Here is a 57,671-nt window from a genome sequence, read left to right on the forward strand (position 1 = left end):
GGTGCCGGCAAGAAGGTTCTTCAGCGCGCCGTGGCGCAGGCGCACCGCCTTGGGCACGCTCAGCGCGGCGACCACATCGGCGTCATCGAAGTGTTGCTGGAACGCGTCTATCCACGCGTAGCTGTTCGGGAAGGGCGTTGCGCGTCGCAGCGGAGGTATGGCATTGACCTGCAGATGCTCGTGCGCGTTGATCAGCCCGGGAAAGATCCGGTGCCCGCGCACGTCGACGCGGAGCGCCCTGCCCTCGGCCGAGGCCGACACGCGTCCCGCCCGAAGATGCAGCGGCGCGCGCGACACTCCCTGGGGAAGCATGGTTATGCCACCCAGAAGAGTCGCATCCATGGCGGTATGCGGCGCGCGCATGTCGTCAGCGCCGGTGCATCACGATGAGGAAGTGATCGCCCATGTCGCGCAACAGTGGCAGCTTGCCGAAGCGATCGTCGAGACGACCCAAGCGCTCGTACCAGCCCGGCCGACGCTCGTAGCGATCGACCATGTACGGCGGCGGCATGAACAGGCTCAGTGCGCTATAGCCGGCGAGCCGGAACTGCCCGGCGAAGGGACGATAGAACTCGCGCGGCAGGTAATACTTCGTCCAGATGGTATGGCGATTCATACCCACCGCCGTCGCGCCACGCGCTCCACGCACCGCCGCCCTGCGGAACCGGCCGCGCAGGGCGTAGTGCGCCGCTTCCCAGGGACAGATGCGGCCCATCACCGAGAAGACCATGACGCCGCCCGGACGCAGGAGGCGCGCGCACTGCGCGGCCACGTCGTGCAGATCGGGTGCGCAGTTGAGCGGTCCGAAGTTGGAATAGACGCCGTCGAAGCTGCCGTCGAACGTGTCATCGAGACGGCCGAGCTCCTGGACACCGAGGTGCCTGGCGGTGAGGCGACCGCCCAACGAGGGGTCGCCCGCACGGGCCGACGTGCGCGCAACCATCGATGGCGACCAGTCCGTCGCCATCACCTCGTAGCCGCGCCTCGCGAATTCGGACGCATCGATACCTGTGCCGCAGCCGATATCGAGCAGGTGCGAGCCTCGACCCAGTTCGCCCACGACGGTATCCCAGAGTGTCTGGCGCATGCGCTGGATGAGTGCATTGTTGCCGCGCGGACCGTCGTAGTCGGCGGCGACACTGTCGAACGCCCGCTGCGTGTCGAGCAGACGCGCGTCGTCGATCGGTTCAGGTGTCGATTGGGCACTCATAGTCGTTCGTCTTCCGGTGTGTCGGATCAGTGAGTGCCGGGCGAACGTGCTTTGGTTGAACGACGCCGTAGCGCATTGCGTCCGATCGCCGCCACGCCGGCAAGGAACAGGCCGAACACGATGCCGATACCGATGCCGAGCACGCTGTTGGGGAAGGCACGACCTGCGGGCGCAAAGATGGGCCATGGCGTGGAGGTGTCGTAGGTATAGTTCGGCGCGAGGCGCACGACGAGTTCGCTGCGCGCCTGCTGCAGCGCGCGGATGTCTTCGTTCTTGCTGGCCAGCAGGACACCGGCGAGCGCTGCCGCGGCATGGTCGGCGGACGCGGTAGCGCTCACCAGGCGGTCGCGGTCGGCGAGGGCGATATGCAGGTTGCTGTCGAGTTCATCGAGGCGATCGTTGGCCAGCTTCAGCGGCAAGGCGCCGATGCGCGCGTGGATGGCCTGCAATTGGTCGAGTGTCGCCTTGGCCAGATCGCTCGCCTGCTGCGCCGAATAAGCACGGACGCTGACCTTCAAGAGGTTGGCATAGGGCTCGGGATCGACCTTGAAACTCCTGTTATACAGGCTCGCCTCGGAGGAACCGGACGAAAGACCGAGGCTGGCAACCACGCTGTCCCGGAAGGCAGCGGTCTGCAACCGCGAGATCACGCGCTGGAACGGCTCGACCTTCATATCCTGGCCGGTCGGCGCGGACCCCACCTGGCCCACCTGTATCCAGACGGTGGCTTCCCATTGGCTGCGTGCCGTGTGCACCCAGGCAAACGTGAGCCCGAGCACCATGACGAGCACGGCGACGAACCAGCGCCACTCCCGAAGGAAGATGTGCCATAGGTCGATCAGATAGATCTCGTCTTGTTCCATGCGTGGGGCTCGTGGGGAAGTGGGAGAGTGACATCGTCACGCCGCGTCGGCAGCAAGGCAGCGAACAGCTGCATGAGCAGGCAGAGGATGACGAAGGCGGCATTGGTCCAGATGAAGGCCTGCGGTGCGAAGGGTGACATCAGGCAGACATAGGCGATGCGCAGGAAGATCAGCAGCGAGAACAGCGACACCGAGGCGCGTAACCGGCGCACGCTCCACAGCAGCAGGGCGTAGAGCAGCAGCATCGAAGCGACGGCGCCCCAGGGGCCGTAGGCCAGCAGGAACGGCAGGAACTCCGTACCCACGTTGATGTTGGGCGCATCGAAAGGAATATCCGCCGCAGCCAATGTGGTGGGTCCGCTGAGCGGAATGAGCTGCCCGATCAGGATGGCCGCGTCCGTATAGCCCTTGGTCACCATCGATGCGAAGTTGTAAGGACCGGCGCTGACGTAAAGCGCCAGCCACTTGATGCCCTGCGGCGCAGCGCGGTAAAGCGCACTGAAGGGCAGGTTCACGTTGTCCAGCGAACCCGAACGCACCGCGCCAAGCACCGAGAACACGGTCGCGCCGAGAATGCCGATGAAGCCGACCGACTTCCACGGCAACGGACGGCGCACGTCGCGACGGAACAGGATGACCAGAGCGAAAGAAAACAGCGCTGCGAAGATACGGTTACGGTCGATCACCAGCACCGGAAACACCAGGCCGATCATGATGAGTGCATTACGAAGGCCGCGCTTACGCGTGCAAAGCAATCCGATGGGCGGCAGCGTCCAACAAAGTGAGGAAATATGTCGCACGTGCTCGCGCCCTGGCTCCATCGTGGCGTACGAGGCCGGATTGTCGATCAACGGTATGGGAAACAGCGCCAGGTCGAGACCGCAAAAGACGATCACGACCGCGGCGAAAACGAGGGCGACGAAGGCTTCGCGGCTGCCCGTGTAGTCACGGGCGCGGAATCGTGCGATCGAAGGCAGGCGGATCGCCGCGAAGGCATCGAACAGGATGATGCCGACGGCCGCCATCACCAGCAGTAACATGCCTTCGAGGTATCCCGCCGGCAGATCGTAGGCGAGCGCGGTGAGCCCGCAAGCGAACAGCAGCGGCCACGCGATATAGCTCGACGGCTGGCGGAGAATGCGATTCATACGCCCTCCGCATGCGAGTGCGCCGTACGGCGCAGCCGCAGCCTCGACAGCGCAATCAGGGAAACGTAGGTAGCCAGGTGCAGCGCCACGCGTGAGTGGCGCTTTTGCAGGAAAGCGATCTTCGCGCCGATGTACTGTGCCTGCGCACGGAGCAGCGTGCGATACGGCTCGTCGAACAGGCAAAGCCGGCTCATCGCCACCTCGCGCGATTCGACCAGGTTCACGATCCGCGTCGCGGTGTGCCGTGTCTTGCTGAAATTGGCGCCATGCAGCCGATAGGCACACACAGTGACATCGATGAAGCCGATCGCGTCACGTGCGGCCAGGCGAAGGAACATGTCCCAGTCATCGATGCGCAGGCCCTCGGTCCAGCGCGCAACGGTCTCCAGCACGCTCTTGCGCAGCAGTGTCACCGGCCCACCGATCGCCCAGTGCCCGATCACGGCACGACGGATACCGTCGCTGGAGTCGTAGAGCCGCTTGTCGGCGCCGTGCAGATCGATCATTCCACTGTCGTGGAGCCGGTTGCCTTCGCCGTCGATGACGATCGAATCGCCGATGACCGCGCCCTTGTTCCTGTGCGACATAAGGTAGCGAACCTGCGCCTCCAGACCACCAGGCAAGAGGTAATCGTCACTGGCGCCGATGCGCAGGTATTCGCCATGTGAGCGGGCGGCCAGTTCGTTGAGCGTCGCCGCGATGCCGCGGTTCTCGCGGCGGACGAACTCGACGGGAATCTCGCTGCCGTGGGCCGCCACCCAATGGGCGATGCGCTCGGCCGTGTGGTCGGTGGATCCGTCATCGATGATGACGATCTCCTTGGCCGGGTACGGATCCTCGAGCACGCTATCAAGGCATCGCTGCACGAAACCCTCGTGATTGAACGCGGGAATCAGTACCGATACCAGCGGAGCATGTGACCACTCGTATAGGTCGACGGTCATGTGCGCAGCCCTCCGAGGTAGTGCCGGACCACCAGCAGGTTGAAGATCAGGTAGCCCACGTAGTTGATGGCGAAGGCGTACATCGCGCCGACCAGGCCGAAATGTGCCGTGCACAGGTAGACGAGCAGCAGGTAGCTCACACCGAAGGCGATCTCGGAGGCCACGAACAGGCGGGTCATGGCCTTTGCCAGCATCACGTAGGAAAGTACGAACGACGCAATCTTGACCACGTCGCCCACCAGTTGCGGTGCGTAGAGCCCTTCGGCCGACGTGAAGTCCGCACTGAAGAGAATCCGCGTCACCCAGTCGCGGGCCACGTACACCAGGGCGGCAAGCACGAGCACGACCGGCAGGATGTGCCGGTAGGCATTACGCAACTCGCCGACCAGCGCTCCACGTTCACTGATCGAGGCGAGCTTTGGCAGGTAGTAGATATTGATCGCCGCGGTGAGGAACAGCAGGTAGGCGTCCGACACCTTGCTCACGGCCTGCCAGTTGCCGACCTGTTGCCAGCCGAACTGGAGCGCGAGGTGATCGCGTACCGCGATGTTCACCAGCGGCGGAAGCAAGGCCGAACTGATCGTCATCAACGAGAAGGCGGCGAGCCGGCCGTTCATTTCGCGATCGAAGCGCAGCCGCGGCAGGCTCTGGCGGAAGTACGGGCTGCGCCACCACGAGGGAAGGGCCACGGCGAGCCACGCCAACTGGCCCAGGACGAGGGCGAGCAACGCGCCGTAGAGCTGGAAACGACTGGCCAGCCACGCGGCCATGGCGATGCCGAGCACCGAACCGATCACCTGGATGAAAGCCAGGCGCCGCACGTCCATGAAACCATTGATCACGGCCAGCACGTAGTTCACGGCAGCGATCCCCAGTTGGGCGACTGCGAGAACGCGGATAAGGCTCTCGAAACCGGCGTCGCCGAGAATCCAGACGGCCAACTGCCGGCTGAACACCAGTGCGGCCAACCCCATCAGGCACGATGCGCAAAGCGCGTAAGAAAGCGCCGCGGCGAGCAGGCGCGAAAGGCGCTGCGGGTCGCCGCGATACTCGGCCACATACTTGACGATGCCGGCGCTGATACCACCGCCGGCAAGCACCGCCAGCAGCGACATCAGGCTCATGAACTGCCCCAGCCGGCCGACGCCTTCGGGCCCGGCGAACCATGCCACCAGCTTGATGACGACCAGGCCGGCCAGCAGCCGCGCGGCGGTGCCTATCGCTGAATAGAAACCGGCGCGCGCCAGGCTCATGTCGACGGCCGGAAGCTCATGCACGCCCGAATGACGTGTTCGACCGCCTCGTCGCCGAGTGTCGGTCCGATCGGAAGACTCAGGACTTCGTCGTGCAGACACTCCGTCAGGGGCAAGCTCACAGGCAACGCTCCGGCATAGGCCGGCTGCCGGTGCGGCGCCTCGGGATAGTGAACCTGGGCATGGACACCCTCGGCCAGCAGGTGCGCCTGCAACGCATCGCGCTGGGCGCTGCGGACGACGAACAGGTGCCACGCGTGGCGTTCTTCGCTCGCGAGTGCCGGCAAGCCGATCGCGGGATGTCGGATCGACGCGAGGTAGCGCCGTGCGATCGCCCGACGACGGGTGACATCCGCATCCACGTACTTGAGTTTCACGCGCAGCATCGCCGCCTGCATTTCGTCCAGCCGTGAATTCACGCCCTGGTAAAGATGGCGGTACTTCTCCAGCGACCCGTAGTTGCGCAACGCCGCGACACGCGTGGCGAGTTCGGCATCGGCGGTGACGACCGCGCCGCCGTCACCCAGCGCACCCAGGTTCTTGGCTGGAAAAAAGCTGAAGGCCGCGGCATCGCCGAAGGCTCCCGCACGACGCCCCGACCAGGTGGCGCCATGGGCTTGCGCCGCGTCCTCGATCACCAGCAGGCCATGCCGGTGGGCGACGGCGGTGATGGCAGGCATATCGGCCAGTTGGCCATACAGGTGCACAGGCATGATCGCGCGCGTCCGCGGTCCGATGGCCGCCTCGATGGCCGCGGGATCGAGATTGAAGGTGGACGGGTCTGGCTCGACGGCAACGGGTACCAGTCCGCTTTGCGTGATCGCGAGAAAACTCGCGATGAACGTATTGCCAGGAACAATCACCTCGTCGCCATCGGCTAACCGGCCGAGGGATTTGCAGGCACGAAGGATCAGTGACAACGCATCCAGCCCATTGCCCACACCGACAGCGTGCGGCAGACCGCACCATCGAGCGAACTCGCTTTCGAAGGCGGCCAGTTCCTGGCCGAGCACGTACCAGCCCGAGTCGATGACGCGCCCCGCGGCGGCCTTCAGTTCGTCGGCATGGCGTGCATTGATGGCACGCACATCGAGAAAAGGTACGTCCATTACGCGGGCTTCGTCACAGGGCCAGCCCTTCCACGTAGCGCGTGCCCTGCACTTCCCGCAGGAACTGCGCGTAGTCGGTGATGTAGTCGGCGGGGTCGTAGAACTGATCCGCCAGCACCATCAGGACGCAGTCGTCGCTGAAATCGTAGAGCTCGCGCCAGACCATGCTGCCCAGGAGCAGGCCTTGCGTGGGATCGTCGAGCACGACGGTCGCCGGACCGGTGCCGTCGTCAAGCAACAGCGTGACCGAGCCCCGCACGGGCACCGCCAGCTGCGTGAGGTGGCGATGGGCATGTTGACCGCGATGCACATCCGGCGTGTTGGCGAATATGTAGTACACCCGCCGGATTTCGAACGGCACGTTCCGGTTCTGCTCCAGGGAAACGAGCATGCCCCGGCTATCGCCGTGCTTCTGTAACTGGATTCGCTCGATTTCCATGGTGTCGGCCAGGCACTGTTTCGTTGATGGCGTCGTACGAACTTGAGTGCCGGCCCTGTCACCAAAGGTTGCGGCAACCTTCCGCCGCCCACGCGGCACTCAATCGCATTGGCAGCGATGTGAAGGGCAGCTCGGGCATGGGACTGAATCCACTGACACCGTTGAGAGGCGGTCCCGTGAGGGGCAAACCGGCAAGGGGCTCGGGCCAGGCTGCCCTGACACCCCTGCCGCGACGGCTGCGCGTCATGCACTGGCTAACGGTGATCTGCGTGGTGATGGCAGCCGCTTTCATCCTCACCCGTGACCAGCTCGATGGACGCAACGTGCGCCTGTGGTTGCTGGAGGGGCACCGCCACTTCGGCCTGTTCGTACTCGCGCTGTTCGTCATCCGCGTGTTCGTTCGCCTGCGGGTCGGCAAACTGCCCTCGTCAGGTGAGGCTCCCTGGCCCATGCGCGCCGCCGCCGGCCTGACCCATATCGCCCTCTACGCCCTGCTGGTCACCCTGCCCCTGCTCGGCTGGGCGCTGAGCAGCGCGGAAGGCAAACCCGTGCATCTCTTCGGCGCCACGCTGCCCAACTTCGTGGCGGCCGACGAAGACCTCGCCGACACCCTGCAGACCTGGCACCTCAATGCCGCCTGGGTGCTGCTGGGACTGGTGTGCCTGCATATCGCCGCCGCGCTCTGGCACCACTTCGTCATGCGCGACGGCGTGCTCCGCCGGATGTGGCCCAAACGCCGTCGCTGACCACACGAAAACAAGGAACTGTCATGTTGTCCCATCTGATCCGACGCGTTGCCCGCTGGGCTCGCTCAGCACATCTTGGCTGGGCCGTCGCGGCACTGCTGATGCTCGCCAGCACGGCCGCCCAGGCGATTCCCGCCTATGCGCGGCAGACCGGCTCGGCGTGTGCCGATTGCCACGCCGGTTCGTATGGTCCGCAACTCACGCCCTACGGCATGCGCTTCAAGCTCAACGGCTATACCGACACCGACGGCAAGGGCTTCAAAGTGCCGGTATCGGGCCAGCTGAAGGAAACCTACACGAATCCGGCGACGGGCAAGAGCACGACGGACCTTACCGAGGGTGACCTCTATGTGGCCGGACGCCTTACCGACCAGATCGGCGGCTTCGTGAAGGTCGAGGCCGATCGCACCGGACACGACACGTACAACACGCGGTTGAGCAACGTGGACCTGCGCTTCGTCGCCAAGGAGCTGAAGCTCGGCGGCAAGGACCTCACCCTGGGTGTGAGCGTCAACAACAGCCCGGGCTTCCAGGATCCCATCGCGGCGTTGCCGAATGCCTCGTTCATCTCGCCGGTCGGCGTGACCGGCTCGCTGCTGAGTCTCGCCACCCCGAACGCACCGACAGACCGCGTGATCGGCGCGACGATGTACGCCCTCTACGACCAGAACTGGTATAGCGAAGTGGGCACCTACCGCTCCCTGCCCACGTCGACCCAGGATCACCTCGGATACAACATCGCCAGCGACCCCGGCAAGCTGCACGACACGGGCTATTTCCGCTTCGCATACATGAAGGACATGAAGAAGCAATTCTTCTCGGCCGGTGTCGTTGCACTGACCACACATCGGTCGCTGCCGAGGTCCGGGCCCAGCGACAACCTGACCGATCTCGGCTACGACCTCACGTACCAATACCTCGGCAACCGCGAACACATCCTCCAGCTGGCCTACGTCAACATCCTCGAGCAGCGTCACTACGGGGCGGATCTGTTCGGACCCGGCGGCATCGCCGCGCCGAACCGCGGTGATGTCCGCGACCAGACGCTCAGCGCCACCTATACGTTCCACCAGACCTACAGCCTCTCGGTGTCGCACATGCTCAGCACCGGCACCCGCGACGACGTGCGCTACCCGCCCTTCGGTGACCCGGACGCCACCAGCAACGTCATCACGCTGTTCTGGGCGCCGTTCGGCAAGGACGATTCGTACACCACCATCGCCAACCTGAAGCTCGCTGCCACCTGGTATCGCATCACGAATTTCAATGGTCGCGGGCACAACATCTTCGGCGCTCCCCCCGGCGCCCAACCTATCAATGCAGGAGATCTGAATGCATTCACCCTTTCCACCAGCCTCGCGTTCTGAGGCTCACCGCGGCCGCTGGCTGCACGGGGTTGCGCTGGCCGGGCTGGCCCTCGGCTGGCTCGCGGCTTCCCCCGCCGTTCGGGCCGGTGACGCGACAGCCGGTGCCGATGTCTTCAAGTCCGAATGCGCCGAGTGCCATACCGTGAAGGAGGGCCGCAACAAGAAAGGCCCCAGCCTCTTCGGTATCGTCGGGCGGCAGTCGGGCAGCATCGCCGACTACAGCTACTCCGATGCGCTCAAGCAGGCGAACTGGACGTGGACCGCGGACAAACTCCACTGGTACCTGTCCCAACCGGCCAAACAGGCCAATCCAGGCACGAAGATGAAATACGATGGACTCACTGACGCCAAGCAGCTGGACGATCTCCTGTCTTACCTGAGCAGCGTGCACTGACGACATCTGTATGACGACGTGATGCGGCAAAGCCACCCCGGGTCCACACACAGGGGTATGCGGTCGGCACGGTGGTTCGCCACCCTGCCGACGGGTACCTGTGTGCGGCTCGGTATCGTTGTGTCGGCGCTACTGCTCGGCACTTACGGGGTGGCTGCGCACGCGCAATCGTCGAGTTTTGGCGGGGTGGTCGCGGTCAGCAACCAACTCGTCGATCGCGGGCTGGCGGTCACGCCCAAAACCCCTGTCCTCCAGGGCGCCCTTTCCTGGACGACGCCCTCGGGCTGGTCGCTCGGCCTTTCGGCCAGCACCGAAACGCGCGCACCGGGGAAGATCGTCGAGGCCCTGGCCCAGGCCTCGTATGCGTGGTCGCTGTCCGCCGACTGGCAGATGCAGACGAGTCTGCTCTATTACCGCTACGGCAACGATTCCCACTGGCGCATCTACGATCGTGTGGAACTGGGCGCCAGCTGGATCTACCGCGACGTCCTCACCGTCGGCGTCTCTGCGGCCCAGCTCGTTCATACGGGCGGTCGCGGACCGCGCGGGGCCGCCGATATCGGCTTCCGCTGGCCGCTGGCCTGGAAGCTTGCGGTGTCGGCCGGTGTCGGCACGGCCCAGTACCTCATTCCGCCCTACAACCGCGACTATCCTCGCTACCAATACGGGCATGCCGGCCTCATATGGGAGAGTGAAAGGTGGCGGGTCGAGCTCAATCACATCATGACCCGGCACGCACCGCGGCCTGACGGGTCTCCCGCGGTCTCACCGTGGAATGCGACTGTCTCGCGCTCGTTCTGAGCCAGCGCAACCTTTCCCCTCTAAAGGGGTACTCACGCTGGCCTCCCGACTTGCTCCGACGAAACCATGAATGACGCGGACACCGACGCCGACACCACCGACCGCCTCCTGCTGCAACGGATGGCGGCGGGCGACCGCACGGCACTCAGCGTGCTCTACCGCAGCTACCACGGGCGCTTGTCCCGTTTTCTGTCGCGCCTGACACGCCGCGCGGACATCATCGAGGAAGTCATCAACGACTGCCTGTGGATCACCTGGCAGAAAGCCGGCAGTTTCCACGGCGACTCGCGCGTCTCCACCTGGATCATGGGCATCGCCTACCGGTGTGGACTCAAGGCGCTGCGCCAGCATGGCAGCGAACCGGTGGATGAGGATTCGGTCCCCGAAGATCGCATGCCCTCCCACGATCCCGATGAAGACCGTGAACTGCGCGACTGGCTGGGCAAGGGGCTGGACCGCCTCACGGCAGACCAGCGGGTCGTGGTCGAACTCGTTTACGGCGTCGGCCACAGCCTGGACGACGTCGCCGTCATCATGCAGTGCCCGGTCGGCACCGTGAAAGCACGCCTGTTCCACGCCCGCGTGAAACTGCGTAACGTGCTTCCGGGCCTTGCCGGTGTCACATCCGCTACAAAGGAGAATGCGCCATGAGGATGCCGACGGATACCGGCCGCGATTGCGCCCGCGCCTGGGAAGCCATGCCCTGGGTACTCCAGGACAGCGCGGCTCAGGAACAGACCGAGTGGCTGATGAGCCATCTGTCCGAATGCGATGGCTGCCGCGCCGAATTCGAACAGCAGAAGCGCCTGCGCCTGGCGATGTCGCTGCCGGCGGATGTGTCCATCGATCCCGAACTCGGCCTGCGCCGACTGCTCGCCCGCATCGATGCGCCGGTGATGGAGACCGCGCCCTCACGCGGCGCCGGCGGGAGCTGGCTGACCCGTGCACTGGTGGCGGCGGTCCTCATCCAGGCGGTCGGGCTGGGTACGCTGGGCGCCCGGTTCTGGGCCGAAGGCACGCCGCAGCCGGCCTACCGCACCTTGAGCCAGGAGGCTGCGCACGTGCCGGCGGGTGCCATACACGTCGTTCCCGATACCGGCATGAAGCTCGCCGACTGGAACACGTTGCTCCGTTCGATGCAGTTGCAGGTGATCGGTGGCCCGAATGACGTGGGCGCGTACACGGTCATGCCTGCGGGCGGTGCCGCGGCATCGACCCAGGTGGTGCAGCGCCTGCGCACGGCGCATGGTGTGCGCCTCGCCGAGCCGGTGAACGCCAGTCCATGAAGATCGGGGTCGCCGCGCTGTTGGGGCTGCTCGTAACGCTGTCGGCGTGCGCGCCGGCACGGCCCCTTCCGTCGATCGATTCGAGCGTGAACGCGACGCCGGCTAGCGCGGTCGATCGCATGGACAGCCGTCGTGACATCGTGCTCGCGGTAGCCAATCCGCTCGCGCCCGCCTCGACCCACGCCGGCTCCAGCCTGCTCGGCTACGCCCCTTCCGCGCACTACGGTGCAGGCCAACGGGCCGTCTCCGAACTCACGGACCTGAAAAAACGCTACGGCCTGCAGGAAGTGAGCGGCTGGCCGATCAAGGCCCTCGACCTTTACTGCGTCGTGCTCCATCCGGAGCCGGGTGTCGATCGCGATGCGCTGATCGCCGCCCTGCAGAAGGACGAGCGCGTGCAGCTTGCGCAGCCGCTGCAGGATTACTCGGTGTACTCCACCGACACCGGCGACGCGCACAAGTACAACGATCCCTACGCCGACCTGCAGCGCGGTTTCGTGGAGACCGACGCTGCCCTGGCGCACAACGCGAGCCAGGGCGAAGGGGTTCGTGTCGCCATCGTCGATACCGGCGTGGACATGACCCACCCGGACCTGCGCGGCCACATCGGCGATACCCGCAACGTCGTGGACGATGACACCTCCGCCTTCGACCACGACAGCCACGGGACCGAAGTCGCCGGCATCATCGCCGCCATCGGCGACAACCACCAGGGCATGGTCGGCATCGCGCCCAAGGCCAGGCTAAGCGTCTACAAGGCCTGCTGGTATCCCCCCGAATCGCAAGGTGGCGCGCGCTGCAACTCGTTCACCCTGGCCAAGGCACTGGCTGCGGTGAACGATACCGACGCGCGCATCGTCAACCTTAGCCTGGGTGGTCCCGCCGACCCGCTACTGACCCGGCTTCTCGCCAAGATCCTCAGCGAAGGCCGCATCGTCATTACGGCCATGCCACCGGATGGCAAGCTGAGCGGCTTCCCCGACGGGGCGCCCGGCGTCATTGTTGTGCGCACCAGTGCCACGACGCCTGCACCACCCGGCGTCGTCAGCGCCCCCGGCAACGACATCCTGACCACCCAACCCGGTGGCGGCTACGACTTCAGCTCCGGCTCCTCCATGGCCACCGCCCACGTCAGTGGCATCGTCGCCCTGATGCTCGCCCTGGCGCCGGGGCTCGACCCCGCCTCGATCCACGCCATTCTGCTGAGCAGCAGTGCGACCAAGCACGGGATGCTGGAAGTGAATGCCGCGGGCGCTGTCGCTGCCCTGAAGAAGAGCGGCAAAGCCCCTCGCTGAGCCTGCGTCAGAGCCCCCGACACCCTGCTGTCGCGGATCGCGTAAAATCGCCCCATGCGTATCGGTCCCTACTCCATCGCGCCCGGCGTGGTGCTCGCGCCCATGGCTGGCGTCACCGACAAGCCCTTCCGCCTCCTCTGCAAGCGCATGGGGGCCGGGCTGGCCGTGTCCGAGATGACGACCGCCGATCCGCGCCTGTGGAATACGACCAAGTCGCTGCGCCGCATGGACCACGACGGTGAGCCGGAACCCGTAAGTGTCCAGATCGCCGGGTACGACCCCGGCATGCTCGCCGAGGCCGCGAAGTACAACGCGGACAACGGCGCGCAGATCGTCGACATCAACATGGGCTGCCCGGCGAAGAAGGTCTGCAATGTCTGGTCGGGCTCCGCCCTGCTCCAGGACGAACCCCTGGTGGCGCGCATTCTCGCCGCGGTCGTCAAGGCCGTCGACATTCCGGTCACCCTGAAAATCCGCACCGGCTGGGATCGTGACAACCGCAACGCCCTGACCATCGCCCGCATCGCCGAAGAGGCCGGCATCGCTGCGCTCGCCGTGCACGGACGCACGCGCGCCGACAAATACGAAGGTGACGCCGAGTACGCGACCATCGCCGCGGTGAAAGCCAGCGTGCGCATCCCGGTCATGGCCAACGGCGATGTCGTCACACCCGAGAAGGCGCGTGAGGTACTCGCGGCGACGGGTGCCGATGCCATCATGGTCGGCCGCGGTGCGCAGGGGCGTCCGTGGATCTTTCGCGAGATCGCCCATTTCCTCGAGACCGGCAAGCACCTCGCCGAGCCGACACCGACCGAAGTGCGCGACATCCTGTGCGGCCACCTCGAACATCTCTACGCGTTCTATGGCGAGAAGATGGGCGTTCGCATCGCACGCAAGCACCTGGGCTGGTACGCGAAGGACCGCCCGGAAAACGCGGCCTTCCGCGACGTCGTCAATCGTGCCGAAGACGCCGCCACGCAGACGCGCCTCACCCGCGACTACTTCGATGCCCTCGCCGCCGGGACCTCGCTGGCTGCCTGAGCAGTGCATCGACCCTGCTCGGTAGGATCCGATTCATCGGCGATGAGTGCTTGCCATGACCTGCCCCGCTGCCGCGGGATCGCCGATGAATCGGCTCCTACAGACTGAAGGCGGTGCAGGCCGAAAGGGTTTGATCAGGCAGCGTCGAGGACCGCCTTCAACTTTTCCCGGTCCAGTTCCTTCTCCCAGGCACACACGACGATCGCCGCGACGCCGTTGCCGACAAGATTCGTCATCGCCAGGCCGGTACCCAGGAACCGATGGATGCCGAGGATGAGCACCATCCCCGCGACGGGTACCACGGGCACCACGCTCAGCGTCGAGGCGAGCATGACCAGCGCCGCGCCGGCGACGCCGCTCGCGCCCTTCGACGTGAGCATGCCGACGATGGCCACGGTGATCTGCTGCTCGAGCGTCAGATCGATGTTCAGCGCCTGCGCGATGAACAGGATCGCCATGGTGAGATAGATGTTGGTGCCATCGAGGTTGAACGAATAGCCGGTCGGCACAACCAGGCCAACCGTTTCCTTCGGGCAACCCAGTTCCTCCATCTTGCGCATCAGCGGCGCCAGCACGACTTCCGACGAGCTCGTGCCCAGCACGATCAGCAGCTCGTCGCGTATATATGCGCAGAAACGCAGGATGCTGAAGCCCGCGAAGCGCGCGACGATGCCGAGCACCACGACCACGAAGAGCACGCAGACCAGGTAGAAACTGCCGATCAGTTCCATCAGCGGCACCAGCGACACCACGCCGTACTTGCCGATGGTGAACGCCATGGCGCCGAAGGCGCCGATGGACGACACGGCGGTGATGTAGTGCACGATCTTGAAGAACACCTGCGCACCGGCTTCGATCACATCGTACACAGGCTTGCCTCGATCCCCCGTCGCGGCCAGTGCGCAGCCGAACAGGACCGAAATGAGCAGGATCGAAAGCACGTCGCCCTTGGCGAATGCGCTGATGAAGGTGTTCGGGATGATCGCAAGAAGGAACTCGATCGACTCGATGTTGTGTCCCTGGGCGACGAGATTGCCGATCTCCCCGGACTTCAACGTGGTGGGATCCACGTTAAAGCCCGTGCCCGGATGGAAGATGTGCCCGGCGACGAGGCCGAAGAACAGCGCCACCGTCGAGATCATCTCGAAGTAGAGCAGCGCCTTGCCACCCACGCGACCGACCTTGCGCATGTCCCGCATGCCGGCGATGCCGGTCACCACGGTGCAGAAGATGATCGGCCCGATGACCATCTTGATCAGCGCGATGAACGCGTCGCCCAACGGTTTCATCTTCACCGCGTAAGCGGGCGACAGGTAGCCGAGGATCACGCCGATCACCACCGCGACCAGCACCTGGATGTAGAGCTGCCGGTAGAAGGGCTTGCGCGGCTTCGGCGGCGGAAGGCTGTTGGCGGTGGTGACTGGGGACATGGGAATGCTCAGTTGAAGTCGTACAGGCGCGCGGGGTTATCGACAAGGAGGCGCTTGCGCAGCGTCTCGTCCGGGCAGAAGCGGAACATCAGGTCGACCAGACCGCCATCGTTGGGCATATCTTTGGAGATGTTCGGGTGCGGAAAGTCCGTTCCCCACAGCACGCGATCCGGCGCCGTTTCGATCAGGGTGCGGGCAAAGGGGATGGCATCGTCGAACGGACGCTTGCCGACGGAGACGCGCTCCGCACCGCACACCTTGACCCAGGCCAGCGGATTATCGCGCATCAACGCCACGAGCAGGCGGAACGGTTCCTGTTCAACGCCTTGCGCGGCCTGCACGCGGCCCATGTGGTCGATGACGAACGGCACGCGGATCTTCCGCAGCACGTCCTGGAGTTCGACGATGTCGTTGGCATCCAGGTGCAGCACCACGTGCCAGCCCATCTCGGCCACGCGATCGAGGACACGCCAGAACACGCGCATGTCCGGGCGCCCGCCCAGGTGTTGCACGAAGTTGAAGCGGACCGCGCGCACGCCGCCGGCGTTCAGTTCGGCCAGACCCGTCTCGTCGATGCCATCGTCGACAATGGCCACACCACGGTAGCGGCCCTGGCCGCGCGCGATGGCATCGAGCATGGCCGTATTGTCGGTGCCGTGACAGCTCGCCTGGACAATCACGCCGCGGTCGAAGCCGAGGAAATCATGCAGTGCCACGAGATGCTCGTAAGGTGCATCAGGGGGCGTGTAACTACGATCGGGCGCATAAGGGAAGCGATCGGCCGGGCCGAACACATGGCAGTGGGCGTCACAGGATTGCCGTGGCATGGCCTGTTCGGGCTTCGTCGGATTCGGATCGGGGGGAAGACAGGATTTCATCGTTCACTCGTTGGGGAGGTCGTCGACATAACGCAGCCCGGCCTCGGCCAGGCGCTCCCGCATGTCGTAGATATCGAGACCGAGTTCACCGGCGGCGAGACGCGCACGCTTGGCTTCCTCGTTGAGCACGCGCTTGCGCGACGCGGAGATGACCGTATCGACGGTGGCAAAGGGAACGACGACGATGCCATCGTCGTCCGCGACGATCGCGTCGCCGGGCCTGATGTACTGGCCGCCGACGACGACGGGCACGTTGACCGAACCCAGCGTCGCCTTGACCGTGCCGCGCGCATGCACGGCACGCGACCACACGGGAAAGCCCATGCGACGGAGCTCGGAGGTATCACGCACGCCCGCGTCGATGACCAGGCCGGCCACGCCGCGGGCCATCAGCGAGGTCGCGAGCAGGTCGCCGAACATGCCGTCTTCGTTCTCCGTGGTACAGGCGACGACCAGTACGTCGCCCGCCCGGCATTGCTCCACGGCGACGTGAAGCATCCAGTTGTCACCCGGTTGCGCGAGGACGGTGACCGCACTGCCCGCGATAGCCACATCCTGCTGGATCGCACGGATCGGCGGTTGCAACAGGCCGGTTCGACCCTGTGCCTCGTGGACGGTGGCCACGCCCATCGCCGCGAGCGTGGCGGCCTGGTCGTCGCTGATCTCCGGGCGGTTACGCACGACGACGCCGATCATGCCAGCGCCCCCTGGGTCACGTGCGGGAACACCCGCTGAAACGCTTCCGCATAGGTGATCTTGAAGTCCGAGTTGCGCGAAGCCTGCGCGCCGCGCTGGAGGCCAACGCGGGTGTAGTACTCCCACAGGTGTTCCTGCGCGCGCATGGTCTCGAAGGCGGCACGCTTCTTCTCCCACACCGGCGTGATGTCGAGAAACAACTCCGGCTTCCACTCGCACTGCTCGGGCTGGTGCGGTTCGAAGAGGAACACGGGCGGTGCGCCGATCACCGGCACCTGCGGCTCATGGCCGTGCGCCTGCGCGACCACGCGCGCCTCCTGGGCGATATGCGTAGCCAGCGGATGATCGAAGTTATACGGATCTTTCAGCGAGTGGCTCAACACGAAGGAGGGGCGAAGTTCGCGGTACACCCCGGCCAGATGAAAGACCACATCGAGATCGGCACGCATCGGATAGTCGCCGATGTCGAGGAACTCGACACTGGCGCCGAGGATGCCGGCGGCTTCTTCGGCCTCGGCGCGACGGTCGGTCTTGACGCGGTCCATGGTCATGCCGGCCTGGCGCCACAGCTTGGCGGACTCGCCGCGCTCGCCGTAGGAGAGACAGACGATGTGCACGCGCCAGCCTTGCGCCACATGCAGCGCGATGGCGCCACCGGCACGCCAGACGAAGTCGGCGGAATGGGCGCTCACGACGAGCGCGGTCTTCGTATCGGACATGGGTTACTGCTCCAGGGAGGGAATCAGGCGGCGGGACCGCGCCAGATCGAGGGGGAGATGGGTACGCTGCCGCGCATGAGTAGCCGGGCCGTTCGCAGCAAGGCCGCGCGGATGACGCGCGTGCCCTCGAGCCCGACCTCGACGCTGAACTCGCCGCTCGGGTGCTCGATCGACAACGTGCGAAGGTCGCCTTCACCGGCGACCGCCAGGTCATAGGCGACGGTGCCCGGCAAGACCACGGCCGTGGCGACGGTGACCGCGCCCAGCACGCCGATCGAGCTATGGCAGTCGTGTGGAATGAAGGTGCGCGTGCCGATGGCACCGCCAGCACGCGGTGCGGACACCAGGGTGATCTTCGGAATCGGCTTCTTGCTCACATCGCCGAGATTCATCATCGGCCCGGCTTTCAGCCGCAGCGTTTCGATGCGCGCCTTCAGCGCCGTGTCGGCATCGAGCGCTTCCGGGCGCTCATCGCCGCACACGCCGAGATCGCTTGCCGCGATGATCATCACCGGCATGCCGTTGTCGATCAGGGTGACGGCAATACCGTCGATGGCGTCGCGCAGGTTGCCGGTCGGCAACAGGCTCCCCGCGACCGAGCCTTCGGTGTCGAGGAAGCCGCAGCTCACCGGTGACGCCGGTCGCGGCACGCCGTCGATACGGGCGTCGCCGTCGTAGAGGGGACTTCCGAACGGCGTCTCGATGGTGATCTCGGCGATCACCCCCGTGTTCACCGTGCGTACGCGGCGCGTCGTGCTGCCGTGGTCGCCCGCAAGCAGCCCCGCCTCGATGGCCGCCGGCAACGCCGCAGCGAGCATGTTGCCGCAGTTCGGTGTGGTGTCGACGCTGGCGTCGGCGATACCTACCTGGGCGAAAAGGAAGTCCAGATCCGCCGACCCATCCTCGGTAAGGGAGAGGATCCCTGCCTTGCTGGTAAGGGTCCGCGCGCCGCCGAGCCCATCGATCTGGCGTTCGTCGGGGGAGCCCATGACCGCAAGGATCACGGCATCGCGCGTGGCCTTGTCGCCGGGGAGGTCGCTGGCGAGGAAGAACGGCCCTTTCGACGTGCCGCCACGCATGTACCAGCAGGGAATCTCATGAGCCATCGCTATCACCACGGTCTTGAACCGGGACGATGGTCGTCCTGGTGGCCAGGGCGAACAACGCGATGCGGCGCCTATCTGCTATGCACAATCTTCATGACAGAGTGTGCGGATTGCATTTGATGCAATGCAGCAGGCTTATTCCAGCGGATCGAGCCGCCCTTCGGCGATCAGTTCGTCGACAAGGACCAGCGTGCGCTCGGTGATGGTGCTCATCGGCCGTTGCGTGGGAGTGGCGACGACCAGCCGCGTGACGATGCTCGGCATCACGATCGGCACGGCGCGCAGATGATGTTCGCCACGTCGTGCCAGCAACGCGTTGCGTGAGAGCACACCGTATCCCACACCGCGTTCCACGAGGTCGAGGAGGGAGCGAACGGCGTCGATCTCGAGCCGGATATCCAGCGAGACACCGTAGCGCGCGGCGTCGGCTTCGATGAGCTGGCGTACCGAATGCAGGGGTGAGGGAATGATCAGCGGATACTGACCGAGCGTGGCCAGCGGTATCTCGTCGGGTAACGTGCGTCCGTCGCGCGTGCTGCCGATCAGGTAGAGCTCCTCGGAATGCACATGGCGAAAACGCATGTTCGCGTTTACCGCGGGGTTGTACAGCAGCGCACAATCCAGTCGGCCCAGTTGCAGCCATTCCAGCAGGCTTGCGCTCAAAGCCTCGACCACGCTGATCTGCGCGGCTGGATAGCGCTCGCGGAAACGCATGACCAGTTCGACCGTCAGCAGTGAGCCCACGCTCGGCGGCACACCGATGGCGAGCTTGCCGGCCTGCACGCCGCGGGCCTGACCCAACTGCAGGCGCGCCACTTCCACCTGCCGAAGGATGCCTCGACCGTGCTCGACCAGTTCGCGGCCGGCTTCCGTGGCGACGACGCCGCGGCCGTTGCGTTCCAGCAGGTGGGTGCCCAGCTCCGTTTCCAGTTGTCGCACCTGACGACTGAGCAGCGACTGCGAAACATCCAGCGTCGCGGCGGCCCGCGTGAGGCTGCCGAACTCGACGATGCGGATAAAGCTCTGCAGGTGTTTCAGGTCCAAGGTTGCGTCGCGCACCGGTTATCCAGGGTGATCCGATTATGGCGCGAATACGGCGCGGTCAGCGTCACTGGCTGCCCGGGCCGCCCATGTTCACCATGACACGCAAGCCGATCACGATCGCATTGGCCGGCACCCGCTTGACGCCCACCGTATTTCCGAGGATATCCGGGCTCACGATGTACTGCAGGTTCGGCACCAGGCTGACCACGGGAAGGAGCTTGTAGCTGTAGTTGAGTTCGGTCATCCATTCGTTGCGCGCGAAGTGGTCGTTCGTGCCGCTGTCCTTGTGGATCAGATCGTCCTCGTAACCGACAGCCTTGCGGCTGAAGCGGAACAAGGTGCCCTGGAAACCGAGCGAATCATTCGGGCGCGCGGCAGACAGACCGGTCCACAGAAGACCGAAGGTCGATTGCAAGGTGTAGTTCTCGGCATTGTCCAGCGGGCCGGTGACCGAGCCGAATACGGCGAGGTTACGGGTATTGCTGTTTGCATCCGGCTTCCAGACGACCTTGTCCGCCAGCACGTAGACACCGTAGCGACCCCCGTCGTAGTTCCGTGCGGTGCCACCGACGAGGCCGCGATGCAGACCCTTCGTGTTGAGTTCGGGATCGGTGAAATCGGCCGAGTTGTACCAGCCACCGATCTTCAGGTGCTTCGGATAGGGATCGTTGGCGAAGCTCGTTTCATAACCGGCTTCCAGCGGAATCATCACGCCAGTGGCGTTGTTGAAGCCCCAGTTGAGACCGTTGTTGTTGCGCCGGTCGGGATTGACCTCGAACGCGCCAATCGACAGATATCGGGCGTCCGGCTGGTACTTCACCCGCGCGCCCCAGTTCACGTAAGGAAAGCCGCTGAAACCACCGCTGGTGTTGGTGAGCTGATAGGGGCAATCCGGCGCGCTGACGAAACGGCAGCCGTAGGTGGACCGCGCGAACTGCCAGGTCGCGTTGAGCCGGCCGGCAAGCACATTGATATGGCTGTCGGAGAACTGCTGCTCCCAACTCAACTGGGCAAGCTGCCACTGACGCTTCGGATACCAGTAGCCCTGGATCTTCTGCAGCGTGCCGATATCGTCGGCCGCCAGGCTATGACCGTAGTAACGGGCGAAGGTGATGTGCATCTTGCCGCCGTCGATACCGGCGAGCTTGCCCATGTCGAGGTCGGCCCCGCCGACAGCGCCGCCACCGTTGGTCGCACCGAGACGCTCGCCGCCGCGCACGCTGGCCGCCCAGTCGTTGGCCCAGACGAAGCGCAACGAGACGCCGTCGTCACGCAGACGGTCCACCGGGCCACCGCTGTCCTTCGGACTATCCGGTGTCGTCTGGCCGGGTTCCTGCGCGTCGGGAGTCGTCTGTGCCACGGCAACCGACGTGACGAAGGCGAACAATGCAGCGATGGCAAAGCGGTGGATCATCAGTGGAGCCCCTGGAAGCCGCCGGAGGATGGCGGAGCGGGGGCGATGCTGTCGGCCCGAAGGCCGTAGAACAATGCGATCGGGAAACTATCAGGTATGCATGAAACGCATGACTTGCATCACGTCATGAATATTGTGCATCGCAGCATCGGGCAAGGGACTTGAACGGGCGCCCTGCCCCGGTCACGCGATACGCGATTGCGGCGGTGGCACATGTGCCGCGGCGCGCAGGGATTCAGGCAATCCGCTTGGGCCGTGCTTGGCCAGGTAGTGCCCAAGCGTCCCCGCGAAGGCCTCCTCGCACGTCCAGCGACCGTGGCCGCCGGAGGCAGCGTGGTCATGGACAAAGCCGAGCAGTTCCGCGCACTCGTGCCGGTACCCAAGCTCCAGGAAGCGAGCCGCGGCACGCGACATATCCCCCAGTGGCGCGGCCGAGAAGCCCGTCGCTCCCGGGTCCTCGACCTGCAGCCCGGCCGCCGAGCAAGCCAGCTTCAGCATGAGCGCCTCGCGCAGGACGGTGTCGAAATCCTCACCGCTGTGGCGACAGCGATCGCTCCACCAGGTCCAGTAATGGATGGTGTCTCCCAACGCATGCAGGGCCGACGCAACCAGCGGGATGCCACCCTGCGTAGCGTTCTCGCTGACGACGAGGGCAACGCTCTTGCCGGCCGTCAGGCGCACGGATAGCGTGGCCCTGCCGTCCGCCAGGGAAAGCGGGAGCGAGCAAGCGAGATGCCAGCCACCCTCGGTCGGGGCGGCGCAAGCCAGCTCGCCGTCCACTTCCCCTTCCGTGCACGTCACGATCCTCACGAAACGGCCCGCCGGAATCGACTCGGCCTGGCCGGGCCGGCCTTCGGCCAGCGCCATGAAGTCGACCACCCGCAGTTCACCCGTGGCCGTGCGGGCCGTCGATTCCAGAACATTGGTTCCCGGGACGTAGGCGTTGGTCCACACGGGGTCTCCGCTCAGCGTCATAGCGAGCAGCGGCCGCTCTGCGTCGGGCGGGCACAGGAGGCCAGCGCCCCGGTCCAGCGCCAGCTGCACCACCGACGCATCGGCCCTGACCCGGCCAAAGCCACGCAGATCGCCAATGGGCAGGCCGTAGGCCGACGGCCGTTCCTGGGTAACGGCAGCACGTATTTGTAGGGACACTTCGTTCTTCCAGGCGCCTTGGGGAGGGCGCCGAGCCGCGCGGAGGTTGCAGAAGCGCCTGCCAAGGCGACGTGAATCCCGGGTAAGAGCCGCGACGACGGCTAGAGCGATTAATTACGCGGGCCCGTTTACGATTAGCCCCAGGCGTAGCGAACGAGGCGTGGCCATGAGCGAGAAAGACCTCCCGGACGTTCCGGGCATCAGCGACTACGAAGGCGCTGCCGGCGGATGGGGCGCCCTCGGTGCGGTGGCGCGCGCCGTAAGCGGCCAACTCGCCCTGGGGCGCGAGTCCATCGCACTACACCGGATGAACCAGCCCACCGGTTTCGATTGCCCGGGCTGCGCGTGGCCGGACCCGAAGGAAACGTCCTCCTTCGAGTTTTGCGAGAACGGTGCCAAAGCGGTCACCTGGGAGGCCACGGCCAAGCGGGTGAAACCGGAGTTCTTCGCCAGGAACAAGGTCGCCGACCTGTGGAACCTCAGCGACTACACCCTCGAAGGCCTGGGGCGGATCACGCACCCGATGGCCTATGACTGTGCAAGCGACACCTACCAGGCGATCGAATGGGACGAGGCCTTCCGTCGCATCGGGGAGGGGCTGCGCGCCCTGCCCGATCCGAACATGGCGGAGTTCTATACATCCGGTCGTGCCTCCAACGAGGCGGCCTTTCTCTACCAGCTGTTCGTCCGCGAATACGGCACGAACAACTTTCCCGACTGCTCGAACATGTGTCACGAAGCCACCAGCGTGGGCCTGCCGAAATCGATCGGCTCGGGCAAAGGCACGGTGCTACTCGAGGACTTCGACCATTGCGATGCGATCTTCTGCATCGGCCACAATCCCGGCACCAATCATCCCCGCATGCTTTCGACGTTGCGCGAAGCCTCGTTGCGCGGCGTGCCCATCGTGGTCCTCAATCCCTTGCCCGAGCGCGGACTGGAGCGCTTCACTTCGCCGCAGCACCCGGTGGAGATGCTGACCAACAGTTCGGTGCGCATCGCGTCGACGTATTACAAACTGAAGATCGGCGGCGACGTGGCCGTGCTCAAGGGCATGATGAAGTTCCTGCTCGCCGCCGACCGGGAAGCGATTGCGGCGGGGCTGCCCGGCGTGATCGATCGCGAGTTCATCGAAGCGAACACCACCGGCTACGAGGCCCTCGTCGACGATGTCGACGCCACCGGCTGGGACGCCATCGAGGCGAAGTCAGGCCTGAGCCGGGTCGATATCGAAGCTGCTGCCGATATCTACGCCAAGGCCAGCCGCGTGATCGTCTGTTACGGCATGGGTATCACCCAGCACGCCCATGGCACCGAGAACGTGCAGCAGATCGCCAACCTGCTCCTTCTGCGCGGCAACATCGGTCGCCCGGGCGCCGGCATCTGCCCGCTGCGTGGACACAGCAACGTACAGGGCGACCGCACGGTCGGCATTACCGAGAAACCCGACGACGGGCTCAACCGCGGCATCCGTACCACCTACGGCTTCGAGCCACCGGTGGAACACGGCCACGATGCGGTCGCCGCGGTGATCGCCATCCGCGATGGCCGGTCGAAAGCGCTGGTCGCCCTCGGCGGCAACCTCGCCGTGGCCATGCCGGATACCGAAGAGACGTTCGAGGCGATGCGCGGGCTCGATCTGGCGGTGCACATCGCGACCAAACTCAACCGTTCGCACCTCATCCTGGCCAGGCAATCCTTCATCCTGCCCTGCCTCGGCCGCACCGAGCTGGACGTGCAGGCGACGGGTGCGCAGTCGGTCACCGTCGAGGACTCGATGTCGATGGTGCATGCCTCGGCCGGTAGCCTGAAGCCAGCCTCCGAACACCTGCGATCGGAGCCATGGATCGTACGCGGCATCGCGAAAGCGACCCTTCCGCATACGCGGGTCGACTGGGATCGCCTGGTCGGCGATTACGACCTGATCCGCGAAGATATCGAAAAGGTTTTCCCGATCTTCTTCGACTTCAACGAACGTCTTCGCCAGCCAGGTGGCTTTCGCCTGCGCGTGGCGGCCAGCGAACGCGACTGGGCCACGCCGGACAAGCGCGCGCAGTTCCTTCTCGCGCGCGGTCTCGACGAAGACCCGGTGCCGGACGAAGGCGACCTGATGCTGACGACGATCCGCTCGCACGACCAGTACAACACCACGATTTACGGGCTGAACGATCGCTATCGCGGTGTAACGGGCAGGCGCGACGTGATCTTCATGCATGCCAAGGATCTCGCCGCCCGTGGCCTCAAGCACGGCGACCGGATCGACGTGGTCGCGACAGGTGTCAATGCCGCCGACGGCAAGCGTCGCGCCGTGGACGGCTTTGTTGCCGTCGAGTACGACATCGCAGAAGGCTCCGTGGCGATGTATTACCCCGAAGGCAATGCGCTCATCGCCCTGGAAAGCCACGACCGCCGTTCCGGCACGCCAGCCTATAAGTCCGTCCCGGTCCGGATCACCGTTTCCGCTGTACAGGGCAAGAAGAAGCCGAAGGGACGGGTCGCGCATGCCGTCTGATCGACAGACGCCCCGCGGCTCGACCACGCGACCGGTCCTGCGTGTCGAACGTGGTGTCGCAACGCCGGACGACGACCGGCTGGCCGAGGAGGTACCTGTCGCGATGCACTTCGACGGCGAGCCGTTCGCGGTGATGATGGCGACGCCAATGGACCTGGAAGACTTCGCCCGCGGTTTTGCACTGACCGAAGGTCGCGTCGACTCGATCGCGGAGATCGAGCGCATCGATGTGCAGGAGGTCCTCGAAGGGATCACCGTCAACATCCGTACCGCGAAAACCTGCAGGAACCGCTTCAGCGGCGATGGGCGCTCGCCGGAATCGTCACCGGAGCGCTCCGCAGGGGTCGCCGATGACATCGGCTCCTACAAAGAGCAGCGCCTGCCACGCGAGTTGCCAGGACGCAGTGGCTGTGGCATCTGCGGAAGCCGGGAGCTGGAAGACGTGGTGCGCCACCCTGAGCCCGTCGGTGCCGGACCGACGATAGGCGTCGATGCGATCGAGCGGGCACTGGAGTCGCTGCGCGCATCGCAGCCGATCAATGCCTTTACCGGCTCGGTCCATGCCGCGGCCTGGGCTTTTCCCGACGGCGCCATCGTCTGTGTGCGCGAGGATGTGGGTCGCCACAATGCATTGGATAAGCTGATCGGTGCGATGCATACGGCGCACATCGACGCCAGCGACGGTTTCGTCGTGATCACCAGTCGCGCAAGCTACGAAATGGTGACCAAGGCGGCGGTGGCCGGCATCACCATCGTCGTCGCCATTTCCGCACCGACCGCGCTGGCGGTGCATCTTGCCAGCGATTGTGGCGTCACCCTGATCGGGTTTGCCCGGCCCGGGCGATTCAATGTTTATAGCCGGCCGCAGCGCATCATCTGAAGAGCGCTTCGACAGGGCCTTTCAGCTCCGGCGACGGCGCAGGCTGTCTTTGACGTCGACATCGAAACGAACCGTGGTGGCGACCGTGTCGTAACCGGGAATGTCGAACACGAGGCCCTCCTTGCTCGGCAGGCGCGACTGCAAGGCTGCCAGTTCGGTTACCGGGACCTTCAGTCGCCACTCATGGGCATTGCCCTCGAGCGTGCACGAGGCTGCCTCCGTGGCGTCGACCGAATAACGCATGACAAAGGCCTTGCCGAAGGCCGTCGAGCCGAGCAAGGCGATGTTGCCGAGCAGCTCCCCGAGCTCATCCTCGTCGATCCGTACGCGAACCGTGTCGTTCTCCAGCTGTACCCTCATGCGTTCGCCTCGCGCCATTCGTCAGGGGTGTTGCAGTTAGCCAGAAGGATCGGGTCCAGCCCGCCCAGAGGCAGTGTGGTCGTGCCGATGCGCGTCTGCAAGGCAGTCACCGAACAGTCGCGACCGGTCAGCGTCATCATGCCAATGAGCGCGTCGCGTGTCGTGGCGTCGAGCGTCAGTCGCATCGGCAGCGGATGCCCCGCCCATCGCGTCGCTCGCTGGCGACGCTCGGTCAGCAAGGGCAAGAGCACGGCGCTCCCCATCCGTGGCATGTCCACCGGGACCACCAGCAACTCGGCATCGGGAAGCACCTCCGCGGCACTGGCCATGCCGCCGACCGGTCCGGCCGCCGGCCAACGGTCGGGGATGCCCCCAGGGCGCGAGCCGCTCACCGCCACCAGGCCGGCACCCATGCAGCGCAGGGTGTGAGCCGTTCGGTCGAGCATCGTCACGCCGTCGATCACCATCAGCGCCTTGTCCTCACCCATGCGAGACGACAGTCCGCCAGCGAGAATCAGGCCGATGATCATGGCGCGTCGACGGGATCGAGTGGCCACGCATCAACCGACGCCGTGTACGCATCACTCGCGGACAGCCACGTGTTCGCACGCGTATACGGCTGGATGCGATAGGCCGCCTGCGAGGGCGTCATGCGGGCGACGGCGAGCCCCTCTTCGTCGCGCGAGATCTCACCCAGTCCGAAGTGCTGCATGCCCTCGCGCACGACCGATGGCGCTTCCAGACGCACGCGCAACGGCCGCTCGGGCGGCAGCCCCGCCATCGCCCGCAGCACCGGCGCCACGAAGAAACGGTAGCCCACGGCCACGGCGATGGGATTGCCCGGCAAGGCGATGACGAGTGGCCCGTTTTTGAAGCGCGCCACCAGCAAGGGCTTGCCCGGGCGTATGGCGACTTTGTGAAAAAGTTCATGGGCACCCAGCGACGCGAGCGCGGCTGGCACGAAGTCGAAACGTCCTGCGGACACTGCGCCGGTGGTCACGATCAGGTCGGCATGGCTGGCCAGGGCATCGCGGATTGCGACATGGAAGGCATCGCCATGGTCGGCAACTCGCGTGCGGCCGATCGCCTCGACACCCCAGCGCGCGAGGCTCGACGCCAGAAAGGGTCCGTTGGAGTCGTGGATGCCGGCCAGCGGGAGCGGACCACCCGCATTGAGTTCGCTGCCGGTGTTGACGATGGCCACGCGCGGACGTCGCACGACGTCGAAGCGGTCGATGCCCAGGGCAGCGAGCAACATGATCGCCGCAGGGTCGACGCGCCTTCCGGCAAGCAAGGCGACATCGCCCACCTCGATGTCACTACCGGCATGACGCACGTTCTGTGCGCGACGCTCGTCCGCAAGGAAGCGCACGCGATCGCCCTGGCGCTCAGTGCGCTCCACAGGCACGACGGTATCGAAGCCCACCGGCATGCGCGCCCCGGTGGCAATCTCGCAGGCTTCCGCGTCGGGGTAGTCATAGGTATCGTCACCGGCCGCGTGCATGGCGGCAACGGCATAGGTGGATTCGGCAGGAATCGTTTCGCCGGGCGCGCGCACCGCATAGCCATCCATGGCCGCGTTATCGAAGCCCGGCAAAGAAGCGGGGCTGATGATGTCACGTGCCAGAAAACGTCCCGGTGCGGCGTCGATGCCGACGCGCTCACCATCGAGCGCGTCGGCTTCACCTAGTAACAGGGCCAGTGCATCGGGGTAGGAAATCATGGGTGAAGCGTAACCCGGCGGAGCCTCGCCATCACCCATCACGTCACGCCATCTTGCGCGACGCCTCCTGCACGGCCGCCGGTCGGTAGGCATGAAACGCCACCGTGGCCGAAGCGCGGCCCTGGCTCAACGAGCGCAGCGCCGTGCTGTAGCCCTCCAGCTGGGCGAGCGGCACATCGGCCTCGATCTCCGTGCGCTCCTGCGTGTCGGTCAGATTGACGATCTGGCCACCACGACGCTGCAGGTCGCCCAGCAGGTCGCCCACCGCCGAACCCGGCGAACTCACCGAGACGCGCATCACCGGCTCCAGCAACACCGTGCCGGTCGCCTCCAGGGCCGCCTTCACACCGATCTGCGCGGCACGATGGAACGCCATCTCGTTCGAATCGACCGCGTGGGCCTGGCCGTCCGTGACCACGACATGCGCACCGACCACCGGATAGCCACGCGGGCCTTCGATCAGGGCCGACAACACGCCCTTCTCCACCGCCGGCTGGAACTGCTTGGGAATCACGCCGCCCGTGGTCTTGTCCTCGAAGCGGTTGATCTCCTCACCGGTCGGCGTGACCGAAAGCACGACGCGCGCATACTGGCCACTGCCGCCCGTCTGCTTGGCGACCTTTCCTTCCACGGAGCCTGACGCCGAGGCCGGGGTTTCCTGATAGGCCACACGTGGCGAACCGGTGCGGACCTGCACACCCCACTCGCGACGCAGACGCTCCACCATCACTTCCAGATGCAGTTCACCCATACCCCAGACCAGCGTCTCGCCGGTGTCCGGATCGGTACCCACGCGGAAGGACGGATCCTCCTGCGCAAGGCGCGCAAGCCCGTTGCCGAGCTTGAGCAGGTCGGCCGAACGTTCCGGCGAAAGACGCCACGACAGCACCGCCGGCTGCGCCTGGATGGTTTCCAGACGCAATGGGTGATGCGAGTCCGTCAGCGTTTCACCGGTGGCGACGTCCTTCCAGCCCGCGATCGCAACGATGTCGCCCGCCTCCGCGGCGTCGACCGCTTCGGTGTCTTCGGCGCGCACCACAGCAAGACGGCCGATGCGCTGCACGCGATCCGTGCCGCTGCGCCATACCGCGTCGCCAACGTGCAGGCGGCCCGAGTACACACGAACGAACGCCAGGGGGCCGTGCGCCTGGTTGACCACTTTGAAGACCAGCGCAGCGAATGGCGCGTTCGCATCGGGCGCCACCGTTACGTCACCGTCGTCGGTATGTGCGACCACCGCAGGGCGATCCAGCGGCGACGGCAGGTAGGCGACGAAAGCGTCGAGCAGCGGCTCGATGCCGACGTTGCGGAATGCCGAGCCCGGCAGCACCGGCGAACCGGCGCGCGCCAGCGTGCCGCGACGCAGGGCAGCCGTGAGCGCGGCCGCGTCGATCGGTTGATCGGCGAGCCACAGTTCGGCCAGCACCTCATCGCGATCGGCCACCGCGGCGACGAGATCGGCACGCGCGCCCGCATGGGTCGCACGCTCGGTGTCGTCCCATGAGTGGATGCTCGGCGTGCCGGCATCGTCGAAGCGCCAGATCCGTTCGCCAACGAGGTCGACCAGACCCGTCATGTGCTCACCTTCGACGATCGGGCGAGCGACAACCCACGGATTCGCGCCGAGTTTGTCGCGCATCTGAGCGACGACGGCGTCGAAGTCCGCGCCGGGGCGGTCCATCTTGTTGATGAAGGCCATCAGCGGCACGCCGTGACGACGCGCCTGGTGCCAGACGGTTTCCGATTGGGGCTGCACGCCAGCGACCCCCGAGAACACGGTGACCGCGCCGTCGAGCACGCGCAGGGAGCGCTCCACCTCGATGGCGAAGTCGATGTGGCCGGGCGTGTCGATCAGGGTCAGGCGATGCGGCTGGCCGCCGTCGGGCGTCCAGTTCGCGCGCACGGCCGCGGCGCCGATCGTGATGCCACGCTCGCGCTCGAGCTCCATGTGGTCGGTGGTGGTGGCGCCGTCGTGCACTTCGCCGGTGCGATGGATCGTGCCGGTCTTGAAGAGCAGGCGTTCGGTGAGCGTGGTCTTGCCGGCATCGACGTGCGCAATGATGCCGAGGTTGCGCCAACGGCCGACGGGAATGGTGGATTCGCGGGTGGTGGTACTCATGGCTAACGGTTCCTGATGGGTCGCCAGGGGCTCGATGGTTCGTCGAGCGAGGCACTCCCCGATCCTGTTACCGCCGCCCCTGGCTGAGCGGGACGGTCAGGATCGAGGGTCGCGGCTGTTCTTCATGGCACGCTGCTCCGGTGAGGACGTTCAGATTCGAGGCAAAAAAAAGCACCCTTGCGGGTGCTTGTCGTGTTCTTCGAGGCCGGAGTGCCGTTACGTGAACGACACGCCGCCAGGCATGAGACGCGCGCACCCGCGACGCGCCCATGGGGCGATCGGTGTGACGAACATCAAATCATGCTTGCAGCGGAACATGGCTGGGCTCTCTTGGTGAGGGGGAGATGCTACGCCCCGCCGGTGAGGGCCGGCAAGGTCGTCGCGTCTTCGCTGGGCCCTAGTTAGGGACGCCCGGGCAGGTTTCAAGGGGCGGCAGCCGCCTGGAATACAAAGAGGCCCGCAAAGAATTAAACAAGTTTCATTTCCCGCTCCCGTTTTAGGGATCACACTTCCGGCAGTCCTAACCGGAGCTCCCCATGCGCTACGTGAAACTCGGCCGCACCGGCCTCGATATCTCCCCACTCGTTCTCGGTTGCATGACCTACGGCGTCCCCGACCGCGGGAACCATGCGTGGACGATGGACGAAGAGGCGAGCCGCCCGTTCATCCGCAAGGCACTGGATCTTGGAATCAACTTCTTCGACACCGCGAACGCCTACTCCGATGGCACCTCGGAAGAAATCGTCGGCCGCGCGCTGAAGGATTTCGCGCGACGCGATGAAGTGGTCATTGCCACGAAGACCTTCTTCCATTGGCGGAAGGGACCGAACGGCGGTGGTCTTTCGCGCAAGGCGATCTTCCACTCGGTGGACGACAGCCTCGCTCGCCTGGGTACCGACTATATCGACCTGCTGCAGATTCATCGCGCGGATCACACCACGCCGGTAGAGGAAACGCTGGAGGCACTCCACGACCTGGTCAAGGCGGGCAAGGTGCGTTACCTCGGTGCCTCGTCGATGTACGCCTGGCAGTTCGCGAAAATGATCTACACCTCTCGCCTGCACGGCTGGACCGAGTTCGCCAGCATGCAGGACCACTACAACCTGCTGCAGCGCGAAGAAGAGCGCGAGATGATTCCCTTCTGCGAAGACCAGGGTATCGCCGTCCTCCCGTGGAGCCCGCTTGCGCGCGGCCGCCTTACGCGCGACTGGGACCAGAGCAGCACGCGTCAGGAGAGCGACGTCTTCGGACGCACGCTGTACAACGCCACCGAGGATTCGGACCGCGCCATCGTCGAGGCGGTGAAAAAGGTCGCGGAACAACGGGGCGTGCCGCGTGCACAGGTCGCGCTGTCGTGGGTGGCGCATCGTTCCGGCGTCACGGCACCGATCGTCGGCGCCTCGAAACCGCACCATCTCGACGATGCGGTCGCCGCGATCGACCTGGTGTTGTCCGACGAAGAAACCGCGACGCTGGAGAAGGCGTACGGCCCGCACCCCGTCGCCGGCTTCGAGTAGCCGCCACTCTCTTGCTTGGTAGGAGCCGATTCATCGGCGAAGGCCGCGGCAGCGGCCACCCGTTGGCGGGGCTGTCGCGAGCACCCATTCGCCGATGAATCGGCTCCTACGGCGGAGCATGAGGCACTTGACATGTGTGTGTATGCACGATCAGTATGGATCCATGGCTACCCGTAACGACTTCTGCAACTGCTTCGCCGCCCGCCAGGCGGCGCGGGCGCTGACGCGCTCCTACGAGCGCCACCTGGCACCCAGCGGCTTGACCAGTTCGCAGTTCTCCATCCTGGTGGTGCTTGAAGACCGCCCAGGGATCGGCATGCGCGACCTCGCCGAGGAGATGGTCATGGACCGGACCAGCCTGGTTCGTGCGCTTAAACCCCTTCAGCGCGATGGTTTGATCGCCGTCGCGGCTTCGACGGAAGACGCGCGCCAACACGTCTACGTCCTCACCCCGGCAGGCCTGGCCAAGTCGGCCCAGGCGGGTCAGTTGTGGGCGGAGGCTCAGGCCGAGTTCGTCTCGAAGTTCGGTGGCGAGTCTGCTGCCGAGGCCGCACGCGACGCATTTCATCGCATGGGTCAGATGGGCTGACCCTTTTTTTGCCCACAGCAGTGCATACACACATACTTACACGGGATCACCATTCATGAGCACCAACATTCTCGGCACAGCCCTGGTCACTGGCGCGTCCTCCGGTATCGGCGCGGTCTACGCCGACCGCCTTGCGCGTCGCGGCTACGACCTCATCCTTGTCGCACGTAGCAAGGACAAGCTCGACACGCTTGCGAAGCACATCACCAGTTCGACCGGCCGGAACGTCAGCATCGTGGCCGCGGACCTCACGCGGGACGCCGATCTTCAGCGCGTCGAGCAGGTCATCGGTGGCGCAACGGACCTCACCCTCTTGGTCAATAACGCCGGCGTGGGCGCGACTGCCCCACTGCTGCAGGCGGACATCGGCAAGATGACCGATCTCATCACGCTGAATGTGACCGCTCCGACACGCCTGGCGTACAAGGCCGTGCCGGGCTTCGTTGCACGTGGCAAGGGCGCCGTGATCAACATCGCTTCTATCGTTGCCATCGCGCCGGAGCTGCTCAATGGCGTATACGGCGGAAGCAAGGCATTCGTGCTGGCGCTGAGCCAGTCAATGCATCACGAGCTCGCCGATAAGGGCGTCAAGGTACAGGCCGTCTTGCCGGGCGCGACCGCGACCGATTTCTGGCCGGTTGCCGGGTCCGCCGTGGCGAATCTTCCGCCGGATTGGGTGATGAGCGCCGAGGACATGGTCGATGCGTCGCTGGCTGGTTTCGACGCGGGTGAACTGGTGACGATTCCTTCGGTGGAAACGACGTCGCTTGTCGATGCCCTGGAAGCGGCGCGTCGTGCCTTGTTCCCGGAGCTGTCGAAGTCGGTGCCGGCGTCGCGGTATGGCGTCAGGGCGAAAGTCGCGGCGTAAACGCGAGCACCCATCGCCGATGAATCGGCGAACGCGCGTCTGCGGGCCTACTTCCGCAGACGCCGCGCAATCGCCTGCTCGATAACATCCGCCGCGACACGCGCACCGTTCTCCGCACGAATGACCGCCGCAGCACGCTGCGCTCGCGACGCGACACCCTCGTCGCTCAACAGGGCGCGCAATAGCGTCGTAGCCGCGTCTGCGCGATAGCGCGACGCGGGCAACACATCGCCCACGCCAAGGCGGACAATCCGCGCCGCGTTGTCCGGCTGGTCGAAGCCATGGGGCACGACCAGCTCGGGGCAGCCCGCGCGCAACGCCTCCTGCGTGGTTCCGATCCCGCCGTGATGCACCACCGCCGCCGCGCGTGTGAACAGTGCGCCGTGCGGTGCGTAGTACGCTGCGAACACCTCGCCGGGTAACGTGACGGGCAAGCGCGCACGCATCTCGGGCGATCCTGTCAGGAGTACGGCGCGACGACCCAGCGCGGCCGCCGTCGTCATGCTTTCGCGAAGGAAGGCCTCACCGGCGTGCACCGCGGCCGAGCCAAGGGTGAACACCAACGGAGCGTCCCCGGCATCGAGGAACGCGGCCATATCTGGCGGAAGCACATCCCCCGACGGCACGTAGCGGCAATAGCCCGTCGCCACGGTGTGTGCGGGTGAATCCGGTGGTGGGCGGCCCAGCAAGGGCGAGTACATGGCCAGCACGCCATCGCGCGCGTGCTGACCACGATGAAACGGATCGCCCCACGCGGACACCGTTGCGAGCCCCAGCGATTGCCGGAAGCTTCGCACCGCTTTCGTCCAGGGCGAGGTCACCGTTTCGCCGATGCGACGCACCCAGGCACCACGCCGGGGCGACGATCGCAGGAACCGGTCCAGCCACTCGATGCCCGTGGCGGGTGGATCGAAGGCAGAAAGAAAGACGGCAGGCGACAGCGCCGCCGATAGCCAGGTGATCCGTCGGGTCTCGCCAAGGATCTGTCCGGCGAACGCCAGCGTGGAGGTGACGATGGCATCCGCATCGGCACAAACGGGCGCGAGCGCCGCATAGCTGCTCGCGACGTCCGCGGCGGCGAGGTCGCGAACCACGAAGCGCGGTCCGCGCCAGGGATGAAAGGCCCTCGCCGCGAACGCCGCCTTGTCTTCGGGCTCGGCGATGCCGCTGGCCAGCACGAAATCGAGCCCCGCCTCGCCCACGGCGTCCCGATGAATGCCTTGGGCGCCAATCGTCACGCGATACCCGCGCTGCCGAAGCTCCCGCCCCGCGGCCAGAAACGGGAAAAGGTCGCCCTGCGAGCCGACCGTCGCCATCACGATGTGTCTTGCGGTCATGTGGCGCTCCCTGGGTGTCGGCACATGGTCGCCGCCAGGATGTCGAGGCGATGCATCGCCATCGATTGACTTCAGGCGTCCATACGGCTAATTTTCCGCCCGTCAGCGGTCTTTATCTCTTTATTCGAATAGAGCGATAAAGCTAAGAGGGAAGCCGGTGTCAATCCGGCGCTGCCCCGCAGCGGTATGTGGAGACGAGTCCGTCACAGGCACTGGATCGAACGGGATCCGGGAAGCGACGAACAAGGCGGCACCAGCCCGGTGCCACATCCACGAGCCCGAAGACCTGCCGCCGACCGGACCGTCCGCGCCGTCATGGGCGCGGGCGGTCCGCCCGACCTGGATGGGCGCCCCGCAAGGGGCGGCATCCGGTTCGCCCGCGGGGGCGAAGGTCGACGGCTAGCCTGCATCACGCCCCACGCCTGCCATGCCTCGTCGCGGCAGTGCGCGTGCGTTCGCGACCAGCCGCCCTTCCCTCCTCTTTGCCACGAAGAGGAATCATCCATGCCACACGTAACTTACCCGGGCTTCCCCCGTATCGGCCGACGCCGCGAACTCAAGCGCGCCCTCGAGAGCCACTGGAAGGGAGAGAGCCGCGCCGACGAACTGCTCGCCGTCGCGCGCGAACTGCGCCAGCGCCACTGGAAGCTCGCTCGCGACGCCGGGGCCGACAGTGTCCCGGTAAACGACTTTTCCCTCTACGACCACGTGCTCGACGCCGCCGTGCTGGTCGACGCCATCCCCGCGCGCTACCGCGAACTCGCCTCCCGCGACCCCCTGGCGGGCTATTTCGCGATGGCCCGCGGCCATCAGGACGGCGATGTGGATCTGCATGCCCTGGAGATGACCAAGTGGTTCGACACGAACTACCACTACATCGTCCCGGAGCTCGAGGCGGGACAATCCTTCACGGCACGCCCGGACAAGGTCGTCGCCGAATACCGCGAGGCCATCGCCGCCGGTCACGTCGCGCGCCCTGTCCTGCTCGGGCCCGTCAGCTTCCTGCGCCTGTCCAAGACCGTCGATGGCAGCGATCCGCTGGCTCTTCTCGACGCCCTGTTGCCGGCATGGTTGAGTGTCATCGATGCCGTCGCAGCGGCAGGCGCCGATTGGGTGCAGGTGGATGAGCCGACGCTCGTGCTCGATCTGGACGCGGAGTGGCGCGAGGCTTTCCGGCGCACCTACGCGGCTATCGCCGCACACGGCCGCGTGCGCGTCCTGCTCGCCACCTACTTCGGTGAGCTCGGTGCCAATCTCGAACTTGCCACATCGTTGCCGGTTCCCGGCCTGCACGTCGATCTTGCCCGTGCGCCCGACCAGCTGGACGCCGTACTCGATGCCCTGCCGGCCGACCGGGTCCTTTCCGCCGGCGTCCTCGATGGCCGCAACATCTGGCTGAGCGATCCGGCGACCATCCTTCCCCGCGTGGACCGCCTGCTCGCACGCCTCGGCAGCGATCGCCTGTGGCTGTCGACGTCGTGCTCCCTGCTGCATGTGCCGATCGACGTTTCCGAAGAAAAGCACCTGCCGTCACACCTCGCCGAATGGCTGTCGTTCGCGCGGCAGAAGATCGCCGAGCTGCGTCGCTACGCGGATGCCGTCGCGGGCGACGAAGCCGCGCGGAAAACGCTGAATCGCCAGCACGAGATCGTCGTCGGCCGCCAGAGCTCTGGCGAGGTAGTCCGTGCCGACGTTCGCGCCCGCGTACGCCAGCTCACCCCACAGTTCGGCCAGCGTCGTTCGGCCTTCGCCTTCCGCGCGGCCGTGCAGCGTGAGCGCTTCGACCTTCCCGACCTGCCCACGACGACAATCGGCTCGTTCCCGCAGACCAACGACCTGCGTATCGCCCGCGCCGCCCACCGTTCGGGCAAGCTCGACGACGATGCGTACACCGGCATCCTGCGCGACGAAGTGCGGCGTGTCGTTCGCTTCCAGGAAGAGGCCGGCATCGACGTGCTGGTGCACGGCGAGCCTGAGCGCAACGACATGGTCGAATACTTCGGCGAGCAGCTGGCCGGTTATGCGTTCACGTCGCTCGGCTGGGTGCAGAGCTACGGCTCGCGCTGCGTCAAGCCGCCGATCATCTATGGCGATGTAGCGCGTCCCGCACCGATGACCGTGGCGTGGTCGGCGTATGCACAGTCACTCACCGACCGACCCATGAAGGGCATGCTCACCGGCCCGGTAACGATGCTGCAGTGGTCGTTCGTGCGCGACGACCTCCCCCGATCGGACGTTTGCCGGCAGATCGCCCTGGCCTTGCGCGACGAAGTGCACGACCTCGAGAAGGCCGGTATCGGCATCGTCCAGATCGACGAACCGGCGTTGCGTGAGGGCCTGCCCTTGCGTCGCGCGGATTGGGACGCCTACCTCGCCTGGGCGGTCGATGCGTTCCGCATCACGGCCGGTGGGGTCAGCGACGCGACCCAGGTGCACACCCACATGTGTTACTCGGAGTTCAACGACATCATCGAGGCCGTGGCCGCCATGGATGCCGATGTGATCTCGATCGAGACCAGCCGGTCACGGATGGAGTTGCTCGACGCGTTCACCCGCTTCAAGTATCCCAACGGGATCGGTCCGGGTGTCTACGACATCCATTCACCCCGCGTGCCGACCGAGGTCGAAATGGCCGACCTGCTCGCCCGGGCCCTCCAGGTGCTCCGACCCGACCAGCTCTGGGTGAACCCCGACTGCGGATTGAAGACCCGAGGCTGGCCCGAGGTCTCCGAGGCCCTGAAGGGCATGGTGGCGGTGGCAAAGGCCGCCCGGGAGCGCCTGGCCGCCGTGGCCTGACGGCACCCGCCTGGTAGGAGCCGATTTATCGGCGATCCCGCGCCATCGGGCAACGCCCTGGCGCACCCGGATCGCCGCTGAAGCGGCTCCCACCAGGCACCCCGCAGCCGTTCGGACGCCCCGGGCGCCTGAACATCCATGCAATCGTCACCACCCCGGCGTACCCTTCCCTCTGCAAACCCGGCAAAGGCCGTGTATCATGGCGCGCCCCCATTTATCTCTTTATCCGTAAAGAAGGATATATACCTGCGATGAGCAACTTCCTCTTCACCTCCGAGTCGGTCTCCGAAGGCCATCCGGACAAAATCGCCGACCAGATCTCGGACGCCGTTCTGGACGCCATCCTGGCCCAGGACCCGCGTGCCCGCGTGGCCTGCGAGACGCTGGTGAAGACCGGCGTCGCCATCGTCGCGGGTGAAATCACCACCAGCGCCTGGATCGACCTCGAAGCGCTGACCCGCAAGGTCATCCTCGACATCGGCTACAACTCCTCGGAAGTCGGCTTCGACGGCGAAACCTGCGGCGTGCTGAACCTCATCGGCAAGCAGTCCCCGGACATCAACCAGGGCGTGGACCGCAAGAAGCCGGAAGAACAGGGCGCTGGCGACCAGGGCCTCATGTTCGGCTATGCCACCAACGAGACCAGCGAATACATGCCGGCGGCGATCCACTACGCCCATCGCCTCGTCGAGCAGCAGACCAAGGTCCGCAAGAAGAAGAACTCGCCGCTGCCGTGGCTGCGCCCGGATGCCAAGAGCCAGGTCACCCTGCGCTACGAGAACGGCGAAGCCGTCGCCATCGACGCCGTCGTGCTCTCGACCCAGCACGATCCGGACGTGAAGCAGAAGGACCTCATCGAAGGCGTGCGCGAGCTGATCCTCAAGCCCGTGCTGCCGGCGAAGCTGCTGCACAAGGGCACCAAGTTCCACATCAACCCGACCGGCAAGTTCGTCATCGGTGGCCCGGTGGGCGATTGCGGCCTGACCGGCCGCAAGATCATCGTCGACACCTACGGCGGCTGGGCCCGTCACGGTGGTGGCGCGTTCTCGGGTAAGGATCCGTCCAAGGTCGACCGTTCGGCTGCCTATGCCGCGCGTTACGTCGCCAAGAACATCGTCGCGGCCGGCCTCGCCGACCGTTGCGAAATCCAGGTCAGCTACGCCATCGGCGTCGCCGAGCCGACGTCCATCTCGGTGACCACCTTCGGCACCGGCAAGATTGCCGACGAGAAGATCGAGAAGCTGATCCGCAAGCACTTCGACCTGCGTCCGTTCGGCATCATCAAGATGCTCGACCTGGTGCACCCGATGTACCAGCAGACCGCTTCGAACGGTCACTTCGGCCGCAAGCCCTACGAAATGACTGACAAGAACGGCAACACGTTCACGGCGTTCTCGTGGGAGAAGACCGACAAGGCCGAGATCCTGCGCGATGCCGCGGGTCTTGGCGTGAAGGCTGCTCGCAGCAAGTAAGCGGTTCGCGACAGGTGACACGAAGACGGGCGCCAATTTGGCGCCCGTTTTTTTTGTGCCGTGCGAGCGTCAGGACGGTTGTCGGCGACATCGTGATCCCTCAGGCGGCCGTTCGCGAGGCAGCAAACCAGCTTCTCACGTCGGCAACCACGGCGGCCCGATGGGACTCGTCACTGAAGGCACGCTGCGGAACCACCATGGCGTTTCCGTTGGCTCCTACGATGACCAAGCCTTCAGGCGTGTCCGCCATGCCGCGGATTTCCTTCCAGGGCTTCGACCCGGACTTGCGTCCAATCGTGGTGGACCATCCCTCCGGCGTCAGGTGCAACGTGCGCTCCTGAGGCTTGAACATGATCTGGGGAAATACCGCGAGGCAGATAACGACGACGGGGAGCCAAACCGCAAACCACAGTGCCATCGACACCAGTGTGTTGTTGCTGCAAAGCCAGGCAAGGTCGGCGGCGACAATCACATGGATCACCCAGAACTTCTTTCTCCAGGCGCGCCAGTAGATCCGCCAGATCTCGACGCGAGACGAGCGGTAGCGCAACGTATGCGTGTCGTTGTCCGGCACGATGTCCATGGTCGTCATAGGCCCCTCCCCGGGCAGCATCGTACCCGGCGCTAGCCTGCACGCGCCAGATCGCCCGTGGAAGCCACTTAGCCGCGGATGTGACGTTCGAATCATCACCTGTGGCACAGTGCAGTGAATCCGACTGGAAGCAGACTCATGGCTCGTTTTTTATGCGCCGCGATACTACTTGCTGCACTTAGCCTCCCAGCGATAGCCGATGTCAGGCCGTTTCCAGCGTCCTTCCGCGTCCAGGACATCCCTACCGACGGTGCCACCATCCATGTCCGCGTTGGCGGCAAAGGTCCGGCCGTCGTGCTGCTGCACGGCTTCGGCGATACCGGCGACATGTGGGCGCCGCTTGCCGAGAACCTCGCCCGGGACCACACCGTCGTCGTGCCCGATCTCAGGGGCATGGGCCTGTCGTCACATCCGGACGGTGGCTACGACAAGAAGACCCAGGCGGGGGACATACGCGCGGTCCTCACCCGGCTCGGCATCGACCGGGCCGTCGTCGTCGGCCATGACATCGGCACCATGGTGGCCTATGCCTACGCAGCTCGTTATCCGGACAAAACCGAGCGCCTGGTCGTGATGGATGCGCCCGTTCCCGGCATCCCTCCCTGGGACCAGATCGTGCGCTCGCCATTGCTTTGGCACTTCGATTTCGGCGGTCCCGACATGGAGCGCCTGGTCGCCGGACGCGAGCGAATCTATCTGGATCGATTCTGGAACGAGTTCGCCGGCGACCCGAGCAAGATAGACGAGGGCACGCGTCGGCACTATGCCGACATTTATGCCCGCCCGGGCGCGATGCATTCCGCGTTCGCCCAGTTCCGCGCCATTCGCCAGGATGCGGACATCAACCAGGCGTCGTTGGCGACGAAACTGCCCATGCCTGTGCTCGCTATTGGCGGAGAGAAGTCATTCGGGGCAAACGAGGCCATCGTCATGCGCAGTGCAGCAGGGAACGTCACGGGCCTGGTCATTCCCGGCGCAGGCCACTGGCTGATGGAAGAAGCGACGGACACCACGGTAGCCGCCATACGGAGTTTCGTCGACGGTAAGCCGGTTGTCGGAGCGATGGCGAATTGAGCTGGCAGGCCGTGAGGGCCGTCCTTTCGAGGCACCACCTTTCGGTCACAGCCATTTCATGGCTCGGGTGCGACATCTGAGACTCGTCTACGGAGATTCACCATGTCACGCACCCTGCCCCGCCTCATGGCCACCGCCTTCCTCGCCGCTGCCCTACCCATGGCCGCCCTCGCCCAGCACACCGATTCCAAGGGCGGCACACCGACCGACGCGGGTTTCGTCACCAATGCCAGCGGCGCCGGCCTCGCCGAGATCGAAGCCGGCAAGCTGGCCGAGACGAACGCCGGCTCGGACAAGGTCAAAGCCTTTGCGCGGCAGATCGTGGCCGATCACACCAAGGCGGGTGAGGAACTGAAGACGCTCGCAGCGGGCGACCGCGGCTATGCCACCGCCGAATCACCGCCGCCAGCGAACCAGAAGGACATCAACGCGCTGAAGATGCTTAACGGCGCGGCGTTCGACAAGGAGTTCGCCAAGATCATGGTGGCTGACCACCAGAAGGCTGTCGCGATTTTCGAGGTCGAGGCGGAGAAGGGGTCGAACAAGGATCTGCAGGCGTTTGCGACGAAGACGCTGCCTACGTTGAAGGAGCATCTGAAGATGGCTCGGGCTTTGAATACGGGGAAGTGATTGCGAAACGCAACGGGATCGCTAGCACCCATCGCCGATGAATCGGCTCCTACAGGAGCATGCCTCGCTTATGTAGGGGCCGATTTACCGGCGATGTCTACGGAGCGCTGCGTCGGACGAACCCGCGCAACGTCAACCCCGGCGAGGTCACGAACTCGACCGGCCGCGGCATGCCCTCATCCCCTGCGATGAAGACGAACGAATCGCCGTCAAGCTCATAGCTCGCAGGTAAAAGCTTCCCGGCATCGTCGCCCATGCTGTCGATCCAGGTGATCGAACGCGGGGTAGTGCTGGCGTCGAGGATGAAGCGGCCTGCGAGCAGGAGTTCGCCATCGTCCAGACGCACGGCGAAGGTATTGCCTTCGATGGTGGTGATCGCGCCGTTGCCGCCGTGGACGTCAGGGGGATCGATGACGCCGTTTTCTTCGAAGCGGCTTTGGGTCCAGGTGCCCTGGAGACGTTCTAGGTCATTCATTTTTCTTCCGTGAAAAGTTTTGGCTAGCACCCGTTCGCCGATGAATCGGCTCCTACAAGGAGCGTGATCGCGCTCTGTGTGGGAGCCGATTCATCGGCGTTGCTTTTGGCGACGGATCAGCCGTTGCGGTTGGAGCCAGAAAGTACGTCAACCCAGACGGCCAGGACGAGGATCACGCCCTTGATGATCATCTGCCAGGAGTTGTCGACGTCCATCAGCTGCATGCCGTTGTCGAGGCTGGCCATGACCAGTGCGCCGATCAGCGCGCCGTAGACCGTGCCCGAGCCGCCGCGCATGGAGGTGCCGCCGATGAAGCAGGCCGAGATCGCGTCGAGCTCGCCACCGGTACCGGCGGACGGTGAACCCGAGCCGGTACGCGCCACGGTAATGATGCCGGCGAAGGCGCACATCAGGCCCATGATCGCGAACACCACGAGTTTGACGCGTGCCACGTTCACGCCGGAAAGGCGCGTGGCTTCCATGTTGCCGCCCACCGCGTAGATGTGACGACCGAACACGGTCTGCGTGGAGACGTAGGTGAACACGGCAAGCAGGCCGAGCAGGATCATCACCGGAATGGGGATGCCGTTGGCGTCGTTGAGCATCCGCACGAAGCCGAAGATGAACGCACCGATCGCCACGATCTTCGCCACGTCGATCCACAAGGCGCCTTGCTGCAGACCAAGCTTGGCGCGGCGTACACGACGGCGCGCGGTCAATGCCACCATGGCCAGGAAGATCAGGCCACCGATCCACACCGACACGCCAGGTGGGACGAAGCCCTGGCCGATCGCGATGAGGTTATCTGGTGCTGGCGCGATCGTGGAACTGCCGGTAATGAAGAGCACGATGCCGCGGAAGGCGAGCATGCCGCCCAGGCCGACGATGAACGAAGGCACGCGCATTTTGGTGACGATGTAGCCGTTGACCGCGCCGATCAGCAGGCCGAGTACCAGCACCGCACCGATGGCGGGCCAAGTGCCCCAGCCCTGGTTCACGGTGAGGATGGCGACCACGCCACCGAGGAGGCCGAGCTGCGAACCGATCGACAGATCGATCTCGCCGGCGATGATGACGAACACCATGCCGCAGGCAAGCATGCCGGTGATCGCCATCTGTCGGAACAGATTGGACAGATTGCCTGGCGTGACGAAGGCTGCATCCGTCTTGATGTGGAAGAACAGCCAGATGAGCGCGACGGCGATGAGCAGCGCGAGGATCTTGTAACGGACGAACAGTTGCTGGATTTGCTGCGACTGCATGGAGGAGCTTCCCTGGTAACGCGTGAATAGGTTTGAGGATCAGGCCGCGTGTGCGGGCCCCTCGGCGGCATGCGAGATAGCGGCGGCGAGCACCTGCTCCTGCGTCAGGCCGACGTTCTTGAAGTCGCCACGCAGCTTACCCTCGCCGACGACGAGGACGCGATCGCTCACGCCGAGCACCTCGGGCATTTCCGAGGACACCATGATGATCGCGACGCCCTTGGCGGCCAGTTCGAACATGAGTTTATAGATGTCGTACTTGGAGCCGACATCGACGCCACGGGTGGGCTCGTCCAGGATCAGGACCTTGGGCCCGGGCAGCAGCATCTTGGTCAGCACGGCTTTCTGCTGATTGCCGCCGGAAAGGCCCATGATGGCAAGCTCCGGACTGGCCGTCTTCACGCGAAGGCGCTTGATCTCGGCGTCGACCACCTGCAGCTCGGCCTGGCGGTCGATCTGACCGGCATGCGCGTAATGCGAGAGGGTCGCGAGGGTGATGTTGTCGCCCACGCCCAACAACGGAACGATACCCTGGCGCTTGCGGTCTTCAGGCACGAGCGAGAGACCGGCCTTGATCGCCTGCTCAGGGCTCTTGATCTTGATCGGCTTGCCTTCGAGGACCAGTTCGGCCTCGTAGCGACCCGGATAGGCGCCGAAGATCGCGGAGACAAGCTCGGTACGGCCTGCGCCCACAAGACCGGCGATGCCGAGGATTTCGCCCCGCCGAAGCTGGAAGGAAATATCGTCCACGCGCTTGCGGTTCGGGTTGGCGAGGTCCCAGCAGGTGACGTGCTTCGCTTCGAAGATCACATCACCGATGTCGTGATCCACCTTCGGGAACAGGTTCTCGATATCGCGGCCGACCATCGCGGTGATGATCGAATGCGTGGTCATCTCGCTCATCGGCTTGGTGACGATGTGCTTGCCATCGCGGATCACGGTGACGGTATCGCAGACGCGGGCCACTTCCTCGAGCTTATGCGAGATGTACACGCAAGCCACGCCATCGTGCTTGAGGTCCTCGATGATCGCCAACAGCGTGTCGGTCTCGGAGGAGGTCAGCGATGAGGAGGGCTCGTCGAGGATGAGCAGACGTGCATTCTTGGCCAGCGCCTTGGCGATTTCGAACAGCTGCTGGTAGCCGCCGCCGTAGTTCATCACGGGTGCCGCGACGTTGACGTCCTTCAGCTTGAGCCGCGCAAGCAAGGCATCGGCTTTCGCATACATCGCGTCGTAATCCATCACACCGCCGAACTTGCGGATCTCGTTGCCGAGAAAAATATTCTCGGCAACGGAGAGCTGCGGAACCAGCATCAGCTCCTGGTGGATGATGACAATGCCGGCCGCCTCGCTGTCACGCACGGATGCCGCGCGCAGGGGCTTGCCGTCAAAAAGAATTTCGCCTTCCCAGGTACCGTAGGGGTACACGCCGGAGAGGACTTTCATCAGGGTCGACTTGCCGGCGCCATTCTCGCCGCACAGGCCGACGCATTCGCCTGGCCGCACAGCCAGGTCGATGCCATTGAGCGCGCGTACGCCGGAAAATTCCTTGACGATATTGCGCATCTCGAACAGGTATTCGCTCACCGATATTTCCTTTGGCAGGACGACGCCCCGCCATCAGGCGGGGCGTCGTCGATCTTACGCCTAACGCTAGCTTACGGGCCGACCTGCGCCTGGGTGTAGAAGCCGTCCTTCACCACGAGGTCGACGTTCTGCTTGGTCAGCAGGGTCGGGGTGAGCAGGATGGTGTTGATGTCACCCTTGCCGTTGTTCATCTTGGAGGTGAACTGCGGCGCGGTGCCCTGGGCCAGGTCGATGGCCAGGTTGGCGGCATCGGTGGCGATCGTCTTGATCGGCTTGTAGACCGTCATGGTCTGCGTGCCGGCCTTGATGCGCTTGATCGCGGCGAGATCGGCATCCTGGCCCGACACGGCCACCTTGCCAGCCAGCTTCTGGCCGGTCAGGGCGGCAATGGCGCCGCCAGCGGTGCCGTCGTTCGAAGCGACGATGCCCTGGATGTTGTTCTTGTTCGCGGTAAGCGCGTTCTCAATGATCGACTGCGCGTTCGAGGCAAGCCATTCGTTGGTCCACTGCTGGCCGACGATCTTGATGTCACCCTTGTCGACCAGCGGCTTGAGCACCTTCATCTGGCCCTCGCGAAGGATCTTCGCGTTGTTATCGGTCGGGGCGCCACCGAGCAGGAAGTAGTTGCCCTTCGGAGCCGCGTTGACCACGCCCTGCGCCTGCATCTGGCCAACCTTGTCGTTGTCGAACGAGATATACGCGTCGACGTCGGCATTGAGGATCAGGCGGTCATACGAAATGACCTTGATACCGGCCTTCTTCGCTTCGCCGACCACCGTGGTGAGCGTCTTGGCGTTGAACGGCACGATGACGATGACGTCGACCTTGCGGGCGATCAGCCCTTCGATCTGCGAGATCTGCTTCTGTTCGTTGGCGTCGGCGGACTGTACCGAGACGGTGCCACCCTTGGCTTCGACAGCGGCCTTGAAGTAGTCGCGGTCCTTGGTCCAGCGCTCGACGCGCAGATCGTCGATGGAGAAGCCGATGACCGGCTTTTCCTTGCTGGCGTGCGCCTGCGGAGCGGCGAACACGCCTGCGGCGACCATCGATACGGCGAGGACCGTGTATAGAGCCTTCTGCTTCATGCTTATCTCCGTGCTTATGGAATCGCCCCTCAGGAAGGGCGGAAATCGTCGCCGCGAGCGGCGTCGGTAGTCAGGGACTTCAACTGCTCGTAGGTACGGCGGAACAAAGGGTGGCGCGTTTGCAGGAAATAAGCATGACGCGCTGCATCGGGCTCGTAAGTGGCCGTCACGGCGGGCATCGGGCAAACCTCTTCCAACGTGGCCGTGGGATCCGCCGCGAGGTGGGCCAGACGGGCCGCGCCAAGCGCCGGACCGACCTCGCCACCGCTGCGCAGGACCAGCCGCTTGCCGAGAATGTCAGCCAGCATGCGGATCCAGTAGGCACTGCGTGAACCACCGCCGATCACCGTGATCTCTTCGGCCACCAGGCCGGTGGATTCCACCGCGAGCAACCCGTCCAGAAGGCCGAGGCCAACGCCTTCGAGCGTCGCATTGGCGAGATCGGCGCGATCGGTCTCCGGACCCAGGCCCGTGAAGGAACCCCGGGCATGGGCGTCGTTGTGGGGCGTGCGCTCACCCGTGAGATAGGGCAGGAACAGGGGACCGTCGGGCTTGAGGCCGCTCGCCTCGGCTTCGGCGAGCAACGCCGGCACGTCCTTCTGGCCGGTAAGGCGTGCCGTGAAGTCGAGGCAACTGGCGGCATTGAGCATCACCGACATCAGGTGCCAGGTATCGGGCAAGGCATGGCAGAAGCTATGCACGGCCTGCTCTGGACTCGAGCGGAAGCCATCGGAGACAGCGAAGTAGACACCGGACGTGCCCAGCGACAGCATGGCCTGGCCATCGCGAACGATACCGACACCGACCGCGCCTGCCGCGTTGTCACCGCCTCCGGCAGCCACCGGCACCGTGTCCATGCCCCAGCGCTCGGCCAGCTCCTTGCGCAGCCGGCCAGCGGGCTGGCTGCCTTCGAACACCTGCGGCATGTGCGAACGGTCAAGCCCCGTGGCCGCGAGCATGGTGTCGTTCCACTGGCGCTTTGCCACGTCCAGCCAGAGCGTACCGGCAGCATCCGAGGCATCCGTCATGTACTCGCCGGTGAGCAGCAGGCGCAGGTAATCCTTCGGCAGCAACACCTTGGCGACCCGACCGAACACCTCGGGCTCGTGCTTGCGCACCCAGGCCAGCTTCGGTGCCGTGAAGCCGGGCATGGCAAGGTTGCCGGTGATCTCGCGGAAGCCAGGGACCCTTTCCAGCTCGGCACATTCCACATCCGAACGGCCGTCATTCCAGAGAATGGCGGGCCGCAGGATGTTGTCGGACTTATCGAGCAGCGTGGCTCCGTGCATCTGCCCCGAGAGACCGATGGCCGCCACGCGGCGGGCATCGGTTCCCTTGAGGACATCCGCAACGGCGGCCTCGGTCGCCGACCACCAGGTCGCGGGGTCCTGTTCGGACCATCGCGGCCTGGGATGGGATACCTCGAGCGGGCTGGTGGCGCTGGCGCGCACCTCTCCCGCGTCATCGACGAGCACCGCCTTGACGGAGGAGGTGCCGAGGTCGATGCCGAGGTACATACGTGCCGAAGCTTCCATGTCGGGTTTCATATCACCCATAGATATAGCGGTTGACGATGTTCTCGAGCAACTCCTGTCCGCCCGACACGTGCTTCGGGTGGATGTCGCGGGAGATGGCCTCGTCCGAAAGCGAAGCGAGGGTGAAGCCGCCCTGCAGGATCTTGCTACCGAAGTCCGCATCCCAGCCGGCATAGCGCCTGGCCTTGAAGTCGGCCAGTGCGTCGCGCTCGATCATCTTTGCCGCCCGCTCCAGGCTGAGCGCCAGCGCGTCGATGGCGCCAATGTGGCCGTGGAAGAGGTCTTCCGGTGCGCTGCTCTGGCGGCGAACCTTGGTGTCGAAGTTGTAACCGCCCGTGGTGAAACCGCCGGCCTTGAGGATCTCGTAGGTGACGAGGGTGAGCTCTTCGACACTGTTCGGGAACTGGTCGGTGTCCCAGCCGTTCTGCGGATCGCCGCGATTGGCGTCGATCGAGCCGAACAGACCCAGCGCGATCGAGGTGGCGACCTCGTGCTGGAACGAGTGACCGGCGAGCGTGGCGTGGTTGGCTTCGAGGTTGGTCTTGACCTCGTTCTCCAGGCCGAAGTCCTTGAGGAAACCGTAGACCGTGGCGCTGTCGTAATCGTACTGGTGCTTGGTCGGCTCCTGCGGCTTGGGTTCGATCAGGATCGTGCCCTTGAAGCCGAGCTTGTGCTTGTGCTCCACCACCATCTGGAAGAAGCGGCCGAGCTGGTTACGCTCGCGCTTGAGGTCGGTGTTGAGCAGGGTCTCGTAACCCTCGCGGCCGCCCCACAGCACGTAATTCGCGCCGCCGAGGCGATGCGTGGCTTCCATGGCGTGACGGACCTGGGTTGCCGCATAGGCGAAGACTTCCGGCTGCGGATTGGTCGCGGCGCCCGCGGCATAACGCGGGTTGCTGAATACGTTGGCCGTGCCCCAGAGCAGCTTCACGCCGGTCTCGGCCTGCTTCTTCTCGAGGACGTCGACCATCGCAGCGAAGTTGTTCTTGTATTCGGCGAGGTTGGCGCCTTCCGGGGATACGTCGGTGTCATGGAAGGTATAGAACGGCGTACCCAGGCGGGTGAAGAAATCGAACGCCGCGTCGGCCTTCTCGCGTGCCTTGTCCATCGGGTCGCCGGCCGTGTGCCACGGGCGGTCAAAGGTGCCGGCACCGAACACGTCCGAGCCCGGCCAGACGAAGGTGTGCCAGTAGCACACGGCCAGGCGCAGGTGCTCGGCCATGCTCTTGCCCAGGACCTGCTTATTGGCATCGTAGTGGTGAAACGCCAGCGGGTTATCCGAGCCGGCGCCTTCGAAGGCGATCTTGGGGATGTTGGAAAAGTACGACATAACAATTCCTTGACGAACGTGGGGACGAATCCCGACGATGCTGACGATCAAGGGCCATGCGGCGCAATTGCGATTTCCCTCGCCGTTCCCGTGGTTTTCTTTGCCGCGGTGCGTCATGACCGGTTTAACGCGCGGCGTGGTAATTTCCACGGTCATGGCACCCCATCGCATCGCCCTTCTTTTCAACGCGAACAAGGTTTATGACCGTCAGGTCATCGCCGGCATTGGGCATTACCTCAACAGCACGCGCGTCGAGTGGGACCTCTTCATGGAAGAGGACTTCCGCAGCCGCATGCGCGATATCCACCAGTTTCGCGGCGACGGGGTCATTGCCGACTTCGACGACCCCGAGGCACCGGACATGTTGAGCGACCTCCACATTCCCGTGGTGGCGGTGGGCGGCTCGTATCACGACCCGGCCAACTACCCGACCGACGTGCCTTACATCGCCACGGATAACGCCCGGCTGATCCGCCTCGCCTACGACCACCTGATTGAGCAGGGCCTGACGCGTTTCGCTTTTTATGGCCTGCCACCGCACCCGACCAGCCGCTGGGCCCATGAACGCGAGCACGCGTTCCGCGCCATCGTGGACGAAGAATCGGTCGAAGGACTGGTCTACCAGGGCTCTCCGACCAGTGCCGGCGGCTGGGGGCAGGCCGTCGAAGAGCTGGTGACCTGGCTGGCCGAGCTGCCCAAGCCCATCGGCATCGTGGCAGTCACCGATGCGCGCGCCCGGCAATTGCTGCAGGCCTGTGTGATGGGCGGCATCGCGGTACCTGAGCAGATCGCCATCGTCGGTATCGACAACGACCCGATGGCCCAGCTGCTCACGCGCATCCCGCTCACTTCGGTGATTCAGGGCGCGGAGGAAATGGGCCGCACCGCGGCCCATCTGCTGCACCAGATGCTGCGTGGCATGGACTGCGCTGGCACCCGCGTGCTCGTGCCACCGGTCGGTATCAACGTGCAGGCGTCGAGCAAGTTCCATCCGATACGCAGCCCGCATGTGATGCGCGCCAGCCATTACATCCGCCAGTACGGTTGCCTCGGCATCAAGACCGAACAGGTTGCCGACTACGTGGGCGTATCACGCACCGTGCTCGAAGAACACTTCAAACGCGAGCTTAAACAGACCGTGCACCAGGTGATCCTCACGCACAAGCTGGATACCGCCTGCGATCTCATCGCCAACTCGGACGTATCGCTCGCCGACATCGCGTTGCGCTGTGGCTTCACCTCACTGCAATACATGTATGCGGTATTCCGGCGCGAATACGACTGTACGCCGCGCCAGTACCTCGACCTCCATCGCAAGACGGCCGCAACCTGATCGTTGCCCGCAGGGATCGCTTTATCCATGCCCGTATTCAACGCCACCGCCTGGGGCCAGCTTCCCGACGGCCGACCGCTCCACCGCTGGACCCTGCGCAACGCGAGCGATGCGCAGATCGACATCACCGATCTCGGCAGCACCTTGCTCGGCTGGCAATCGCCCGATCGCCAGGGGCGCCTGGGCGAGGTGTTGCTCGGCCATGCCACGGCGCAGCAGTACCTCGACTCGAATGCCTACATGGGCGCCATCGTCGGTCGCTGGGCCAACCGCATACGCGGCGGGCGTTTTCGCCTCGATGGCATCGACTACAAGGTAGACCGCAATGACGGTGGCAACCATCTGCATGGCGGGCAGTACGGTTTCCACCTGCAGCGCTGGGACGTGGAAGCGGACGGCGAGTCGCTGGTGATGCGCCTGGTTTCACCTGAGGGCGACGGCGGCTTCCCGGGCGAGGTACGCGTGGAACTCCGCTGCCGTTTCGACGACGACGGCACGCTGGACCTCCAGTACGAAGCCACGTCCGATGCGCCGACCCCGCTGAGCCTCACCGCCCACCCCTATTTCAATCTCAATGACCGTCGGCCCGATATCCGCGACCACGTCATCCGGATCGATGCGGACGAGTTCCTTGCCATCGACGCGGGGGCGATTCCGGTCGGCCGGCAGCACGTGGCGGGCACCGCGTTCGATTTCCGCGACGCGGCGCCGATCGGATCGCGCCTGCATTGGCCCGATCCACAACTTCGCCTCGTCGGCGGGTTCGATCACTGCTACATCCCGCGTGGACCGACGGGCTCGGCGATGCGAACGGTGGCGGTCGTCAGTGAACCCTCGAGTGGTCGTCGCCTGACGGTTGAGACGGATCGGCCGGGCTTGCAGTTCTACAGTGGCCAGAAGCTCACCGGCCAGCCCAGCCGCGACCCGGAGCCGTACGGCCCGTTCGCCGGCTTCGCCCTGGAGGCCCAGGCCTTTCCCGACCAGGTCAACTCGCCGGAGTCCGAAGGAGCGATCCTGCGGCCCGGGGTCACCTGGCGCCAGCACACGCGTTACAAGGTCGATACCGCCTGATCGGACCTACCTCTGTAGGAGCCGATTCATCGGCGATCCCGCGCCAGAGGGCAAGGTTGCCTCAAGCACCCATCGCCGATAAATCGGCTCCCACAAGAGCCTTGAGGGCCCCGGGCGGGTAGAATGGGCGGATGTCCCTTATCCAACTCCTCAATGTCGACTACAGCGTCGGCGGCCCGCTCCTGCTCGAACAGGTCAATCTTTCCCTCGATGCCGGCGAGCGTGTCTGCATCGTCGGGCGCAACGGCGCCGGAAAGTCCACCCTGCTCAAGCTGATCGCCGGCGAAATCCATGCCGACGACGGCGAGATCCGCCTGCAAGGCGGCACCCGCATCGCCCGCCTGACCCAGGAAGTGCCGCAGGACACCACGGGCAGCGTGTTCGACGTCGTGGCCGATGGCCTGGGCGAGTTGGGTCATCTGCTCGCCCGCTACCATCACGCGCTCGAAGCGGGCGACATGGACGCGCTGGGCGAAGTCCAGACGAAGATCGAGACGCTGAACGCCTGGGACCTCGAGTCGCGCGTAGAGCAGGTGATCGAGCGGCTGGAACTACCCGCCGATACCGATTTCGCCGACCTCTCCGGTGGTATGAAACGGCGCGTGCTACTGGGTCAGGCACTCGTGCGGGACCCCAACCTGCTCCTGCTCGATGAGCCGACCAACCACCTCGACATCGAGGCGATCGCCTGGCTCGAAACCTTCCTGAAGAACTTCAGCGGCAGCATCGTCTTCATCACCCATGACCGCAGCTTCCTGCGTTCACTGGCCACGCGCATCGTCGAGATCGACCGCGGCAACGTGACCAGCTGGCCGGGCGACTACGACAACTACCTGCGCCGCCGCGAAGAGCGCCTGCATGCGGAAGCCCAGGCCGTCGCGCACTTCGATCGCAAGCTGGCCCAGGAAGAAGTCTGGATCCGCCAGGGCATCAAGGCACGACGGACCCGTAACGAAGGCCGCGTGCGCGCGCTGAAGGCGCTGCGCAACGAGCGCGCCGAGCGTCGTGAGCAGTCGGGTACGGCCAAGATCACGCTCGCGGTTGCGCAGGCGGGTGGACGCAAGGTGGTCGACGCCAAGCACATCACCCAGGCCTACGGCGGCCGCACGCTGCTGGGCGATATTTCGACCACCATCATGCGCGGCGACCGCGTTGGCATCATGGGACCGAACGGCGCGGGCAAGTCCACGCTACTGAAGATCCTGCTTGCCGAGCTCAAACCTCAGCAGGGTGAAGTGACGCTCGGTACGGGCCTGCAGATCGCCTACTTCGACCAGCACCGCTCCACCCTCGACGACACCCTGAACGCGCTGGACAACGTGGCCGAAGGCCGCGAGTACATCGAGCTCAACGGCCAGCGCAAGCACATCATCGGCTACCTGCAGGACTTCCTGTTCTCGCCGGAACGTGCGCGCGCGCCGATCACCCGTCTCTCCGGTGGCGAGCGCAACCGCCTGCTGCTGGCCAAGCTGTTCGCCCAGCCGTCCAACCTGCTGGTGATGGATGAGCCGACCAACGACCTCGACGTGGAAACGCTGGAACTGCTCGAGGAGCTGCTCGGCGATTACACCGGCACGCTTCTGCTCGTGTCCCATGACCGCGACTTCATCGACAACGTGGTGACCAGCACCCTGGTGCTCGAGGGCGATGGCCAGGTCGGCGAGTACATCGGCGGCTACACCGAGTGGTTGCGCCAGAAGCCGATCATCGCCGCGGCGCGCGCATCGAATGCGAAGTCGGCACCGGCGCCCGCGCCGACACCGGCACCCGTGGTTGCCACCGCTCCGAAGAAGAAGCTGTCGTTCAAGGAACAGCGCGAGCTGGATCTCCTGCCGGCGAAGCTGGAGCAACTCGAGGCCGAAATCGCGAAACGCACGGCGGCGATGAACGATCCGAAGTATTTCCAGCAGGATGCCGCGGCGATCACTCGCGGCAACGAGGAACTGGCGAAGGTTCAGGCCGAGCTGGATACCGCTTTCGCGCGGTGGGAAGAGCTGGAAGGTTGATCGCGCAACACGCGTGATCGCGAGCACCCTTCGCCGCTGAAGCGGCTCCTACCGAGCAGGTCGCAGTATCCCGCTCGGTGGGGGCCGATTCATCGGCGATGCTCCTACTCGGCGGTGCTCCTCCGTTACAACCGAAACACTTCCACCACCCGCGCCAACTCACCCGCCTGATCCTCCAGGCTCTTCGCCGCGGCAGCGGCCTCCTCCACCAGCGCGGAGTTCTGCTGGGTCGAATCGTCCATGCGCGAGACGGCGTGGTTGATTCGGCCGATCTGTTCGGACTGATCGTTCGTCGCCCGGCTGATGCTGCCCATCAGGTCGGCCACGTCACGAATACGGCCGAGCACCGTCGTCATGTTGCGGCCCGCTTCGGTGACCAGGCCGTGGCCGGCGTCAACCTGCTCGACCGATTCGGTGATCAGCGATTCAATCTCCTTCGCCGCCGTCGCACTGCGCTGGGCGAGGTTGCGTACCTCCTCCGCTACGACGGCGAAGCCCCTGCCCTGCTCGCCGGCGCGAGCGGCCTCGACAGCCGCATTCAACGCCAGGATGTTGGTCTGGAAGGCGATCCCGTTGATGATGCCAATGACGTCCGCGATACGCTGGGCGGAGGCCTGGATGCCGTTCATCGCCTCCACCGCCCCCTGCATCGCTCCCGCCTCCTGCTGTACGGCGACGCTGGCATGTTCGGCCAGCGTACTGGCGCGCGCCGCATTGCCGGCGTTGTCACGCACGGTACGCGTCAACTCGTCGAGGCTCGACGCCGTCATCTGCAACTCGTGCGCCTGGGTTTCGGTGCGCGTGGACAGATCGGCGTTACCCGCCGCGATTTCCGACGTGCTTCCCGCCATACTCGCCGCCGCCTTGCGCACGGAGCGGGCGATGTCGCCGAGTCCGTCGCCGATGCCGTCGATGGAACGCATCAACTGACCGATTTCGTCGCCACGCGTGGTCTCCAGGCGTGCCGTAAGGTCACCCTCGGCAAGCCGCCTGGCCGCTTCGACCGCGTGCGACAGCGGCCGGGTGATACGCGCACGGATCGCGATGAAGAGCAGCAGGCAAAGCACGGCGACCATGCCGATAGCGGTACCGATCGCAACCATGCGCAGATGTCGCACCGGCCCATACAGTTCGTCCATGTCAACGGTGCCGGCGACCAGCCAGCTCCAGGCCGGATCGGTGGCATAGACGGCAAGACGATCCACCGTATGGCCGTCCGCGCTGGCGCTGTAACGCAATTCGCCCTGCTTGCCTGACAGCATGCGGCCGAACACCGGCTGACCGTCCACATCCATCACTTTCAGCGCCGCACCGTCGATCCGGGCGGCGGCATCCTTCATCATCGGATCCACGATGAACGTGCCGTAGCGCTTGCCGGCGCTGGCATCGATAACCGAGTAATAGCCGCTTTGGCCGATGTGGATCGAGGCGATCTCCTGGGAAAGATTGGCCATCTCACTGGTGATCTCGACACCAACGAACCAGGCGCCGATCACGTTGCCGGACGCGTCGTGGATCGGCTCGTAACGCGTGATATACGGGCGATCGAACAGGACCGCGGGGCCACCGTACGATTTATTGGACAGCAACTGCGGGAAGGCCGGGTGGGCGTGGTCGATCGACGTACCGACTGCGCGTGAGCCGTCTTCCTTCTTGAGCGACGTACTGACCCGAATGAAGTCCGGCCCGTCGCGGACGAACAGGGTCGCGACCACATGCGCCCGCGACGAGAACTCGTCCACTTGGCCGAACTCGCCGTTGAGCACCTTGCCGTCATGCAACAGGGTAGGCACGGTATGCCCGCCCATCGTCACGCGGTGCTTGTCATCCACCGAGAACGTGCCCGGGTAATAGCTCTCGAACAGGCCGAGGAAGCGATCCGATTCGGCGAGCAACGCACCGCTGAAGGTGTTTACCGTCGCGATGATGGCCCGGTTGCCCCGCGCGAGGTCGTCACGTGCGCGCGTCTCCAGCTCCCGCGAGACCATGGTGGTCACCACGATCGTGAGTGCCGCGACACCCAGGGCCACGATGCCGACGACGAGCAGCGTCAGGCGGGCGCCCACGCTCATGCTGCGCGCAAAGGCGCGACTACCGATCCTGTTCATATGAAGCCTTTGCGAAGTCATCGGGCATCCCTTGCGGACACCCTTACACCGGCGTTGTCGGCAGACTTCCGGCGGACTTTAGGCCTTGGCGCGCATTCTCCCGGGCTGGTGAGACGGCGAAAACCGCCGTCTCACCGATTTGTCTGGCAAATCGTTCTTGTCTGGCAAATCGCTCAGCCGGTGTTCTGCAGACCCTGGGACACCCCATTGACGCAGGCCACCAGCGCGTTGAGCAGGGCATCGTCCTTGCCGCCCGTGGCGCGCCAGCGCCTGAGCAGGTCGACCTGGAGAAGGCTCATGGGGTCCACGTAGGGATTGCGCAGGCGGATCGACGTGGCCAGGCGCGGATCGCCTGCAAGCAATTCGTCGGCACCCTTGAGCTTGAGGACCCAGGCCACCGTTCTTTCAAACTCCGCGCGGATCATCGGAAAGAAGCGCTCGTGCAGGGGGCCGGCAAGTCGGGAGAAGGCTTCGGCAATGTCGATGTCTGCCTTGGCCAGCACCATTTCCACGTCGTCCAGCATGGTCGAGACGAAGGGCCACTCGCGTGCCATGTTCACGAGATGCTCTTCCCCGCACTCCTTCGCCACGACATCCAGAGCACTGCCCAGGCCGTACCACCCGGTGAGCACGGCGCGGCACTGTGTCCAGGAGAATACCCACGGAATGGCGCGCAGATCTTCGACGCCCTTCATGCTGCGACGGCGCGCGGGACGCGAGCCGAGCGTCATGCGCTCGATCACGTCGATGGGGGTGGCGCCACGGAAATAATCGACGAAGCCTTCGGTATCGACGAAGGCGCGATACGCCTTGCGGCTTTCCGCCGAGAGCTTCGCCATGGTGTCCTTCCAGCCCGGCTCGCGTACTTCCACGTCGCGCGGGCGCAGCGAGGCGCGCATCACCGCGCCCAGCGTCTGCTCGAGGTTGCGCACGGCCAGCGCGCGAATACCGTATTTGCGATGAATCACCTCGCCCTGCTCGGTGACGCGCAGCACGCCGCCGACGGAACCCCGCGGCGAGGCCATCAGGGCCGGCGTGATGCGTGAACCGCCACGGCTGGCCGAGCCGCCGCGACCATGAAAGAAGGCCACACGGATGCCGGCCTTCTCCGCTACCTCGAGCAGATCGACCTGGGCGCGCTGCAGGCTCCACTTCGACGCCAGCGTGCCCCCGTCCTTACCGCTGTCCGAGTAGCCGAGCATCACCCACTGGCGATCGCCGCGGGCCTTCAGGTGCTCGCGATAGACCGGGTCGTCGAGCAGGGCCTGCAGGGTTTCCGCACCGCCGGCGAGATCGTCGATAGTCTCGAACAAGGGCGCGACGTCGAGCGGCACGCGTCCGTCTTCGACCAGTCCGCCGCGCCGCGCCAGTGCCAGCACGGCGAGCACGTCCGCCGCGCTTTCGGCCATGCTGATGATGTACAGGCCTGTAGCCTCCTGGCCGTAACGCTTGCGCGAATCCGCCAGGGTGGCGAATACATCGCGCAGCATCGTCGCGGCCTCGTTGCCATCGCCGGCGACGAAACTGCGCTCGCCGGCGGCGTAGGGACGCAGCATCTTTACCCGGGTGGGCGTGTCGTGGTTCGCGAACTCCGCGTCGTCGAGCAGTGCGGACAGCGCTTCGTCATGCACACGCGCATCCTGGCGTACGTCCAGACGAGCCAGGTGGAAGCCAAACGTACGCGCGCGCCAGAGGAGGCGCCCGACAGCGTAGGCACCGGCATGCTTGCCGCCGTGCGCGACAAGGCTCTTCTGGATCAGCGCGATGTCGTCGATGAACTGGTCTGCCGAGGCATAGGCCGCGGGCTCTTCATGCAGCGTCGCTTCGAGGCGTGCGGCGACGAACTTCAGGAAGCTTCGGTACGGCATATCCGCATGGCGCGGACGGATAGCCGCCGCGGCGGCGGGGAGTTCGTCGTGGTAGCGCTCCAGCCGGCGAACGAGCTGGTCGTCGAGCGCCACGCGGTCGTCGGTCTGGCTGAGCAGCCGACCCAGTTCGCCGGCGTCGTCAAGGTAACGCTCCAGCACCAGGGAACGCTGCGCACCGAGCGTTGCCGCGATGGTCTCGGCATTGACGTTCGGATTACCGTCCATGTCACCGCCGACCCAGGTGGCGAAACGCAGCAGACGCGGAAGGGTCACGCCTTCACCGTAGGTCTCCGCGATGGCCTGCTCCAGCGCTTCGTAAAGCGCCGGCAGCACACGGTAGATCGGTCGGGCGATATAGAAGCCCACATGATCGAACTCATCCTGCACGCTCGGCCGTACCGGCGAGGCCTCCGCCGTCTGCCAGCCGGCGGACAGCGCCATCAGGATGCGTGCGTCGTCGTCGCGAAGCTCCTGCGGCGTACGCGTCGGGTCGAACTCGTCGACCAACGCGCGCACGATCTCCTGCTCCTTTTCCAGCAGCGAGCGGCGGACGGCCTCGGTGGGATGCGCGGTGAAGACCGGCTCGACATCCAGGCGGCCGAGCAGCGCGGTGAGCTCCTGGCGACTGACCCCGTCCTTCTTGAGTCGGGTCAGCACGGCGGCCAGTGACTCCGGCTGGGGCGCGCCGCCTTCCCGTTGGTAGTCGCGACGACGGCGAATGCGATGAACGCGCTCGGCCGTGTTCACCGCCTGGAAGTAGGTGGCAAAGGCGCGGGCCAGCGATTCGGCGTCGGCCGCCTCCAGGCCGGTCAGCGGCTCGGCAAGGGCATCCACGGCGGCGCCACTGCGCCGGCGGTGGATGGCCGTCGTCCTTACATGTTCCACGCGCTCGTAGAAGGCCTGGCCGCCCTGCTCGGCGAGCATCTGGCCAACCAGGGTACCGAGGCGGCGCACGTCCTCGCGTAGGGGGCCGTCGTGGGGCAGGAATTCGGGATCGCGTGCGGCTTCCATCGGGCGCTCTGCAGTCATCGGAACCCCGAGAGTACCTAAAAAAGTGTGTTCATCCCTGCATCCGGATTCCGCGATACAATGGGAGACCGTTTTGCCCGCCGAGGGGCGCTGCGACCATGGGGTCCCCCATAGGCCAGGCTCGGCGCGGCCTCCTGTACAACGGCGCCCCCGTAACCAATCGGAGCTACGCCCCATG

51 protein-coding genes and 2 riboswitches (2 of these 53 cut by a window edge) are annotated in these 57,671 nt (G+C 65.2%); of the genes, 21 read left to right on the plus strand and 30 right to left on the minus strand.

Translation table 11 applies throughout. From position 1 onward, the window contains the following. The 8 genes in view from HB634_RS18615 to HB634_RS18650 are tightly spaced (at most 26 nt apart) and all read right to left on the minus strand, a layout consistent with a single transcriptional unit that may run on beyond the window. Positions 1–342, minus strand: the start of a protein-coding gene (locus tag HB634_RS18615) for an amidohydrolase family protein (protein ID WP_213949685.1). It extends 870 nt beyond the left edge of the window; 342 of the gene's 1,212 nt are visible here — the first part of the coding sequence; the start codon lies at positions 340–342; the stop codon falls past the left edge of the window. A gap of 25 nt (positions 343–367) precedes the next feature. Beyond that, complete coding sequence (locus HB634_RS18620) at positions 368–1,210, minus strand: class I SAM-dependent methyltransferase (RefSeq protein ID WP_063574133.1); 843 nt, start codon at positions 1,208–1,210, stop codon at positions 368–370. A gap of 26 nt (positions 1,211–1,236) precedes the next feature. Beyond that, entirely contained in the window at positions 1,237–2,073 is an 837-nt protein-coding gene (locus tag HB634_RS18625; protein WP_213949686.1) for a Wzz/FepE/Etk N-terminal domain-containing protein, read from the minus strand. Beyond that, positions 2,049–3,221 carry a hypothetical protein gene (locus tag HB634_RS18630; protein WP_063573543.1) on the minus strand — a complete coding sequence of 391 codons (1,173 nt, stop codon included), beginning with the start codon at positions 3,219–3,221 and terminating at the stop codon, positions 2,049–2,051. The genes HB634_RS18625 and HB634_RS18630 overlap by 25 nt, the downstream gene beginning before the upstream one ends. Next, positions 3,218–4,165: a glycosyltransferase gene (locus HB634_RS18635; RefSeq protein ID WP_213949687.1), complete on the minus strand. Its 948-nt coding sequence runs from the start codon at positions 4,163–4,165 to the stop codon at positions 3,218–3,220. The genes HB634_RS18630 and HB634_RS18635 overlap by 4 nt, the downstream gene beginning before the upstream one ends. Then, entirely contained in the window at positions 4,162–5,418 is a 1,257-nt protein-coding gene (locus HB634_RS18640; RefSeq protein ID WP_213949844.1) for an O-antigen translocase, read from the minus strand. Before HB634_RS18640 ends, HB634_RS18635 begins: the two co-directional genes overlap by 4 nt. Then, positions 5,415–6,527: a DegT/DnrJ/EryC1/StrS family aminotransferase gene (locus HB634_RS18645; protein WP_213949688.1), complete on the minus strand. Its 1,113-nt coding sequence runs from the start codon at positions 6,525–6,527 to the stop codon at positions 5,415–5,417. Before HB634_RS18645 ends, HB634_RS18640 begins: the two co-directional genes overlap by 4 nt. Before the next feature lie 13 nt (positions 6,528–6,540). Further along, positions 6,541–6,966 (minus strand): FdtA/QdtA family cupin domain-containing protein, encoded by a 426-nt coding sequence (locus HB634_RS18650; RefSeq protein WP_063572418.1) that lies wholly within the window; start codon positions 6,964–6,966, stop codon positions 6,541–6,543. A 161-nt stretch (positions 6,967–7,127) separates the two neighbouring features. Between HB634_RS18650 and HB634_RS18655 the strand changes: the two genes are divergently transcribed. From HB634_RS18655 to dusB, 8 genes are all read left to right on the plus strand, one after another. After that, positions 7,128–7,712, plus strand: a complete 585-nt coding sequence (locus tag HB634_RS18655; RefSeq protein ID WP_231873944.1) for a cytochrome b — start codon at positions 7,128–7,130, stop codon at positions 7,710–7,712. A 23-nt stretch (positions 7,713–7,735) separates the two neighbouring features. Next, the gene (locus HB634_RS18660; RefSeq protein WP_255548696.1) at positions 7,736–9,079 is read left to right on the plus strand and encodes a cytochrome C; all 1,344 of its coding nucleotides are present in this window, start codon (positions 7,736–7,738) and stop codon (positions 9,077–9,079) included. Continuing rightward, on the plus strand, positions 9,045–9,473 hold the full coding sequence (locus tag HB634_RS18665) for a c-type cytochrome (RefSeq protein ID WP_082879125.1): 429 nt from the start codon (positions 9,045–9,047) through the stop codon (positions 9,471–9,473). Before HB634_RS18660 ends, HB634_RS18665 begins: the two co-directional genes overlap by 35 nt. A gap of 57 nt (positions 9,474–9,530) precedes the next feature. Beyond that, positions 9,531–10,274, plus strand: coding sequence for a hypothetical protein (locus HB634_RS18670; RefSeq protein WP_255548697.1), 744 nt, complete (start codon positions 9,531–9,533; stop codon positions 10,272–10,274). Between the two features lie 66 nt (positions 10,275–10,340). Beyond that, on the plus strand, positions 10,341–10,925 hold the full coding sequence (locus HB634_RS18675; RefSeq protein ID WP_063572420.1) for a sigma-70 family RNA polymerase sigma factor: 585 nt from the start codon (positions 10,341–10,343) through the stop codon (positions 10,923–10,925). Then, complete coding sequence (locus HB634_RS18680; protein WP_213949689.1) at positions 10,922–11,560, plus strand: zf-HC2 domain-containing protein; 639 nt, start codon at positions 10,922–10,924, stop codon at positions 11,558–11,560. The genes HB634_RS18675 and HB634_RS18680 overlap by 4 nt, the downstream gene beginning before the upstream one ends. Beyond that, positions 11,557–12,855 (plus strand): S8 family serine peptidase, encoded by a 1,299-nt coding sequence (locus HB634_RS18685; protein ID WP_213949690.1) that lies wholly within the window; start codon positions 11,557–11,559, stop codon positions 12,853–12,855. Before HB634_RS18680 ends, HB634_RS18685 begins: the two co-directional genes overlap by 4 nt. Positions 12,856–12,909: 54 nt before the next feature. After that, positions 12,910–13,896: a tRNA dihydrouridine synthase DusB gene (gene dusB / locus HB634_RS18690; protein WP_213949691.1), complete on the plus strand. Its 987-nt coding sequence runs from the start codon at positions 12,910–12,912 to the stop codon at positions 13,894–13,896. 134 nt (positions 13,897–14,030) lie between these two features. On the opposite strand, the gene dctA is transcribed toward dusB, so the two are convergent. The 8 genes from dctA to HB634_RS18730 form a co-directional block, all read right to left on the minus strand. Further along, positions 14,031–15,326 carry a C4-dicarboxylate transporter DctA gene (dctA, locus tag HB634_RS18695; protein ID WP_213949692.1) on the minus strand — a complete coding sequence of 432 codons (1,296 nt, stop codon included), beginning with the start codon at positions 15,324–15,326 and terminating at the stop codon, positions 14,031–14,033. Between the two features lie 8 nt (positions 15,327–15,334). Beyond that, complete coding sequence (locus tag HB634_RS18700; protein WP_213949693.1) at positions 15,335–16,204, minus strand: amidohydrolase family protein; 870 nt, start codon at positions 16,202–16,204, stop codon at positions 15,335–15,337. Between the two features lie 3 nt (positions 16,205–16,207). Further along, positions 16,208–16,900 carry a 4-carboxy-4-hydroxy-2-oxoadipate aldolase/oxaloacetate decarboxylase gene (locus HB634_RS18705; protein ID WP_213949694.1) on the minus strand — a complete coding sequence of 231 codons (693 nt, stop codon included), beginning with the start codon at positions 16,898–16,900 and terminating at the stop codon, positions 16,208–16,210. After that, on the minus strand, positions 16,897–17,619 hold the full coding sequence (locus HB634_RS18710; RefSeq protein WP_213949695.1) for a PIG-L deacetylase family protein: 723 nt from the start codon (positions 17,617–17,619) through the stop codon (positions 16,897–16,899). Before HB634_RS18710 ends, HB634_RS18705 begins: the two co-directional genes overlap by 4 nt. 23 nt (positions 17,620–17,642) lie before the next feature. Continuing rightward, positions 17,643–18,725: a 4-oxalomesaconate tautomerase gene (locus HB634_RS18715; RefSeq protein ID WP_213949696.1), complete on the minus strand. Its 1,083-nt coding sequence runs from the start codon at positions 18,723–18,725 to the stop codon at positions 17,643–17,645. 135 nt (positions 18,726–18,860) lie between these two features. Beyond that, positions 18,861–19,784: a LysR substrate-binding domain-containing protein gene (locus HB634_RS18720; RefSeq protein WP_213949697.1), complete on the minus strand. Its 924-nt coding sequence runs from the start codon at positions 19,782–19,784 to the stop codon at positions 18,861–18,863. 49 nt (positions 19,785–19,833) lie between these two features. Then, entirely contained in the window at positions 19,834–21,183 is a 1,350-nt protein-coding gene (locus HB634_RS18725; protein WP_213949698.1) for a carbohydrate porin, read from the minus strand. Positions 21,184–21,366: 183 nt separating this feature from the next. Then, positions 21,367–22,335, minus strand: coding sequence for a hypothetical protein (locus HB634_RS18730; RefSeq protein ID WP_213949699.1), 969 nt, complete (start codon positions 22,333–22,335; stop codon positions 21,367–21,369). Positions 22,336–22,501: 166 nt separating this feature from the next. Between HB634_RS18730 and HB634_RS18735 the strand changes: the two genes are divergently transcribed. Further along, positions 22,502–24,847, plus strand: coding sequence for an FdhF/YdeP family oxidoreductase (locus tag HB634_RS18735; protein ID WP_213949700.1), 2,346 nt, complete (start codon positions 22,502–22,504; stop codon positions 24,845–24,847). Further along, positions 24,837–25,727: a formate dehydrogenase accessory sulfurtransferase FdhD gene (fdhD, locus tag HB634_RS18740; RefSeq protein WP_082879189.1), complete on the plus strand. Its 891-nt coding sequence runs from the start codon at positions 24,837–24,839 to the stop codon at positions 25,725–25,727. The genes HB634_RS18735 and fdhD overlap by 11 nt, the downstream gene beginning before the upstream one ends. Positions 25,728–25,748: 21 nt before the next feature. Here fdhD and HB634_RS18745 read toward each other — a convergent pair whose 3' ends face one another. The 4 genes from HB634_RS18745 to fusA are packed head-to-tail and all read right to left on the minus strand — an operon-like array spanning position 25,749 to position 29,929. Beyond that, on the minus strand, positions 25,749–26,087 hold the full coding sequence (locus tag HB634_RS18745) for a hypothetical protein (RefSeq protein ID WP_213949701.1): 339 nt from the start codon (positions 26,085–26,087) through the stop codon (positions 25,749–25,751). Beyond that, positions 26,084–26,644: a molybdenum cofactor guanylyltransferase gene (locus HB634_RS18750; protein ID WP_213949702.1), complete on the minus strand. Its 561-nt coding sequence runs from the start codon at positions 26,642–26,644 to the stop codon at positions 26,084–26,086. Before HB634_RS18750 ends, HB634_RS18745 begins: the two co-directional genes overlap by 4 nt. Next, positions 26,614–27,810 (minus strand): molybdopterin molybdotransferase MoeA, encoded by a 1,197-nt coding sequence (locus HB634_RS18755; protein WP_213949703.1) that lies wholly within the window; start codon positions 27,808–27,810, stop codon positions 26,614–26,616. The genes HB634_RS18750 and HB634_RS18755 overlap by 31 nt, the downstream gene beginning before the upstream one ends. A 43-nt stretch (positions 27,811–27,853) precedes the next feature. Next, positions 27,854–29,929: an elongation factor G gene (gene fusA / locus HB634_RS18760; RefSeq protein ID WP_213949704.1), complete on the minus strand. Its 2,076-nt coding sequence runs from the start codon at positions 29,927–29,929 to the stop codon at positions 27,854–27,856. A gap of 536 nt (positions 29,930–30,465) precedes the next feature. Between fusA and HB634_RS18765 the strand changes: the two genes are divergently transcribed. The 3 genes from HB634_RS18765 to HB634_RS18775 all read left to right on the plus strand — a co-directional run bounded on the left by HB634_RS18765 (position 30,466) and on the right by HB634_RS18775 (position 32,903). Then, positions 30,466–31,446 carry an aldo/keto reductase gene (locus tag HB634_RS18765; protein WP_213949705.1) on the plus strand — a complete coding sequence of 327 codons (981 nt, stop codon included), beginning with the start codon at positions 30,466–30,468 and terminating at the stop codon, positions 31,444–31,446. A 163-nt stretch (positions 31,447–31,609) separates the two neighbouring features. Next, a complete protein-coding gene (locus HB634_RS18770; RefSeq protein ID WP_157504450.1) occupies positions 31,610–32,035 on the plus strand; it encodes a MarR family winged helix-turn-helix transcriptional regulator in 426 nt (141 codons plus the stop codon). Between the two features lie 55 nt (positions 32,036–32,090). After that, a complete protein-coding gene (locus HB634_RS18775) occupies positions 32,091–32,903 on the plus strand; it encodes an SDR family oxidoreductase (RefSeq protein ID WP_213949706.1) in 813 nt (270 codons plus the stop codon). A gap of 47 nt (positions 32,904–32,950) precedes the next feature. On the opposite strand, the gene HB634_RS18780 is transcribed toward HB634_RS18775, so the two are convergent. After that, entirely contained in the window at positions 32,951–34,240 is a 1,290-nt protein-coding gene (locus tag HB634_RS18780; protein WP_213949707.1) for a glycosyltransferase, read from the minus strand. An 89-nt stretch (positions 34,241–34,329) separates the two neighbouring features. After that, positions 34,330–34,549: riboswitch (cobalamin riboswitch) on the plus strand. Between the two features lie 195 nt (positions 34,550–34,744). On the opposite strand from HB634_RS18780, the gene metE reads away from it, so the two are divergent. Beyond that, on the plus strand, positions 34,745–37,036 hold the full coding sequence (metE, locus tag HB634_RS18785) for a 5-methyltetrahydropteroyltriglutamate--homocysteine S-methyltransferase (protein ID WP_213949708.1): 2,292 nt from the start codon (positions 34,745–34,747) through the stop codon (positions 37,034–37,036). A gap of 251 nt (positions 37,037–37,287) precedes the next feature. Further along, positions 37,288–38,508 carry a methionine adenosyltransferase gene (gene metK / locus HB634_RS18790; RefSeq protein ID WP_063573283.1) on the plus strand — a complete coding sequence of 407 codons (1,221 nt, stop codon included), beginning with the start codon at positions 37,288–37,290 and terminating at the stop codon, positions 38,506–38,508. Between the two features lie 100 nt (positions 38,509–38,608). On the opposite strand, the gene HB634_RS18795 is transcribed toward metK, so the two are convergent. Continuing rightward, complete coding sequence (locus HB634_RS18795; protein ID WP_213949709.1) at positions 38,609–39,100, minus strand: YcxB family protein; 492 nt, start codon at positions 39,098–39,100, stop codon at positions 38,609–38,611. 138 nt (positions 39,101–39,238) lie between these two features. Between HB634_RS18795 and HB634_RS18800 the strand changes: the two genes are divergently transcribed. Together HB634_RS18800 and HB634_RS18805 are read left to right on the plus strand one after the other, a co-directional pair. After that, a complete protein-coding gene (locus HB634_RS18800) occupies positions 39,239–40,174 on the plus strand; it encodes an alpha/beta hydrolase (protein ID WP_213949710.1) in 936 nt (311 codons plus the stop codon). A 102-nt stretch (positions 40,175–40,276) separates the two neighbouring features. Next, positions 40,277–40,804 carry a DUF4142 domain-containing protein gene (locus tag HB634_RS18805; RefSeq protein WP_213949711.1) on the plus strand — a complete coding sequence of 176 codons (528 nt, stop codon included), beginning with the start codon at positions 40,277–40,279 and terminating at the stop codon, positions 40,802–40,804. 97 nt (positions 40,805–40,901) lie between these two features. Here the strand turns inward: HB634_RS18805 and HB634_RS18810 are convergent, their stop codons facing one another. From HB634_RS18810 to xylA, 6 genes are all read right to left on the minus strand, one after another. Next, a complete protein-coding gene (locus tag HB634_RS18810; protein ID WP_213949712.1) occupies positions 40,902–41,279 on the minus strand; it encodes a TIGR03067 domain-containing protein in 378 nt (125 codons plus the stop codon). Positions 41,280–41,395: 116 nt separating this feature from the next. Further along, positions 41,396–42,541, minus strand: coding sequence for a sugar ABC transporter permease (locus HB634_RS18815; protein WP_063571580.1), 1,146 nt, complete (start codon positions 42,539–42,541; stop codon positions 41,396–41,398). Between the two features lie 39 nt (positions 42,542–42,580). After that, on the minus strand, positions 42,581–44,128 hold the full coding sequence (locus HB634_RS18820; protein ID WP_063571581.1) for a xylose ABC transporter ATP-binding protein: 1,548 nt from the start codon (positions 44,126–44,128) through the stop codon (positions 42,581–42,583). Between the two features lie 71 nt (positions 44,129–44,199). Beyond that, on the minus strand, positions 44,200–45,213 hold the full coding sequence (xylF, locus tag HB634_RS18825; protein WP_063571582.1) for a D-xylose ABC transporter substrate-binding protein: 1,014 nt from the start codon (positions 45,211–45,213) through the stop codon (positions 44,200–44,202). Between the two features lie 29 nt (positions 45,214–45,242). Then, positions 45,243–46,748: a xylulokinase gene (gene xylB / locus HB634_RS18830; RefSeq protein ID WP_345777513.1), complete on the minus strand. Its 1,506-nt coding sequence runs from the start codon at positions 46,746–46,748 to the stop codon at positions 45,243–45,245. A 13-nt stretch (positions 46,749–46,761) separates the two neighbouring features. Continuing rightward, a complete protein-coding gene (gene xylA / locus HB634_RS18835; protein WP_213949713.1) occupies positions 46,762–48,078 on the minus strand; it encodes a xylose isomerase in 1,317 nt (438 codons plus the stop codon). Positions 48,079–48,232: 154 nt separating this feature from the next. Here xylA and HB634_RS18840 point away from each other — a divergent pair, with 154 nt between their 5' ends. The 3 genes from HB634_RS18840 to HB634_RS18850 all read left to right on the plus strand — a co-directional run bounded on the left by HB634_RS18840 (position 48,233) and on the right by HB634_RS18850 (position 52,488). After that, on the plus strand, positions 48,233–49,411 hold the full coding sequence (locus HB634_RS18840; RefSeq protein ID WP_213949714.1) for a XylR family transcriptional regulator: 1,179 nt from the start codon (positions 48,233–48,235) through the stop codon (positions 49,409–49,411). Positions 49,412–49,438: 27 nt separating this feature from the next. Then, the gene (locus tag HB634_RS18845; protein WP_213949715.1) at positions 49,439–50,482 is read left to right on the plus strand and encodes an aldose epimerase family protein; all 1,044 of its coding nucleotides are present in this window, start codon (positions 49,439–49,441) and stop codon (positions 50,480–50,482) included. Between the two features lie 131 nt (positions 50,483–50,613). Then, entirely contained in the window at positions 50,614–52,488 is a 1,875-nt protein-coding gene (locus HB634_RS18850; RefSeq protein WP_213949716.1) for an ATP-binding cassette domain-containing protein, read from the plus strand. 125 nt (positions 52,489–52,613) lie between these two features. Here the strand turns inward: HB634_RS18850 and HB634_RS18855 are convergent, their stop codons facing one another. Continuing rightward, positions 52,614–54,596: a methyl-accepting chemotaxis protein gene (locus HB634_RS18855; RefSeq protein ID WP_213949717.1), complete on the minus strand. Its 1,983-nt coding sequence runs from the start codon at positions 54,594–54,596 to the stop codon at positions 52,614–52,616. A gap of 173 nt (positions 54,597–54,769) precedes the next feature. Further along, a complete protein-coding gene (ppc, locus tag HB634_RS18860) occupies positions 54,770–57,475 on the minus strand; it encodes a phosphoenolpyruvate carboxylase (protein ID WP_213949848.1) in 2,706 nt (901 codons plus the stop codon). A gap of 94 nt (positions 57,476–57,569) precedes the next feature. Next, positions 57,570–57,650, plus strand: a riboswitch (S-adenosyl-L-homocysteine riboswitch). Positions 57,651–57,668: 18 nt separating this feature from the next. Between ppc and ahcY the strand changes: the two genes are divergently transcribed. Then, positions 57,669–57,671 carry the 5' end (the start) of an adenosylhomocysteinase gene (gene ahcY, locus HB634_RS18865; RefSeq protein WP_213949718.1) on the plus strand. 1,428 nt of this gene lie beyond the right edge of the window, so only the first 3 of its 1,431 coding nucleotides appear in the window; the start codon lies at positions 57,669–57,671; its stop codon lies off the right edge, out of view.

Source organism: Luteibacter sp. dw_328 (genome assembly GCF_018449605.1).
In the GTDB taxonomy this organism is placed as follows: domain Bacteria; phylum Pseudomonadota; class Gammaproteobacteria; order Xanthomonadales; family Rhodanobacteraceae; genus Luteibacter.

Coding starts and splice junctions, on each gene's coding strand:
- HB634_RS18620 (WP_063574133.1), bottom strand. CDS start 1,210: ATGAGTGCCCAATCGACACCTGAACCGATCGACGACGCGCGTCTGCTC.
- HB634_RS18625 (WP_213949686.1), bottom strand. CDS start 2,073: ATGGAACAAGACGAGATCTATCTGATCGACCTATGGCACATCTTCCTT.
- HB634_RS18630 (WP_063573543.1), bottom strand. CDS start 3,221: ATGAATCGCATTCTCCGCCAGCCGTCGAGCTATATCGCGTGGCCGCTG.
- HB634_RS18635 (WP_213949687.1), bottom strand. CDS start 4,165: ATGACCGTCGACCTATACGAGTGGTCACATGCTCCGCTGGTATCGGTA.
- HB634_RS18640 (WP_213949844.1), bottom strand. CDS start 5,418: ATGAGCCTGGCGCGCGCCGGTTTCTATTCAGCGATAGGCACCGCCGCG.
- HB634_RS18645 (WP_213949688.1), bottom strand. CDS start 6,527: ATGGACGTACCTTTTCTCGATGTGCGTGCCATCAATGCACGCCATGCC.
- HB634_RS18650 (WP_063572418.1), bottom strand. CDS start 6,966: ATGGAAATCGAGCGAATCCAGTTACAGAAGCACGGCGATAGCCGGGGC.
- HB634_RS18660 (WP_255548696.1), top strand. CDS start 7,736: ATGTTGTCCCATCTGATCCGACGCGTTGCCCGCTGGGCTCGCTCAGCA.
- HB634_RS18665 (WP_082879125.1), top strand. CDS start 9,045: ATGCATTCACCCTTTCCACCAGCCTCGCGTTCTGAGGCTCACCGCGGC.
- HB634_RS18670 (WP_255548697.1), top strand. CDS start 9,531: ATGCGGTCGGCACGGTGGTTCGCCACCCTGCCGACGGGTACCTGTGTG.
- HB634_RS18675 (WP_063572420.1), top strand. CDS start 10,341: ATGAATGACGCGGACACCGACGCCGACACCACCGACCGCCTCCTGCTG.
- HB634_RS18680 (WP_213949689.1), top strand. CDS start 10,922: ATGAGGATGCCGACGGATACCGGCCGCGATTGCGCCCGCGCCTGGGAA.
- HB634_RS18685 (WP_213949690.1), top strand. CDS start 11,557: ATGAAGATCGGGGTCGCCGCGCTGTTGGGGCTGCTCGTAACGCTGTCG.
- dusB (WP_213949691.1), top strand. CDS start 12,910: ATGCGTATCGGTCCCTACTCCATCGCGCCCGGCGTGGTGCTCGCGCCC.
- dctA (WP_213949692.1), bottom strand. CDS start 15,326: ATGTCCCCAGTCACCACCGCCAACAGCCTTCCGCCGCCGAAGCCGCGC.
- HB634_RS18700 (WP_213949693.1), bottom strand. CDS start 16,204: ATGAAATCCTGTCTTCCCCCCGATCCGAATCCGACGAAGCCCGAACAG.
- HB634_RS18705 (WP_213949694.1), bottom strand. CDS start 16,900: ATGATCGGCGTCGTCGTGCGTAACCGCCCGGAGATCAGCGACGACCAG.
- HB634_RS18710 (WP_213949695.1), bottom strand. CDS start 17,619: ATGTCCGATACGAAGACCGCGCTCGTCGTGAGCGCCCATTCCGCCGAC.
- HB634_RS18715 (WP_213949696.1), bottom strand. CDS start 18,725: ATGGCTCATGAGATTCCCTGCTGGTACATGCGTGGCGGCACGTCGAAA.
- HB634_RS18725 (WP_213949698.1), bottom strand. CDS start 21,183: ATGATCCACCGCTTTGCCATCGCTGCATTGTTCGCCTTCGTCACGTCG.
- HB634_RS18735 (WP_213949700.1), top strand. CDS start 22,502: ATGAGCGAGAAAGACCTCCCGGACGTTCCGGGCATCAGCGACTACGAA.
- fdhD (WP_082879189.1), top strand. CDS start 24,837: ATGCCGTCTGATCGACAGACGCCCCGCGGCTCGACCACGCGACCGGTC.
- HB634_RS18745 (WP_213949701.1), bottom strand. CDS start 26,087: ATGAGGGTACAGCTGGAGAACGACACGGTTCGCGTACGGATCGACGAG.
- HB634_RS18755 (WP_213949703.1), bottom strand. CDS start 27,810: ATGATTTCCTACCCCGATGCACTGGCCCTGTTACTAGGTGAAGCCGAC.
- fusA (WP_213949704.1), bottom strand. CDS start 29,929: ATGAGTACCACCACCCGCGAATCCACCATTCCCGTCGGCCGTTGGCGC.
- HB634_RS18765 (WP_213949705.1), top strand. CDS start 30,466: ATGCGCTACGTGAAACTCGGCCGCACCGGCCTCGATATCTCCCCACTC.
- HB634_RS18770 (WP_157504450.1), top strand. CDS start 31,610: ATGGCTACCCGTAACGACTTCTGCAACTGCTTCGCCGCCCGCCAGGCG.
- HB634_RS18775 (WP_213949706.1), top strand. CDS start 32,091: ATGAGCACCAACATTCTCGGCACAGCCCTGGTCACTGGCGCGTCCTCC.
- HB634_RS18780 (WP_213949707.1), bottom strand. CDS start 34,240: ATGACCGCAAGACACATCGTGATGGCGACGGTCGGCTCGCAGGGCGAC.
- metE (WP_213949708.1), top strand. CDS start 34,745: ATGCCACACGTAACTTACCCGGGCTTCCCCCGTATCGGCCGACGCCGC.
- metK (WP_063573283.1), top strand. CDS start 37,288: ATGAGCAACTTCCTCTTCACCTCCGAGTCGGTCTCCGAAGGCCATCCG.
- HB634_RS18795 (WP_213949709.1), bottom strand. CDS start 39,100: ATGACGACCATGGACATCGTGCCGGACAACGACACGCATACGTTGCGC.
- HB634_RS18800 (WP_213949710.1), top strand. CDS start 39,239: ATGGCTCGTTTTTTATGCGCCGCGATACTACTTGCTGCACTTAGCCTC.
- HB634_RS18805 (WP_213949711.1), top strand. CDS start 40,277: ATGTCACGCACCCTGCCCCGCCTCATGGCCACCGCCTTCCTCGCCGCT.
- HB634_RS18810 (WP_213949712.1), bottom strand. CDS start 41,279: ATGAATGACCTAGAACGTCTCCAGGGCACCTGGACCCAAAGCCGCTTC.
- HB634_RS18815 (WP_063571580.1), bottom strand. CDS start 42,541: ATGCAGTCGCAGCAAATCCAGCAACTGTTCGTCCGTTACAAGATCCTC.
- xylF (WP_063571582.1), bottom strand. CDS start 45,213: ATGAAGCAGAAGGCTCTATACACGGTCCTCGCCGTATCGATGGTCGCC.
- xylB (WP_345777513.1), bottom strand. CDS start 46,748: ATGGAAGCTTCGGCACGTATGTACCTCGGCATCGACCTCGGCACCTCC.
- xylA (WP_213949713.1), bottom strand. CDS start 48,078: ATGTCGTACTTTTCCAACATCCCCAAGATCGCCTTCGAAGGCGCCGGC.
- HB634_RS18840 (WP_213949714.1), top strand. CDS start 48,233: ATGGCACCCCATCGCATCGCCCTTCTTTTCAACGCGAACAAGGTTTAT.
- HB634_RS18845 (WP_213949715.1), top strand. CDS start 49,439: ATGCCCGTATTCAACGCCACCGCCTGGGGCCAGCTTCCCGACGGCCGA.
- HB634_RS18850 (WP_213949716.1), top strand. CDS start 50,614: ATGTCCCTTATCCAACTCCTCAATGTCGACTACAGCGTCGGCGGCCCG.
- HB634_RS18855 (WP_213949717.1), bottom strand. CDS start 54,596: ATGAACAGGATCGGTAGTCGCGCCTTTGCGCGCAGCATGAGCGTGGGC.
- ppc (WP_213949848.1), bottom strand. CDS start 57,475: ATGGAAGCCGCACGCGATCCCGAATTCCTGCCCCACGACGGCCCCCTA.